55 protein-coding genes, 1 tRNA gene and 1 pseudogene (2 of these 57 running past the window's edge) are annotated in these 57,156 nt (G+C 54.5%); 38 read left to right on the top strand and 19 right to left on the bottom strand.

The features are described 5' to 3' along the window. From Q8O73_RS08095 to Q8O73_RS08080, 4 genes are all read left to right on the top strand, one after another. A protein-coding gene (locus tag Q8O73_RS08095; RefSeq protein WP_305557308.1) for an intermembrane transport protein PqiB crosses the window boundary here: on the top strand, window positions 1-788 show its 3' portion. It extends 901 nt beyond the left edge of the window; only the last 788 of its 1,689 coding nucleotides appear in the window; the start codon falls outside the window, past its left edge; its stop codon occupies window positions 786-788. Next, window positions 785-1,387 carry a membrane integrity-associated transporter subunit PqiC gene (locus Q8O73_RS08090; RefSeq protein WP_305557305.1) on the top strand — a complete coding sequence of 201 codons (603 nt, stop codon included), beginning with the start codon at window positions 785-787 and terminating at the stop codon, window positions 1,385-1,387. The genes Q8O73_RS08095 and Q8O73_RS08090 overlap by 4 nt, the downstream gene beginning before the upstream one ends. Window positions 1,388-1,593: 206 nt before the next feature. After that, a complete protein-coding gene (locus tag Q8O73_RS08085) occupies window positions 1,594-3,282 on the top strand; it encodes a hypothetical protein (protein WP_305557302.1) in 1,689 nt (562 codons plus the stop codon). Between the two features lie 100 nt (window positions 3,283-3,382). Further along, window positions 3,383-3,679, top strand: a complete 297-nt coding sequence (locus tag Q8O73_RS08080) for an HlyD family secretion protein (protein WP_305557299.1) — start codon at window positions 3,383-3,385, stop codon at window positions 3,677-3,679. A gap of 762 nt (window positions 3,680-4,441) precedes the next feature. Here the strand turns inward: Q8O73_RS08080 and Q8O73_RS08075 are convergent. Next, window positions 4,442-4,588, bottom strand: a pseudogene (locus Q8O73_RS08075) (IS5/IS1182 family transposase); the annotation flags it as partial. Between the two features lie 225 nt (window positions 4,589-4,813). Here Q8O73_RS08075 and Q8O73_RS08070 point away from each other — a divergent pair. Together Q8O73_RS08070 and Q8O73_RS08065 are read left to right on the top strand one after the other, a co-directional pair. After that, window positions 4,814-5,827, top strand: a complete 1,014-nt coding sequence (locus Q8O73_RS08070) for a GlxA family transcriptional regulator (protein ID WP_305557296.1) — start codon at window positions 4,814-4,816, stop codon at window positions 5,825-5,827. Between the two features lie 43 nt (window positions 5,828-5,870). Further along, a complete protein-coding gene (locus Q8O73_RS08065) occupies window positions 5,871-7,046 on the top strand; it encodes an MFS transporter (RefSeq protein ID WP_305557293.1) in 1,176 nt (391 codons plus the stop codon). Window positions 7,047-7,165: 119 nt separating this feature from the next. Here Q8O73_RS08065 and Q8O73_RS08060 read toward each other — a convergent pair whose 3' ends face one another. After that, window positions 7,166-7,387 carry a hypothetical protein gene (locus Q8O73_RS08060; protein ID WP_305557290.1) on the bottom strand — a complete coding sequence of 74 codons (222 nt, stop codon included), beginning with the start codon at window positions 7,385-7,387 and terminating at the stop codon, window positions 7,166-7,168. Window positions 7,388-7,666: 279 nt separating this feature from the next. Here Q8O73_RS08060 and Q8O73_RS08055 point away from each other — a divergent pair. Together Q8O73_RS08055 and Q8O73_RS08050 are read left to right on the top strand one after the other, a co-directional pair. Further along, window positions 7,667-7,759: transfer RNA gene (locus Q8O73_RS08055), tRNA-Ser, on the top strand. 129 nt (window positions 7,760-7,888) lie between these two features. Further along, the gene (locus tag Q8O73_RS08050) at window positions 7,889-8,317 is read left to right on the top strand and encodes a hypothetical protein (RefSeq protein ID WP_305557287.1); all 429 of its coding nucleotides are present in this window, start codon (window positions 7,889-7,891) and stop codon (window positions 8,315-8,317) included. A 37-nt stretch (window positions 8,318-8,354) separates the two neighbouring features. On the opposite strand, the gene Q8O73_RS08045 is transcribed toward Q8O73_RS08050, so the two are convergent. Then, window positions 8,355-8,597, bottom strand: a complete 243-nt coding sequence (locus Q8O73_RS08045; protein ID WP_305557284.1) for an Lrp/AsnC ligand binding domain-containing protein — start codon at window positions 8,595-8,597, stop codon at window positions 8,355-8,357. A gap of 96 nt (window positions 8,598-8,693) precedes the next feature. Then, window positions 8,694-9,575: a MurR/RpiR family transcriptional regulator gene (locus Q8O73_RS08040; protein WP_305557281.1), complete on the bottom strand. Its 882-nt coding sequence runs from the start codon at window positions 9,573-9,575 to the stop codon at window positions 8,694-8,696. A 427-nt stretch (window positions 9,576-10,002) separates the two neighbouring features. Between Q8O73_RS08040 and Q8O73_RS08035 the strand changes: the two genes are divergently transcribed. The 7 genes from Q8O73_RS08035 to Q8O73_RS08005 all read left to right on the top strand — a co-directional run bounded on the left by Q8O73_RS08035 (window position 10,003) and on the right by Q8O73_RS08005 (window position 18,161). Beyond that, complete coding sequence (locus tag Q8O73_RS08035) at window positions 10,003-10,512, top strand: TRAP transporter small permease subunit (protein ID WP_305557278.1); 510 nt, start codon at window positions 10,003-10,005, stop codon at window positions 10,510-10,512. Further along, the gene (locus Q8O73_RS08030; RefSeq protein ID WP_305557275.1) at window positions 10,509-11,834 is read left to right on the top strand and encodes a TRAP transporter large permease subunit; all 1,326 of its coding nucleotides are present in this window, start codon (window positions 10,509-10,511) and stop codon (window positions 11,832-11,834) included. Before Q8O73_RS08035 ends, Q8O73_RS08030 begins: the two co-directional genes overlap by 4 nt. Window positions 11,835-11,985: 151 nt before the next feature. Beyond that, complete coding sequence (locus Q8O73_RS08025; RefSeq protein ID WP_305557272.1) at window positions 11,986-13,035, top strand: TRAP transporter substrate-binding protein; 1,050 nt, start codon at window positions 11,986-11,988, stop codon at window positions 13,033-13,035. Between the two features lie 196 nt (window positions 13,036-13,231). Beyond that, window positions 13,232-14,599, top strand: coding sequence for a glutamine synthetase family protein (locus Q8O73_RS08020; RefSeq protein WP_305557269.1), 1,368 nt, complete (start codon window positions 13,232-13,234; stop codon window positions 14,597-14,599). 76 nt (window positions 14,600-14,675) lie between these two features. After that, entirely contained in the window at window positions 14,676-16,067 is a 1,392-nt protein-coding gene (locus Q8O73_RS08015; protein ID WP_305557266.1) for an aldehyde dehydrogenase family protein, read from the top strand. A gap of 31 nt (window positions 16,068-16,098) precedes the next feature. Continuing rightward, on the top strand, window positions 16,099-17,268 hold the full coding sequence (locus tag Q8O73_RS08010; protein WP_305557263.1) for an iron-containing alcohol dehydrogenase: 1,170 nt from the start codon (window positions 16,099-16,101) through the stop codon (window positions 17,266-17,268). A 29-nt stretch (window positions 17,269-17,297) separates the two neighbouring features. Then, window positions 17,298-18,161, top strand: a complete 864-nt coding sequence (locus Q8O73_RS08005) for a type 1 glutamine amidotransferase (protein WP_305557260.1) — start codon at window positions 17,298-17,300, stop codon at window positions 18,159-18,161. 9 nt (window positions 18,162-18,170) lie between these two features. Here Q8O73_RS08005 and Q8O73_RS08000 read toward each other — a convergent pair whose 3' ends face one another. After that, window positions 18,171-19,118 (bottom strand): carbohydrate kinase family protein, encoded by a 948-nt coding sequence (locus Q8O73_RS08000; protein ID WP_305557257.1) that lies wholly within the window; start codon window positions 19,116-19,118, stop codon window positions 18,171-18,173. Window positions 19,119-19,245: 127 nt separating this feature from the next. Next, on the bottom strand, window positions 19,246-20,841 hold the full coding sequence (locus Q8O73_RS07995) for a bifunctional UDP-sugar hydrolase/5'-nucleotidase (RefSeq protein ID WP_305557254.1): 1,596 nt from the start codon (window positions 20,839-20,841) through the stop codon (window positions 19,246-19,248). 548 nt (window positions 20,842-21,389) lie between these two features. Here Q8O73_RS07995 and Q8O73_RS07990 point away from each other — a divergent pair. The 9 genes from Q8O73_RS07990 to Q8O73_RS07950 all read left to right on the top strand — a co-directional run bounded on the left by Q8O73_RS07990 (window position 21,390) and on the right by Q8O73_RS07950 (window position 31,259). Beyond that, window positions 21,390-22,385 carry a BMP family protein gene (locus Q8O73_RS07990; RefSeq protein WP_305557251.1) on the top strand — a complete coding sequence of 332 codons (996 nt, stop codon included), beginning with the start codon at window positions 21,390-21,392 and terminating at the stop codon, window positions 22,383-22,385. Window positions 22,386-22,407: 22 nt separating this feature from the next. Next, window positions 22,408-24,000, top strand: coding sequence for an ABC transporter ATP-binding protein (locus tag Q8O73_RS07985; protein ID WP_305557248.1), 1,593 nt, complete (start codon window positions 22,408-22,410; stop codon window positions 23,998-24,000). After that, window positions 23,997-25,115, top strand: a complete 1,119-nt coding sequence (locus Q8O73_RS07980) for an ABC transporter permease (RefSeq protein ID WP_305557245.1) — start codon at window positions 23,997-23,999, stop codon at window positions 25,113-25,115. The genes Q8O73_RS07985 and Q8O73_RS07980 overlap by 4 nt, the downstream gene beginning before the upstream one ends. Next, a complete protein-coding gene (locus Q8O73_RS07975; protein WP_305557241.1) occupies window positions 25,115-26,086 on the top strand; it encodes an ABC transporter permease in 972 nt (323 codons plus the stop codon). Before Q8O73_RS07980 ends, Q8O73_RS07975 begins: the two co-directional genes overlap by 1 nt. Window positions 26,087-26,101: 15 nt before the next feature. Continuing rightward, entirely contained in the window at window positions 26,102-26,524 is a 423-nt protein-coding gene (locus tag Q8O73_RS07970) for a cytidine deaminase (protein WP_305557238.1), read from the top strand. Beyond that, window positions 26,521-27,324 carry a purine-nucleoside phosphorylase gene (locus Q8O73_RS07965; protein ID WP_305557235.1) on the top strand — a complete coding sequence of 268 codons (804 nt, stop codon included), beginning with the start codon at window positions 26,521-26,523 and terminating at the stop codon, window positions 27,322-27,324. Before Q8O73_RS07970 ends, Q8O73_RS07965 begins: the two co-directional genes overlap by 4 nt. Before the next feature lie 47 nt (window positions 27,325-27,371). After that, window positions 27,372-28,712 (top strand): thymidine phosphorylase, encoded by a 1,341-nt coding sequence (deoA, locus tag Q8O73_RS07960; RefSeq protein WP_305557232.1) that lies wholly within the window; start codon window positions 27,372-27,374, stop codon window positions 28,710-28,712. Window positions 28,713-28,811: 99 nt separating this feature from the next. Further along, window positions 28,812-30,359, top strand: coding sequence for a DASS family sodium-coupled anion symporter (locus Q8O73_RS07955; RefSeq protein ID WP_305557229.1), 1,548 nt, complete (start codon window positions 28,812-28,814; stop codon window positions 30,357-30,359). 123 nt (window positions 30,360-30,482) lie between these two features. Continuing rightward, a complete protein-coding gene (locus Q8O73_RS07950; RefSeq protein ID WP_305557226.1) occupies window positions 30,483-31,259 on the top strand; it encodes a DeoR/GlpR family DNA-binding transcription regulator in 777 nt (258 codons plus the stop codon). Here the strand turns inward: Q8O73_RS07950 and Q8O73_RS07945 are convergent. The 6 genes from Q8O73_RS07945 to Q8O73_RS07920 all read right to left on the bottom strand — a co-directional run bounded on the left by Q8O73_RS07945 (window position 31,244) and on the right by Q8O73_RS07920 (window position 38,930). After that, window positions 31,244-32,062: an ABC transporter ATP-binding protein gene (locus Q8O73_RS07945; RefSeq protein ID WP_305557223.1), complete on the bottom strand. Its 819-nt coding sequence runs from the start codon at window positions 32,060-32,062 to the stop codon at window positions 31,244-31,246. The genes Q8O73_RS07950 and Q8O73_RS07945 overlap by 16 nt on opposite strands. Before the next feature lie 122 nt (window positions 32,063-32,184). Further along, a complete protein-coding gene (locus Q8O73_RS07940; RefSeq protein ID WP_305557220.1) occupies window positions 32,185-32,979 on the bottom strand; it encodes an amino acid ABC transporter ATP-binding protein in 795 nt (264 codons plus the stop codon). Between the two features lie 17 nt (window positions 32,980-32,996). Continuing rightward, window positions 32,997-34,100, bottom strand: a complete 1,104-nt coding sequence (locus Q8O73_RS07935) for an amino acid ABC transporter permease (RefSeq protein ID WP_305557217.1) — start codon at window positions 34,098-34,100, stop codon at window positions 32,997-32,999. A 1-nt stretch (window position 34,101) separates the two neighbouring features. Beyond that, window positions 34,102-35,298, bottom strand: coding sequence for an amino acid ABC transporter permease (locus Q8O73_RS07930; RefSeq protein ID WP_305557214.1), 1,197 nt, complete (start codon window positions 35,296-35,298; stop codon window positions 34,102-34,104). A 113-nt stretch (window positions 35,299-35,411) separates the two neighbouring features. Continuing rightward, entirely contained in the window at window positions 35,412-36,431 is a 1,020-nt protein-coding gene (locus Q8O73_RS07925) for an amino acid ABC transporter substrate-binding protein (RefSeq protein ID WP_305557211.1), read from the bottom strand. A gap of 546 nt (window positions 36,432-36,977) precedes the next feature. After that, a complete protein-coding gene (locus tag Q8O73_RS07920; RefSeq protein ID WP_305557208.1) occupies window positions 36,978-38,930 on the bottom strand; it encodes an acetoacetate--CoA ligase in 1,953 nt (650 codons plus the stop codon). Window positions 38,931-39,138: 208 nt separating this feature from the next. Here Q8O73_RS07920 and moaB point away from each other — a divergent pair, with 208 nt between their 5' ends. The 7 genes from moaB to Q8O73_RS07885 all read left to right on the top strand — a co-directional run bounded on the left by moaB (window position 39,139) and on the right by Q8O73_RS07885 (window position 46,138). After that, a complete protein-coding gene (gene moaB, locus Q8O73_RS07915; RefSeq protein ID WP_305557205.1) occupies window positions 39,139-39,669 on the top strand; it encodes a molybdenum cofactor biosynthesis protein B in 531 nt (176 codons plus the stop codon). 59 nt (window positions 39,670-39,728) lie between these two features. Further along, the gene (locus Q8O73_RS07910) at window positions 39,729-40,508 is read left to right on the top strand and encodes a sulfite exporter TauE/SafE family protein (protein WP_371135059.1); all 780 of its coding nucleotides are present in this window, start codon (window positions 39,729-39,731) and stop codon (window positions 40,506-40,508) included. A 143-nt stretch (window positions 40,509-40,651) separates the two neighbouring features. After that, a complete protein-coding gene (locus tag Q8O73_RS07905; RefSeq protein ID WP_305557202.1) occupies window positions 40,652-41,671 on the top strand; it encodes a methyl-accepting chemotaxis protein in 1,020 nt (339 codons plus the stop codon). 412 nt (window positions 41,672-42,083) lie between these two features. Next, window positions 42,084-43,172 (top strand): methyl-accepting chemotaxis protein, encoded by a 1,089-nt coding sequence (locus Q8O73_RS07900; protein WP_305557200.1) that lies wholly within the window; start codon window positions 42,084-42,086, stop codon window positions 43,170-43,172. A 104-nt stretch (window positions 43,173-43,276) separates the two neighbouring features. Beyond that, entirely contained in the window at window positions 43,277-44,416 is a 1,140-nt protein-coding gene (locus Q8O73_RS07895) for a hypothetical protein (protein WP_305557198.1), read from the top strand. Between the two features lie 113 nt (window positions 44,417-44,529). Continuing rightward, window positions 44,530-45,336, top strand: a complete 807-nt coding sequence (locus tag Q8O73_RS07890; RefSeq protein WP_305557196.1) for a hypothetical protein — start codon at window positions 44,530-44,532, stop codon at window positions 45,334-45,336. Window positions 45,337-45,376: 40 nt separating this feature from the next. Next, on the top strand, window positions 45,377-46,138 hold the full coding sequence (locus Q8O73_RS07885) for an IclR family transcriptional regulator C-terminal domain-containing protein (RefSeq protein ID WP_305557194.1): 762 nt from the start codon (window positions 45,377-45,379) through the stop codon (window positions 46,136-46,138). 12 nt (window positions 46,139-46,150) lie between these two features. Here the strand turns inward: Q8O73_RS07885 and msrA are convergent, their stop codons facing one another. Continuing rightward, a complete protein-coding gene (gene msrA / locus Q8O73_RS07880) occupies window positions 46,151-46,798 on the bottom strand; it encodes a peptide-methionine (S)-S-oxide reductase MsrA (protein ID WP_305557192.1) in 648 nt (215 codons plus the stop codon). Window positions 46,799-46,957: 159 nt separating this feature from the next. Here msrA and Q8O73_RS07875 point away from each other — a divergent pair, with 159 nt between their 5' ends. After that, window positions 46,958-47,290: a hypothetical protein gene (locus tag Q8O73_RS07875; RefSeq protein WP_305557189.1), complete on the top strand. Its 333-nt coding sequence runs from the start codon at window positions 46,958-46,960 to the stop codon at window positions 47,288-47,290. Here Q8O73_RS07875 and Q8O73_RS07870 read toward each other — a convergent pair. The 4 genes from Q8O73_RS07870 to thrS all read right to left on the bottom strand — a co-directional run bounded on the left by Q8O73_RS07870 (window position 47,287) and on the right by thrS (window position 51,617). Further along, entirely contained in the window at window positions 47,287-48,426 is a 1,140-nt protein-coding gene (locus Q8O73_RS07870) for an SPOR domain-containing protein (RefSeq protein WP_305557186.1), read from the bottom strand. The genes Q8O73_RS07875 and Q8O73_RS07870 overlap by 4 nt on opposite strands. 98 nt (window positions 48,427-48,524) lie before the next feature. Then, complete coding sequence (locus tag Q8O73_RS07865) at window positions 48,525-48,920, bottom strand: hypothetical protein (RefSeq protein WP_305557183.1); 396 nt, start codon at window positions 48,918-48,920, stop codon at window positions 48,525-48,527. 111 nt (window positions 48,921-49,031) lie between these two features. Next, window positions 49,032-49,508 carry a tetratricopeptide repeat protein gene (locus Q8O73_RS07860; protein ID WP_305557180.1) on the bottom strand — a complete coding sequence of 159 codons (477 nt, stop codon included), beginning with the start codon at window positions 49,506-49,508 and terminating at the stop codon, window positions 49,032-49,034. Between the two features lie 177 nt (window positions 49,509-49,685). Next, window positions 49,686-51,617: a threonine--tRNA ligase gene (thrS, locus tag Q8O73_RS07855; protein ID WP_305557177.1), complete on the bottom strand. Its 1,932-nt coding sequence runs from the start codon at window positions 51,615-51,617 to the stop codon at window positions 49,686-49,688. A gap of 366 nt (window positions 51,618-51,983) precedes the next feature. Between thrS and Q8O73_RS07850 the strand changes: the two genes are divergently transcribed. After that, complete coding sequence (locus Q8O73_RS07850; RefSeq protein ID WP_305557174.1) at window positions 51,984-53,183, top strand: MFS transporter; 1,200 nt, start codon at window positions 51,984-51,986, stop codon at window positions 53,181-53,183. Window positions 53,184-53,186: 3 nt separating this feature from the next. Here the strand turns inward: Q8O73_RS07850 and Q8O73_RS07845 are convergent, their stop codons facing one another. Then, entirely contained in the window at window positions 53,187-53,864 is a 678-nt protein-coding gene (locus Q8O73_RS07845) for a DUF599 domain-containing protein (RefSeq protein WP_305557171.1), read from the bottom strand. Window positions 53,865-54,051: 187 nt separating this feature from the next. Here Q8O73_RS07845 and Q8O73_RS07840 point away from each other — a divergent pair, with 187 nt between their 5' ends. From Q8O73_RS07840 to Q8O73_RS07830, 3 genes are read left to right on the top strand one after another with little or no spacing between them, the layout of a single operon-like run. Further along, on the top strand, window positions 54,052-54,549 hold the full coding sequence (locus tag Q8O73_RS07840) for a hypothetical protein (RefSeq protein WP_305557168.1): 498 nt from the start codon (window positions 54,052-54,054) through the stop codon (window positions 54,547-54,549). Between the two features lie 49 nt (window positions 54,550-54,598). Then, window positions 54,599-55,393, top strand: a complete 795-nt coding sequence (locus Q8O73_RS07835; protein ID WP_305557165.1) for a peptidoglycan DD-metalloendopeptidase family protein — start codon at window positions 54,599-54,601, stop codon at window positions 55,391-55,393. Next, window positions 55,390-55,743 (top strand): DUF1491 family protein, encoded by a 354-nt coding sequence (locus Q8O73_RS07830; protein ID WP_305557162.1) that lies wholly within the window; start codon window positions 55,390-55,392, stop codon window positions 55,741-55,743. The genes Q8O73_RS07835 and Q8O73_RS07830 overlap by 4 nt, the downstream gene beginning before the upstream one ends. A gap of 56 nt (window positions 55,744-55,799) precedes the next feature. On the opposite strand, the gene Q8O73_RS07825 is transcribed toward Q8O73_RS07830, so the two are convergent. Further along, window positions 55,800-56,120, bottom strand: coding sequence for a peptidylprolyl isomerase (locus Q8O73_RS07825; RefSeq protein WP_305557160.1), 321 nt, complete (start codon window positions 56,118-56,120; stop codon window positions 55,800-55,802). Window positions 56,121-56,264: 144 nt separating this feature from the next. On the opposite strand from Q8O73_RS07825, the gene yaaA reads away from it, so the two are divergent. Next, a complete protein-coding gene (gene yaaA, locus Q8O73_RS07820; RefSeq protein ID WP_305557157.1) occupies window positions 56,265-57,038 on the top strand; it encodes a peroxide stress protein YaaA in 774 nt (257 codons plus the stop codon). A 24-nt stretch (window positions 57,039-57,062) separates the two neighbouring features. Beyond that, window positions 57,063-57,156, top strand: the start of a protein-coding gene (locus Q8O73_RS07815) for a glycosyl transferase family protein (protein ID WP_305557154.1). 965 nt of this gene lie beyond the right edge of the window; 94 of the gene's 1,059 nt are visible here — the first part of the coding sequence; its start codon is at window positions 57,063-57,065; its stop codon lies beyond the right edge, outside the window.

Genomic DNA, 57,156 nt, shown 5'->3' with positions numbered 1-57,156 from the left:
ATTTCGACAGTTCGGTGCGTGGCCTGTCTGTTGGTGCGCCGGTGGAATTTCGCGGTATTCGTGTGGGCGAAGTTGAAAGTGTCGATCTGGAATATGTGAGTGAAACCAACAGCTTCCGGGTGCCTGTTGTCATCAATATGCAGCCTGAACGGGTTGTCATGGTGGGGGCAGAAAATCTGGGGGCGGGTGATTATGCCGATATTGCGGCGCAACTGGTGCGTCAGGGGATGCGCGCACGCCTGAAAACCGGCAGTTTCATCACCGGGCAGCTTTATGTTGATCTGGATGTTTATGCGATGGCGCCTGCGCGTTATCTGGGCGATGGATCATCGGAACTGACCGAATTGCCGACTTTGCAACAGAAATCCGAGGAAATCAGCCAGTCGCTGTCTTCGTTACTGGAAAAAATCGAAACCTTCCCGATTGAGGAAATCGGCATTCGGTTGCTGGGCACCGTTGAGGGGATGGAAAATATCGTCACATCGCCCGCGATTGAACAGGGCATGAACAGCATCAGCGAGGCCGCCGCCGGGATTAATCAACTGGTGACGAATCTGGATACCAGTGTCGTGCCTGCGACCCGCGATGCGTTGAATGCCGCAGAAATGGCGCTGGGCGGGGTGCGCGATATGACCGCCCCCAATTCGCCGGTCCGTTATAATTTTGAAGAGGCGTTAAAGGAATTGTCGGCGGCGGCACGGTCGCTGCGTACACTGGCCGATTATCTTGAACAAAATCCCAATGCGCTGATCCTTGGCAAATCGGGCAATCAGGAGACCACCCCATGATGTCGCGTCCTTTTGCTCAAAAATCCCTGTTGGCCGGGGTGATGGCGACGATGCTGTTTCTGGCGGGCTGTGCGTCTTCGGACAATCCGACGCGCTATTTCATGCTGTCACCGGTTACTCCGTCCATGGCGGATGCAAACCGTTCCGGTGCCGTTCTGGGAGTGGGGCCGGTGACATTGCCCAGCCATCTGGACCGGTCGCAACTGGTGATTCGCAGCAGTGAAAACCGCCTTGTGTTTTTGGAAAATGACCGCTGGGCGGAACCACTGGCCGAAAATGTCCGCCGTGTTCTGGGCGAAAATCTGGATGCGCGGATCAAACCTGCCCGGATCGAGGTGTTTCCGTGGAACAGCCGCGACGATGTAATGTGGCAGATCGCGGTTGATATTGTGTCGTTTGAAAAACGCGGGGACGGGCAGGTCTATCTTGAGGCCCGCTGGAAAGTTGTTGATTTTGTCCGGGGCGATATTGTGCTGTCTGACCGGTTTGAGGCAAGCGATATGGCGTCCGATATCGGCAGTGAAGCAACTATTCGCGCCATGAGCAGTCTTTTGGGGGCGCTGGCCGACGAGATCGCAGCGGCATTCCGGCAGAGCTGACATCCCGGCGGGCTGGTTGAAGTGGCAACCGAAGATTGAAGGGAAATCAACCGAAATTGTTTCCGGTTTTGAATTTGGGGCTATTGTTTTCGGCCCGCAGATACCCTAATAAAGAAGAATAAGAATAAAACAAATTGGGACACGCGCCTGACTTCAAAAGCGGCATTGCGCCGCCAAACAGGTAGGTTGGGGAGCCAGAGCGCGTCATGTCGGTAACGACGTTTGAAGTACGTGTCCAGCGGGGTGATCGCTGGATTATCGATTCGTCATTTCGTGACGAAAAAGAAGCCGTTGTCGCCGCTGAATCCTTGCTGAAAGGCAAGGTTGCCGGGGTTCGGGTCGTGCGCGACTGGGAACGCGGCGACGGCAAGCATGTCGAAAAAGTCATTCTTGAAAAAACCGGGAAGGGCGAAGATTCCGGCGGTGACGTGCGCGTTACGCCGATTGATGACGCCCCGTTATGTGAGTCGTCAAGCGACCTGTTGCAAGGCCAGAGTCGCGCGACCATCAACCGGTTGTTGCGCAAATATTTTGAACAGGAAGTCCTGACCCCTTGCGAGGTGATGTATAATTATCAGAACCTGCGCAAGCTGATGTATCACGATACCCTGTTGCCCAGTGCGGTTGACCGGGTGGCCAGCATTCATGCCAAGGCGACCGAGGGCAACCATATCGAGGCCATGGAAAATCTTCATGCCGCGATTGACCAGCTGGCATCGCGCGCCCGCGAGGTCGAGGAAATCGACCTGCCGCAATTTGAAGACGCGACGATTTCCGAAGTCCGCCGCGAAATCAAGGGATTGGGGCTTGCCGAGGATACTGATTTCCTGACAATGGTGGCCCTGACACGGCAATTATCGGCATCGCGCAACTGGATTGCCAAACTTGATCTGGCGTTGAAGGTCAAGGGCGATGAACGCGATGAAGCGGCACGGGTGCTGCTCGATGGTGTGGTTGCCGATATTCTGGGGTCGCCGGTTGCGTTAAAGGAATTGCTGGGCCCGTCGCGCAGTTTTGGCGGGGCGATTTGCCTGCATATTGACCTTGCGCTGGGCCGGGCCAGTGGCAATCGCGGGGCGGCGGACGATGTTCTGGGTTTGCTGAATCCGCTTTTCGGGTCGGGCCTGTTGCCGCAATCGCAAGAAGCCCTGTTTGACTATATCGCCCGTGAAATCAAAAGCCCCAATGATCTGGCCCGCCATAGTGCGGATGGCGACCCGATGGGCGATATTCTGCATCGTCTGGTGACAGAAGAAGGGGTGATTTTCGGGGTGCCGATGGTCACCGCCCTTGCCGAACGCGGGGCACGGTTGCGCAATGTCGGCGGGCCACGGGCGATGATTGAAGGGGTGAGCGAAATCGTTGGCCGGTTACAGCCAAACTGGCGCAAGCTGTCCTTTATCGTCGCCGTCGGGGATAGCGGCATTGCCGCCGATTTCGCCGATGATCTGGCCGTGATGGCACAGGAAGCGGTCAAGGATATGCGGGCCTTGCGGGCCTTTTGCGATACATCGACCAAGCCGCGCGATAAAATGGCGCTGGTGACACGGATGAATGAAATTGTCGTCAAATCCATCCTGCCCGACGATATCAAAACCCATGTCAGCACCCATCTGGATAATGGTCTGGCAGATTATCTGGTGCGGGAAAAGGTGATTGAACGCATTGATAATCCGGCGCTGCATCTGCGCAAACGCGCCTATATGCTGGTGAAATTCTGTTCCAGCGGGGTTTTGATCGAAGGCAAATCGGCCGACATGGCGCGCAAGCGCGTCATTGGCTATTTGAAACAAAAGAATTTCACCGATCATCTTGTGGACGATATCGAAGATACCCCGTCCCGCGAAGGGGCGATTCGCGATTTTTATGCTCTGTTGCAACGCAGTGGATTCTAGGGGCCAGACTCATTCAAATCCAATAGCATATGAGAGCAGCAGGCATAATGCGGCCATAAAGTTTTCCGCCTTTTTGTCGTATCTGGTAGCAATGCTTGAGGTGACCAAACATCCGTTCGATGACAGCATGGTGGCAGAGGTCAAGCAGGCCGATCGGGATGCCGGGTTTGTTGATATCGGCCAGAAAGCCCGGATCAAGGTGGAGGCATTCGAGTTCACCAAGTTCGGGGCGATTGACGGCACGGTGATTGATGTGTCCCCCGATGCCATCCTTGATGAAAAACCGGGGCCGGTTTACCTCGCCAAGGTCGGACTGGCACAGCAATATAACGGTGCGCGGACTGCATACACCGTTGCAGCCGGGGATGACGGTTATAGCGGACATCCAGACCGGTGAGCGTCGTTTGCTGGAGTATATCCTCGGTCCGATGTTGCGGTATCGGGATGAGAGTTTGAGGGAGAGATAAAATGTACTTGCCAGAAGATTATTCGGAACCTTTGATGGGTGGGATGTCACGAGAAAAATTGTCGAAATTTGGTTCAGTTTTTTTTATTATTATTATTGTTTATTTGTTATTTCGTTACATTTTTAATGATTCATACGTTAATCGAGATGGTGTTGAGGGGGTGTATTTGTACTTTGTATCTTTCTTTTCTTTGTTTTTTGTTTTTATTGGGAGGGGAGGGTATTATGCGTTTAAGTGGTATTTTCAATTTAAATTTGGTTTTGGGTTCTTTGTTAATTTTATAGTGGGTGGTTTTTTTCTATTTCTAACTTTTATGGTGGAACCAAATTACAAATTTTCACTATTGGCATCTGTTGTAGCATCTTTGTCACACGCTATGATTTTATCTTTTTGTATAACAGAATTTTTGCGATGAAGATAAAACTAAGTTTTATGAAAAAGGGAAAGCACCCTATTTTTAATTTCAAATTTGAGTAATAATTAAATTAATTCATTTAATGTTTTTGTATTATTTTTACATTATATTTGGAATTTTTATTTCGTATATTATATTTGTTTTTGGTTTTTGTCATGAAAAATGCCAATTATTTCTTTTTGTCTTCTGGGGATTTTTCAATGATGTTAAAATTTTTCTTTTCATAAGTTTTTATCCCGTAATGGGTCTGGTGATTAGGGTCCAGACTCATTCAAATTTAATAGCGTATGAGAGCAGCAAGGCATAATGCGGCCATAAAATTTTCCGCCTTTTGGTCGTGTCGGGTAGCAATGCGCCGGAAGTCCTTGAGGCGACCAAACATCCGTTCGATCATGTTCCGCCCGCGATACCGTATTGCATCAAAAGCATAAAGCATAAAGCATAAGGTTGTTTGCGATTGGTCCTGTTTGGAATAACAGGCTGTATCCGTCGATGCTTTAGCCAGTATTTAGTCCCGGCACGCCGTCGGGAAAACCTGTCTGGATCAAACACCCCGCAGATTTTGTTTTTGGCAAGATCGGTGGGGTGTTTGTCATTGCGGCCATGACCGCAACAACGCATTCTGGGGCGGTCATAACGGAGATTTGCCATGTCCCGGTCGCGTCGCCAGATTGTTTGCCTGTGTTTTCCCAATGTCATGAGTCTGGATGTTACCGGGCCGCTTCAGGTGTTTGCCTCGGCCAATGACGAATTGAAACGTCAGGGGCGGGCAGGCGGATATGATGTGAAGATTGCCGCACAACAGGCCGGGCCGGTAACAACATCGGCGGGGTTTGCCTTGCTGGCCGATATGGCATGGGGCGATCTTGATCTGGCGATGATCGATACAATGCTGGTGCCTGGCGGCGATGGTGTGGAGGCCTTGCGCCATGATGCCGTCTTGCAGGGCTGGTTGCGTGATGCGGCCCATGCGGTGCCGCGTTTGGGGTCGGTGTGTTCCGGGGCGCTGATTTTGGCGTCGGCCGGGTTGCTGGATGGCCGGATGGCAACCACCCACTGGTCGCGCTGTGCGGAAATGGCGCGGTGTTTTCCCGATGTGTTGTTGGCGGAAAACCGCCTGCATACCTATGACCCGGACGGGGTGGATGGCGATGCGCATATTTTCACCTCGGCCGGGGTGACGGCGGGGATTGATCTGGCGCTGGCCTTGGTCGAGGCGGATCATGGCCGGGCGGTTGCCCTTGCGGTCGCGCGCCGGTTGGTGATGTTCCTCAAACGGCCGGGCGGGCAGGCGCAATTCAGCAGTTTTCTGACACCGGCAATGGGCAGTGCATCGCAATTGGCCGAATTGCTGGAATGGATTCCGGGGAATCTGGCGGGGGATTTGTCGCTGGAAAATCTGGCCGGTCGTGCCGGGATGTCCCCCCGGACATTTTCCCGGGTCTTTACCCGCGATATCGGCATGACCCCGGCACGCTATATTGAACGCATCCGGGTTGAGGCGGCCCGCCATCTGTTGCAGGACGGGGATATGCCCCTGTCGCGCATTGCCGGTTTATGCGGGTTCGGGCACCCGGAAACCCTGCGGCGGGCCTTTCATCGTCACCTGTCGATTGCCCCGCAAGACTACGCCGAACGGTTCGGCCTGCGACAGCCTGCCTGAAACAGGTTTTTTCATTCCCTTTTGATTTATCGGAGTTGGCAACATGATGTTACTGACCAATGGATCGGTGCGCCTGCTGTTTATCGGCCAGGCATTGTATTGGTCCTGTTCCCTGATCGGTATTACCCTGACATCGCTGGTTGGCATGCAACTGGCCCCGGTGGCGGCGCTGGCGACCTTGCCTCTGGCCCTGCTGGTGCTGGGTAATCTGGTGGCGGTTCATCCGTTATCGATGTTCATGCAGCGTTATGGACGGCGGCGCGGCCTTGTTGCCGGGGCGATGCTGGGCGTTGTTGGCGGGCTGGTGTCGGCGGGGGGCGTTTATGCCGACAGCTTTACCCTTTTTTGCCTTGGGGCGCTGCCCATCGGGGCCTATCAGGCATCGGCGATGTATTATCGCTATGCCGCCCTTGAAACCGTGCCGGATGCGCAAAAGGGCCGGGCGGCGGCCTTTGTGGTTGGCGGCGGGGTCATTGCGGCCCTGATTGCGCCGGGGCTGGCCGTCTGGTCCCGCGATGCCATCGTCATTCCGTTTCTGGGATCTTATCTGGTGGTGGCGGGGTTGGCCCTGCTGGCCTGTGCCGTGATGTGTGCCCTGCCGCAGGGGGGTATTCCCGCCCGGGTTGCCGGGGGATGGGGGGTGATGGCGAAATTGCTGCAACGGCCGCAAATCCGGGCGGCGATTGCGGTCAGTGCCGCCGGGCATGGCATCATGATTCTGGTGATGAATGCGACACCGCTGGCGATGACATTTTGCGGCTTTGATGTCGGTATTTCGGCACAGGTTATTCAGTGGCACATTATCGGCATGTTTTTGCCCGCCTTTGCCGCCGGGCCGATGATGGATCGATATGGTCCGCGCAAAATGGCGCTGGCGGGGGTTGTTGTGCTGGTTCTCAGTGCCTCGGCGGCCCTGTCGGGGCAAAATCAAATTGCCTTTTTGATCAGTTCGTTTTTGCTGGGTCTGGGCTGGAACCTGATGCTTCTGGCCGGTACAACCCTGTTGGGCGAGGGGCACGATGCCGCAGAACGCGGACATGCCCAAGGCGCGATGGAACTGGGCAACGGGCTGGTCGGGACGTTTGCGTCTTTTGCATCGGGGGCGCTGATTGTCGGGGCCGGGTGGGATGCCATCAATATCGGCATGATTCCGGTTCTGGTGATTGCGGTTTTGCTGATGTGGGCCGGGCGCGGTGCCCGGATGCCGAAAAACGCCTGAAGCCCGATAAAAAGACCGCCAGTCAATCGGGACTGGCGGTCAAGTTCAGGGGCGAACGGGGAGTCACGCCCCCCGGCGCGATCTGACTGTGATGCTTCGGGCATAAAAAAAGTCGGCCATCAGGCCGACTGGTGTGCGGGTGCCGGGCGGTGTGCCGCGACAAAATCCTTGATTTTTTGCAAAACAAAATCGCGAGAAGCACTTTCGCGGGTGCGGAACAAAACTTCGCGTTCCCGGATGACGATCCCCTGATAAAGCGGGGTTTCAATGTCTTCGCGCTGGAATTTCAGGGTGCGAAGGGTGTGGCCGGTTTCATCGGTGCTTTGATAAACGGTACGCATGGTGCTCCATCCCGTTATATTGACAAACATCGTGGCGGTCGTTCCGGTTAAACCTTATGCCAGAATCATCTTTCCATGCGGTGACAGCTTTGTGATGGTTTCAAGACAGTTTGCCAATGTCGTGTCGTATGGCGCAAATTGACGCCCGTCCGGCGGCAGACAGGGCCTGATTGGCAGAGTAAAAAATAAAACGCGCCCCTGTCGGGTTTTCTGGCATTGACAGGGGCCGGGGGGATGTTTAAGAAAGGCGGCGTTCCGCATGAAACGGCGGAAAAATACGGGCAAGTGGCCGAGTGGCTGAAGGCGCTCCCCTGCTAAGGGAGTATGGGGTCAAAAGCCCCATCGAGGGTTCGAATCCCTCCTTGCCCGCCAGTGAAGAAGGCTCCCTCATCGGGAGCCTTTTTGCGTGTTCTGTGGCATATTATTTCAGCATCACTCATTTTGGCCTTTATTGCGGGGTCTTATAAAATATAACACTTTTTTTTGCGAAAAGGACACGCAATGTCAAAATCCCGTGCGCTTTTTTTAAAGCCGGTTCTGGTGGCGTTTACCGCGATAGTGATGACGATATCTGCGACCGGTGCATGGGCGCAAACCGGAAATGTGTTTTTCAGTCAGGAAGAACGCCAGATCATCGCCGACGTTCTGGAGGTCATCACCGGTCAGGAAACCCGGCAAGACAAAAAGGGTGACAAGGGGAACAAAGGCAAGAACAACCACGGCTTGCCGCCCGGAATCGCCATGAAACTGGAACGCGGTGGCACCTTGCCGCCGGGCATAGCCAAACGCGATTTACCTGCCGATCTTGCTGCGCGCCTGCCGCGCCCTCATCCGGGAACGGAACGACTGATTGCGGGCAACGATGTTGTTCTGATTGAACAGGGTACGGGTATCATTCTCGATATTATCCGCGCCGTTGTGCGCAACTGATTATCTGCGGTCTTTATGGTCTGAATTCCGATGGTTTTCAGGTAAACGCATTGAATGTGATGATCGTCTGCGTGTCCTTGATATGGGGCAGGGCGTGGATATACTGGTTTACATAGCGGCCAATATCCTGACCATCCTCGATATAAACCTTCACCAGCAATTCAAACGGGCCGGAAATCGAATAGACTTCGGACACACCCTCGACCTCTTCGACAAGGGATGCGGCAACGTCATAGGCCTTGCCCAGGTCGCATTTCACGAAAATGAAAAAGGGATGCATGGGGTGGTCTCCGGTGTGTGGGGGATAACTGCTGCCAAGCTATCGTGCCGGGCGCGGTGTTTCAATCTTTTGTATGAAGGTTATCACCCGATGGCGTCAGTTTAACGGGCGCCGCCGCAACCGTTCGAGATGTTCGATCCGGTCGCGGACATGATCCGGGTCGCGGCGACCCACCCCTTCGAGCAGGGTTTCAAGCAAAACCGTGCTGGCCGCGGCACTGTCCCATGTGGTGCCAGTTTCGATGCGCACCGGGAAAACATGGCGGGCAAACCGGGCAATCGGGCTGAGCCACTGATCGGTGAACAGGATGATTTTTGCCCCCTGTTCCGACGCGGTTTCGGCAAAATTGATCACGTCTTTCTGATAGCGGCGCACATCAAAGACCAGCAGGACATCGCGTTTGCCGATATCGAGCAAATCTTCGGTCCATTTGGAACTTTGCCCGGCGACGCGATGGACATCGGCACGCATCGAGCGCAGATGTTCATAGCCATAGACCGCCAGCGCGGATGAAAACCGCCCCCCCAGCACATAAACCGACCGGCGGCGATCCGCCAGAAGGTCAATCGCCCCTTCAAGTTCGGTTGGCGCGATATTGGCCAGCGACGAGCGGATGTTTGATATGGTTGCCTCGGCCATATGATGCAGCAAGACCCCCATCGGATGGCCGGTTGCCGCCCGGTTGCGCGGCAGGGCGGACCGGGTGAGGGGCGATTGCAGGCGGGCTTCGAGTTCTTCGCGCAGGCGGGCCTGCATTTCGGGATAGCTTTCAAAGCCCAGTTTGCTGGCAAAGCGCAACACGGTCGGGGCCGAGACACCGCACCGTTCGGCAAAGGTTGCAACCGTTTCCAGACCAGCCATCGGATAATTGCCCAGCAAGGCCTGTGCGAGTTTGCGTTCGGACGCCGTCAGGTTTTCAGCCTTGTGCGTGATCATTTCCGCAACGGTCGGGGGCGTGGTGTTTTGCGAAGAATCCAAAAAATATCCTGTCAGATCATGGTTTTGCATCGTCAGGCCGGGATTTTCTGCCTGCTGTGTCCTGTCAATATCATATTCCATTTGTAACGAATTTTACAATAAATAACAATGTTGTCAGAAAAGGCCGTCTCATGTAACGTTCATTACAGAGGCATCAGGTTGCCTTGCCAGATCAAGATCAAAAAGGTCCAAAGGACCATCTGCCACAAGGCCCAAAGGGCCGACCGCCGGGGAGGCGGCATTGTTACAACGTCCGTCGTAACGACAATGCAGGGAGGACGCCATTACATGCGTGAAAGCCATCATCGCCATATGAGTTCCGCAAGGCAGGATGCAGGTCCTGTTGGCGGAAATCTGTGTTCGACGGGTGGGGGCGGCACGGCACCGGATGGACAAAACCGGGAGCCATTCCGAATGGGAAAGAATGATGCCAGAGGCGATTAAGTTTTATGTGCGCTGGGTCGAGAAGGTGAACCGGATCATTGGCCGGTTTGCCATGTATCTGATCTTTGCGATTCTGGGTGTGCTTTTATATTCATCCATTACCAAGACGTTTTTCTTTCCGTCCCTGTGGACGCTGGAAATGGCGCAGTTTTTGATGGTCGCCTATTTTCTGCTGGGCGGTGCCTATTCCATGCAGATTGACTCGCATGTTCGCATGGATCTGATTTATGGCGCATGGAAACCAAAAACCAAGGCGATTGTCGATGCAATCACCGTTCTGTTTTTGGTGTTTTATCTGGCGTTCCTGCTGTATGGCGGCATTTCGTCAACGCAATATGCCCTGGAATATAACGAAACCAGTTATTCCGCATGGTCCCCGCCGATGGCCCCGATCAAGATCGTCATGACATTCGGGGTTTTTATGATGCTGTTACAGGTGATTGCCATTTTCTTCAAGGATGTGGCAACCGCCTGCGGGGAGAGCCTTGAATGAGTTACGAGCTTATTGCGCTTTTGATGTTTGCCTCGATGATGATGCTTCTTCTGACGGGCAAGCGGGTTTTCGGGGCAATCGGGTTTGTTGCCGTGGTGTTTTCGCTGGCCCTGTGGGGGGATGGCGGATCGGAAATGGCGTTCAGTGCCGCGATGAAGCTGATGAAATGGTATCCGCTTCTGACCCTGCCGCTGTTTGTCTATATGGGGTATATGCTGTCGGAATCCGGGATTGCCGATGATCTGTACCGGATGTTCCATGTGTGGTTCGGGCCGGTGCGGGGCGGGCTTGCGATTGGCACCATTGTTCTGATGGTGGCGATTTCGGCGATGAACGGGCTGAGTGTTGCCGGGATGGCCATCGGGGCCAGTATTGCCCTGCCGGAATTGTTGCGGCGCGGCTATGACAAGATCATGGTGACCGGGGTGATACAGGCGGGCAGTTCGCTGGGCATTCTGGTGCCGCCCAGTGTCGTTCTGGTGCTGTATGGCATGATCGCACGCCAGCCGGTCGGGCAATTGTGGCTGGCCGGGGCGATTCCGGGCCTGATGATGGCGGGGATGTTTATTCTTTATATCGTCGTGCGGTGCTGGTTGCAGCCCGATATGGGCCCGGCCCTGTCAAAGGAAGAACGGGCGCGGGTGACATGGGGTGAAAAAATCCGGTTGTTGCGGGCGGGTTTGATTCCGCTGTTTATCTTTTTTTCGATGACCGGTCTGTTTTTGCTGGGCGTGACGTCGCTTGTTGAAAGTTCGGCGGTCGGGGCGGCAGCGGCAACATTGGCGGCCTTGTTCAAACGCCGTTTGAACGGGCGGGTGATGGAAGAAACCCTGCGCAAGACCCTGTCGATTTCCTGCATGTTCATGTGGATCATTCTGGCCGCCCTGTGTTTTGGCGCGGTGTTTGACGGGCTGGGCGCGGTCAAGGCGATTGAACGGTTTTTTCTGGATCAGCTGGGACTGACGCCGTGGCAAATCCTGATCATGATGCAGGTTTCCTTCATCCTGATGGGCATGTTTCTGGATGATACCGCCATGCTGGTGATTGTCGCGCCGCTTTATGTGCCGCTGGTCGGGGCATTGGGTTTTGATCTGGTGTGGTACGGGGTGCTTTATACCATCACCTGCCAGATTGCCTATATGACGCCGCCCTTTGGTTACAATCTGTTTTTGATGCGGGCGATGGCACCACCCGAAGTCTCGCTTAAAGATATCTATCAGTCGGTGACGCCCTTTGTCCTTGTCATGGTTCTGGCCCTGATTCTGGTGATGGCGTTTCCGCAAATTGCCCTGTGGCTGCCGGAATGGCATTACGGGCGATAATGAGAAGAAACTGAAAAATCAGGCGTATTGGTCAAATAATATCAGGGAGGCTCAAATCGCGACCAGAAAACATGCGACCCCTGGGCACAGAGGTCAGGGCTGACTACCGGAATTGTGTTCCATCCAAATTACCGATCAGGGAGACGATAAAATGAATTCAAGACGCGACTTTCTTAAAAAGGCCACGCTGGCAACCGCGGCTGCGGGCACCACGGCCTTTGCCGCCCCTTATGTCAAGGCACAGAACGCCAAAATCACCTGGCGTTTGCAAACCTATGCCGGTCCGGCATTGGGCGAACATGTGATCAAACCGGCGATTGATGCCTTTAACAAGGCCGCCAATGGCGAAATGGAAATCGAACTTTATTACGCCGATCAGCTGGTGCCGACCGGCGAATTGTTCCGCGCCATGCAGCGCGGCACGATTGATGCGGTGCAGTCGGATGACGATTCCATCGCCGCACCGGTCGATATTTCGGTGTTTGGCGGGTATTTTCCGTTCGCCACCCGTTACAGCCTGGATGTGCCGGTATTGTTTGAACAATACGGGTTGAATGAAATCTGGGAAGAAGCTTATGGCGAGGTTGAAGGGGTGAAATGGCTGAGTGCCGGGGCGTGGGACCCCTGCCATTTCGCCACGGTCGAGCCGATCAACAGCCTTGCTGATCTGAAAGGCAAACGGGTCTTTACCTTTCCGACGGCGGGCAAGTTCCTGTCACGCTTTGGCGTGATTCCGGTCACCCTGCCGTGGGAAGATATCGAAGTCGCCGTTCAGACCGGCGAACTGGACGGGATCGCGTGGTCCGGCATTACCGAGGATTACACGGTGGGTTGGGCCGATGTGACCAACTATTTCCTGACCAACAATATTTCCGGTGCATGGTGCGGGTCGTTCTTTGCCAACGAAGAACGCTGGAACGAATTGCCGGAACATCTCAAGGTTCTGTTCAAGCTGTGCATGGACAGTTCGCACTATTATCGCCAGCACTGGTATTGGGGCGGCGAAGCCGAACTGCGCACACAGGGCACCAAGATGCAACTGACCTCCATCCCCGATGAAGAATGGAAAACGGTGGAGCAGGAAGCCCAGAAATTCTGGGATGAAATCGCCCAGACCAGCCCGCGTTGCGCCAAGGTTGTCGATATCTTCAAACAATATGCCGCAGTGATGGAAAAGGCCGGAAAGCCTTATCGTTACTAGGGTCTGCACGCCCGGCCCCTTGCAGATGGCAGGGGCCGGGCATTTTGCCAAAAATGTAATGAATTATACAATGAATATCAGATTGCAGTTATTTCGTTAAATATGTAATGTATTTTACATGTCGCCAGTGACGATCAGGCAGCCCGGATTCTGCCGGTATTCTTAAAATAACAGCCGTAAAATCAGGAGGTCGCCGATGGAGGCGAAACAGGTCAAAACTGCTGCGGATGCCCGCAAGCTGATCGAGGAACGCGACATCAAACATGTCAAGGTCGGGGTTTTTGACGTTGATGGCATTTTGCGCGGCAAATACATTCATCGCGACAAGTTTCTGTCTGCGCTGGAGGGCGGATTTGGCTTTTGCGATGTGGTTTTGGGCTGGGATTCCAATGACCAGTTATATGACAGCGCAAAATTCACCGGCTGGCACACGGCTTATCCCGATGCGATGGCGCGGATTTTGCCGGAAACCTGCCGCGAATTGCCGATGGAAGAAAACACCATCCTGTTTCTGGGCGAATTTGAAGGCACGGCCGAGGCGGTTTGCCCGCGGGCCAATTTGCGCAGGGTCCTGAAAAAAGCCGACGATATGGGGTATGGCGTGTCGGCGGCCTGTGAATTTGAATTTTTCCTGTTTGAAGAAACGCCGCACAGTGTGCGCGAGAAAAATTATCGCAACCTGAAAAACATCACGCCGGGTTTTTACGGCTATTCGATGTTGCGCAATTCGGTGCATTCAGAATTTTATCAGGATTTGCTGGAACTGGGCGATGCGATGGATTTTCCCATCGAAGGCCTGCATACCGAAACCGGCCCTGGTGTTCTTGAGGCCGCCCTTGTGCATGACAGTGCGCTTAGGGCAGCGGACAAGGCGGCATTGTTTAAAACCTTTACCAAGGTGTTGGCGCAGCGTGCCGGATGGATGGCGACCTTTATGGCGAAATGGTCAAAAGACTGGCCGGGGCAGTCGGGCCATATGCATGTGTCCTTGCAGGGCAAGGATGGCCGGTCGGTGTTTTTTGATGACACCAAGCCCCATAAAATGTCCGATGAAATGCGCTGGTTTGTTGGCGGGCAGCAAAAACTGATGCCGGAATTTCTGTCGATGGTGTCTTGCACGGTCAACAGTTATTCCCGGTTGATCCCCGGTTTCTGGGCGCCGACAACGGCGACATGGGCGGTGGAAAACCGCACCACGGCCTTGCGCGTTATTCCCGGCAGTCCGAAATCACAACGGGTCGAATACCGGATTGCCGCGGCCGATATCAATCCCTATATCGCGCTTGCGGCCTGCATCGGATCGGGGCTGTGGGGCATTGAAAACCGGATCGAACCAACCGCACCGGTGGTTGGCAATGCCTATGACCAGACATTCCCTGATGCGTTGTCATTGCCGCGCACCCTGTTTGAAGCCGCCGGGCGTTTGCGCCAGTCTGAGGCCGCCAACAACCTGTTTGGTGAGGATTTTGTCGAACATTACGCCCAGTCCCGCGAATGGGAAGAACGCGAATTCCGCAAGGCCATCACCGACTGGGAAATGCAGCGTTATTTTGAAATTATCTGATACACCGGCAACAGATCGTCGCGGTTATTGCGGACGACCCGTTGCAACGACCACCCCAATCATCCTGTGAGGAAGAATGTCCGAAGTTTTGAGAACCATCTCGCCTGTTGATGGATCTGTGTATGTCGAACGGCCCTTGGCCGGGGCAGGGGATATTGACCGCGCCCTTGACCGTGCTCGTGCGGCGCAAAAATCATGGCGCAATACGCCGATTGCCACCCGTCAGGATATCCTGCGCAAGGCCGTTGCGGCCTTTGTCGCCAAAAAGGATGAAATTGCCGCGGAAATCAGTTGGCAGATGGGGCGTCCGATTTCGCAGGCAGGGGGTGAAGTTGGCGGTTTTAACGAACGCGCCACCTATATGATCGACATCGCGCCCGAGGCGCTGGGGGATTACAATCCCGGCGACAAGGCCGGTTTCAACCGCTTTATCCGCCGCGAGGCACTGGGCGTTGTTGCCATTATAGCGCCGTGGAATTTCCCGTATCTGACGGCGGTCAATGGCGTTATTCCGGCCCTGATGGCGGGCAATGCCGTGGTGTTGAAACATTCGCATCAGACGCCGTTATGCGCCGAACGTTTTGCCGAGGCGTTTGAGGCAGCAGGCCTGCCCGAAGGCGTGTTTCAGTATCTGCATCTGAGCCATGCCGATGCCGAAAAACTGATGGGCGATGCCCGTGTTGATTTTGTCAATTTCACCGGATCGGTTCCGGGCGGGCACGCGGTCCAGCGGGCGGTGGCGGGCAAATTCATTGCCACCGGGCTGGAACTGGGCGGCAAGGACCCGGCCTATATCCGGGCTGATGTCAATCTTGATCATGCGGTGGAAAACGTCATTGATGGTGCGTTTTTCAATACCGGGCAGTCCTGTTGTGGCATTGAACGCATTTATGTTCATGAAAGCCGGTTTGACGCCTTTGTTGAAAAATCAGCAGCCCTTGTGGCGCAATACCGTCTTGGCAGCCCGATTGATCCCAATACCAATCTGGGGCCGATGGTCCGCACATCGTCGGCTGATTTTGTGCGCGGGCAGGTCAATGAGGCGATCCGGGCCGGGGCCAAGGCCCTGATCGATCCGGCGAAATTTGCCGCCAATGCCGAAGGCACGCCGTATCTGGCACCGCAAATCCTGATCAATGTTGATCATTCGATGCGGGTAATGAGCGAGGAAAGCTTTGGCCCGGTGGTTGGCATTATGAAGGTGAAAACCGACGAAGAAGCCATTGCCCTGATGAATGACAGCGAATTTGGCCTGACCGCCTCGATCTGGACGGCGGATGAAGACGCAGCACTGTCGATCGGGGATCGTCTGGAAACCGGCACAGTGTTTATGAACCGGGCGGATTACCTTGACCCGGCGCTGGCATGGGTCGGGGTTAAAAATTCCGGTCGCGGCTGTACCTTGTCGAAAATGGCGTATGAAGTCCTGACCCGGCCCAAAAGTTTTCACCTGCGGACCAAAATTTGATAACGCGCGATGTGCGCAAAGGATGATGAAGATGACCAAGAAGATTTCCGGAAACTGGAACTATCCGACCGCCGTGCGTTTTGGTCCGGGGCGCATTTCCGAACTGGCCGATGCCTGCAAGGCGCTGGGCATGACAAAACCGCTTTTGATTACCGATGAAGGCCTGAAAGACCTTGCGATGGTCACAAACGCCATTGCCGCCAACGCGGCCGCAGGCCTGCCGACCGGTTTGTTTGCCGGGGTCAAGGGCAATCCGGTTGGCAAGAATGTTGATGACGGTCTGGCGGCGTATCGCACGGGTGGTCATGACGGTGTGATTGCCTTTGGCGGCGGATCGGGCCTTGATGCGGCCAAGGCCGTTGCCCTGATGGCCGGGCAAACCCGCCCGATGTGGGATTTTGAAGATGTCGGCGATAACTGGACCCGCGTCGATCCCAAGGGGGTTGCCCCGATTGTTGCCGTGCCGACCACGTCGGGCACGGGGTCCGAAGTTGGCCGTGCGAGCGTGATCACCAACGAGGAAACCCACGAAAAGAAAATCATTTTCCATCCGAAAATGTTGCCCGGCATTGTGATTTCCGACCCGGAACTGACCGTTGGCCTGCCTGCCCACATCACGGCGGCAACCGGGGTTGATGCCTTTGTGCATTGTTTCGAGGCTTTCTGTGCACCCGGTTATCATCCGATGGCCGACGGGGTGGCACTGGAAGGCATGCGCCTGATCGCTGATGCCTTGCCGCGGGCCTATGACAATGGATCGGATATCGAGGCCCGTGCCGATATGTTGGCGGCGGCCTCGATGGGGGCGACGGCGTTTCAGAAAGGTCTTGGCGGGGTGCATGCGCTGGCGCATCCGATCGGGGCGCTGTTTGATACCCATCATGGCCTGACCAATGCGGTGTTGTTGCCCTATGTGATGCGCGCCAATCGCAAGGCGATTGAAGACCGCATGGAAATTCTGGGTCGTGTTCTGAATATTGCGGCCCCCGGATTTGAAAGTGTGTTTGACTGGGTTCTGGGATTCCGGACCCGTCTGGGCATTGTCAATACGCTGGCCGATATCGGGGTTGACCTTGGCCGGGCGGCGGAAGTTGCCAAAAAGGCCAAGGCCGATCCGTCGGATGGCGGTAATCCGGTTGATCTTTCGATTGCCGATTACGAGGCGATTTTCCGCCGTGCTTATGCGGGCGAACTGGGCTGACAGGATTCACCGGGATCAAGGTTATGACTATGAGTGCATCATTGAACATCCTGATCGTTGATGGCAATCGCCGCGAAGTGAATGAATTGAACCGCTCATTGGGCGGGACGGCTTCGGGCGAGGGGTATCTTGCCACCTTGCATCATCTTGATCCCGGGATTGTCGCCACCATTATCCGGCCCGCCGATGACGGGCCGGATTGCCTGCCTGCGGGCATGCAATTCACCGATTTTGACGGCATTGCCTGGACCGGATCGGCCCTGAATGCTTATGCCGATGAACCGGCCGTACAGGCGCAAATTCCATTGGCCCGTGCCACGGTTGAATCCGGTGTGCCGGTTTTTGGCAGTTGCTGGGGCATGCAGATTGTCGCCAAGGCCTTTGGCGGCGAGGTGCGCATGTGTCCGAAAGGCCGGGAAATCGGGATCGGGCGGCATATCCGCCTGAACCGGGCCGGGGTATCGCATCCGTTATTTGCCGGAAAACCGGCGAATTATTCGGCCCTGACGGTCCATATGGACGAAGTATCGATTGCGCCGCCCGGTGCGGTTATTCTGGCCGGAAACGATCACAGTCACATTCAGGCCTTTGTGATGGAAAACGACCATTACCGGTTCTGGGGGGTGCAATATCATCCGGAATATACGCTGGCGGAACTGGCGGCGATTTTCCGGCGCTATGGCGACCGGCTGGTTTCAGCCGGGCTGTTTGCCGACACGGCGGCCCTTGAAACCATGGCCGCCGATTGGGCCGAATTGCACCGCAATCCGGCGCGCAAGGATCTGGCATGGCGGTATGGCATTGATGACGATGTTTTGATCCCGGCACGCCGCCTGACCGAACTGAAAAACTGGCTGGAACGGTCGGTGCGGCCATATGTTTCACAACGTTAAAACAGACGATTATATTGTTGTTTTAACGGCATTTGATGCGCGGTTTTGAACCTGTTTGACATCCAGATTCCACACCGTTGTGCCTTCGGTTTCTGCGGTCAGGCTGGCAAGGGCAAGGCCCTGTGCCACGGCGGCGTCAAAGCCGTTTTGCGGGTTGGTAAAGGCCGCCATGAAACCAGCAAAAAACGCATCCCCGGCACCATTGACATCGCGCACCTTGGTTGGCAGGGGCGGCCAAAAGAAAATGCCGTCGCCATCCCCGGCCACAATGCCCTGCGCACCCAATGTGACAATGACCTTACCTGTTCCGTTGGTGCGCAGTTTTTCAATGGCCTGTCTGGCGTCAGAAGGGGTGTTGACAGCCTGACCGGTCAGGATTTCGGTTTCGATCCGGTTGGCGATCAAAAGATCGATCTGGCCGATCAGGGGTTTCCAGCGCACGGCCTTGGACGGCGAGACGGTGGCCGCACATAGCGGAATATCGCCCTTTTCCTGTGCCAGCCACGCCAGCGATTCCGGTGGCAGGTTGGCATCGGTCAGCCACCAGCCCCAATTGCGCATCCCGGCCCGTTTCCCGGCCAGAAATTCCGGCGTCAGGGTTTCGTAAATTTCGGCATCCATCAGGCCAAGGGCGAGTTCACCATCCTGATCGAGAATGGCGCTATACCCCGCCGTGTGGCCCTGGGAGATCTTGCTGATCTGGCGGGTGTCGATACCGATTTCCGTCAGGGATTGCAAAATCTGGTCGCCATCCCCGTCATCGCCAACCGCACTGATCATGCCGACATGGCACCCCAAAAGCCGCAAATGCACCGCGATATTGCGCGAAACCCCACCGGGTTTGCGATGCAGGGTCCGGACCGGGTTGGAGGCGGCGGGTACAAATCGTTCCGTGCATTGCAAGGTGCGGTCAAAATGGGCGGCGCCAAGGCACAGAATGCGGGTCGAAAGGGTCATGGATATGCTTTCGCGTGAATCAACATGCTGCCAGTCATAAGCCCGACCCGTCAAATCAGGCAAGCAAAACAGAACAGGGCGGCATCACCAGATGCCGCCCTGTCCGATTGTCAGGCAATGAAACCGGTTATTTCATCGCAATGCGGCCATCGGTGGCCGGGGTGATCGGGGAATTCAGACCGATATATTCCGCCACGGCCTGTTCAAGATTGGGGCCGAAATCATAGACATCGGTTGCCTTGTCGCGGAACAGGGCATAGCCATCGCCACCCTTGCGCATGAAATCGTTCGACACAACGCCATACATTTTGGCCGGATCGATGGGGGCATAATTGCCACCTTCCATCACCATGACATTGGAAATGCGCGATCCGACGGGGGCGGCAAGGTCAAGATCAAACTTGATCCCGGCAACCTGCGGAAACTGTCCCTTGCCTTCATGAACCAGCGACACGCCATGTTCCAGCGACGCAATCACATCGGCACCGGAAAGTTTGAAGGTTGCCACGGCATTCTGGAAGGGCAATACGGTCAGGACTTCGCCCATTGTTACCGCGCCTTCATCAATGCTGGCGCGGATGCCGCCGCCATTCTGGATGGCGATCTGATATCCTTCACCGGCTTTCCACAGCATGGCATCGGCAATCAGCGAGCCCATCGAACATTCCATCGCCCGGCAGCTTTCACTCGCACCATCGGCAACGCTGGTAAAGCTGCCGACTTCAACCGTGCGGATTGAATCGACCATGCCACTGGCTTCGGCAATCTTTGCCAGAACGTCTTCGGCCGGTTTGATGCTGGCATCAAGGGCGATGGGTTCACCGTCCCATGCCTTGGCAACACCGGCATCGTCAAAGGTGACTTTCAATTCGCCCAGATACCGGCTGTAGGCATAGGCCTGAACGACCAGAACCGGGTTACCATCCGGGGCAATGCGGACTTCCGGATAGGGGTATGTCGCGTTTTCGATGGTATTGGAAAACAACTGGTTGTCATGGCCGCCGACAATAACGTCGATGCCACTAACCGCTTCGGCCAGTTCAAAATCCCGATACGATCCTGAATGGCTCATGACGATGATTTTGTTCACCCCGGCAAGACGCAGACTTGCAACCGAATATCGCAATGCCATTTCGGAATCACCGATATGGACATGTTCACCGGGACTGGAAATGTCGGGGGTTTCTTCGGTTGTGATACCGATCAGGCCGATTTTTTCGCCACCGACTTCAAAAACAGCATGGGGTTTGATCAAATCTTTAAGGCCGGATGCGGCCTCGGCATCGATATTGGCCGACAGGATGGGAATTTTGCTGTTTTTGATAAAACTTGCCAGAACTTCGGGGCCATCATCGAATTCATGGTTGCCGATGGTCATTGCATCATAACCGGCCATATCCATCAATTCGGCGGTCAGCGCCCCCTTATAGGTCGAATAATAAAGCGATCCCTGAAACTGATCGCCGCCATCCAGAACAAGAACATTGCCGCCCTCGGCGCGGGCATCGCGAATGGCAGTTGCAAGACGGGCATAACCGCCAAAGCATTTGCCCTCTGCTTCGCCCGCAGCATCACAACTGTTATTGTATTTGGTGACCGATTCAACACGGTCATGAACGTCGTTGGTATGTAAAATACGCAAATCGTAATCGGCAAGGGCTGTGCCCGCGCCAAGTGCCATGACGGTACAGGCCGTTGCAAGCCCGATGGAAATCCGTTTCATCTGTCTGCTCCAAATTGTCGGTCAATTCCCGGAAACGAAAAAATCCTAGCACCAAAATTTGCATTTCGGTATCGGTCTGTGATTGCCGTCGCGTGAAAAGTGCGTTTTTAGCGGTTTTGCTACGCAAGATACAGGGAATCGGATTCTGCATTGCGGCAGGATTGTCGGTTTCATGAGGGTTAGAGCATGCCAAAGCAGAAAGCGGACATATTTTGTGACAGGTTTGTGTCGGCTGGTTCCTGAAACGGGATGTGTTGTAATCTCAGGGAAATCACGGATTATACCATTGCAGCACAGTCTGGCGGAAAGGCGATACTGACCATATGGACAGGTTTTGTCTGCGGTTCCTGTGCTGGCCTATTTACAGACCCCTGTATTTTGTAGTTACCATAGCCGGTTCCCGACAGAAGCGCGCGGCAGGCGGACCGCCACCAGAATGAAAACCGCAGCGCGGAACGAAGAGAGCAGAAGATAAACAAAGGGAGTTCCGAAGGTCACAGGGGGCCATCGGAATATAAAAGAGACTCAAGCAACAGAAGGGCTTCGGAATGAAAAAGATTCTGACCACGATGGTCGCGGCAGCTGCCTGTTATGCAGGCGTTGCATCGGCTGCGGAAATTCAGCCAGCCGTCGTTTATGACCTTGGCGGCAAATTTGACCGTTCGTTCAATCAGGCGGCCTATACCGGTGCCGAAAAATACAAGACCGATACCGGCACGGAATATCGCGACTTTGAAATCCAGAATGATTCCCAGCGCGAACAGGCCCTGCGGAATTTTGCCCGCCGCGGCATGAACCCGATTGTTGCCATCGGTTTTTCACAGGCATCCGCACTTGAAAAAGTCGCAACCGAATTCCCCGACATCCGTTTTACCATTGTTGACATGGTTGTGGATCTGCCCAACGTGCAGTCGGTTGTCTTCAAGGAACATGAAGGATCGTTTCTGGTCGGTGTTCTGGCGGCAATGGCATCGAAAACCGACAAGGTTGGTTTTGTTGGCGGCATGGACATTCCGTTGATCCGCAAATTTGCCTGCGGTTATGTACAGGGCGTAAAATATGCCAGTGCCGATGCCGAAGTTTTCCAGAACATGACCGGCACCACCGGTTCGGCATGGAATGACCCGGTAAAGGGCGGCGAACTGGCCAAGTCGCAATTCGATCGTGGGGCCGATGTGATTTATCATGCGGCAGGTGGCACCGGCATTGGTGTCTTGCAGGCTGCCGCCGATGCCGGGAAACTGGGCATTGGGGTGGATTCCAACCAGAATGGCCTGCATCCGGGATCAATCCTGACATCGATGCTGAAACGGGTGGATGTTGCTGTCTATGACGCCTTTGATGCCGCCACCAAGGAAGAATGGAAATCGGGCCTGACGATCCTTGGTCTGGCCGAAGGCGGTGTTGACTGGGCGCTTGATGAATACAACGCGCCGCTGATCACCGACGACATGAAAGCCGTCGTCAAGAAGGCCACCGACGAAATCGTTGCCGGTACGCTTTCGGTCCATGATTACATGAGCGATAGCTCCTGCCCGATGTAAGGCAGAAGATCGGGGATTTGTAGTGTCGGAATCGATACATACAGCGCACGGTACCGGGAAAACCGGTACCGTGCCGCCCGCTATTGAACTGCGGGGAATTGACAAGCGGTTCGGTGCGGTTCACGCCAATAAATCAATTGATCTGAGGATTGAAAAGGGAACCATCCACGGCATTGTCGGGGAAAATGGCGCCGGTAAATCGACTTTGATGAGTATCCTGTACGGCTTTTACCAGGCCGATGCCGGAACCATCCATGTCGATGGCAAATTATGCAACATTCGCGGATCGGAAGACGCCATTGCGGTTGGTATTGGCATGGTGCATCAGCATTTCATGCTGGTGGAGCCGTTCAGCGTTCTGGAAAATGTCATTCTGGGTGTCGAGGGCGGGGCCGTGTTGCGCGACGGGGTGGATCGGGCGCGCCACGAACTTAAACGCCTAGAACAGGAATATTCCCTGAATATTGACCCCGATGCAATTGTTGGCGACCTGTCGGTTGGCCTGCAACAGCGTGTGGAGATCCTCAAGGCCCTGTATCGTGGGGCGGAAATCCTGATTCTGGATGAACCGACCGGGGTTTTGACCCCGCAGGAAGCGGATCATCTGTTCCGTATTCTGCGCACCCTGAAAGAACAGGGCAAGACGGTGGTGCTGATCACCCACAAATTGCGTGAAATCATGGCGGCGACCGACACTGTATCGGTGATGCGTCAGGGCGCGATGGTGGCGGATCGTAAAACCGTCGAAACCAGCCCCGAAGAATTGTCGGAATTGATGGTCGGGCGCAAGGTTTTGCTGCATATCGAAAAGGGACCAGCCAAACCGGCGGATGTTGTTTTGGCGGTTGAGAATTTGTGCGTTGATAATGCGCAAGGGGTGCGCAGGGTCAAAAATGCCAGTTTTCTGGTCCATGCCGGTGAGATCGTTGGCATTGCCGGGGTGTCGGGCAACGGGCAAAGTGAATTGCTGGAAGCCCTTGCCGGTATTCGCGTGGTTAGCGAAGGACAGGTTTTTCTCAATGGTCAGGATGTGACGCCCGGCCACGGTGTTGATGCCGCCCAATTGCGCAAGCGCGGCGTTGCCCATGTACCCGAAGACCGTCATCGCATGGGAATGGTAACGGCATTCACAGCCAAGGAAGCCGCCATTCTGGGGTATGACGATGATCCGGCCTATCAACGCAATCTGTTACTGGACTGGGAGGCAATCCGCACCACGACGCAACATCTGATGGATGAATTTGATGTGCGTCCGGCCGACCCGGATTTGAAAGCCGCGAATTTTTCGGGCGGGAACCAGCAAAAACTGGTTCTGGCGCGTGAAATCATGCGCGATCCTGCTTTGTTGCTGGTCGGGCAACCGACACGCGGTGTGGATATCGGCGCGATTGAATTCATTCACAAACGGCTGGTTGCGATGCGTGATGCAGGCAAGGCCGTGTTGCTGGTATCGGTGGAACTTGATGAAATCATGTCGCTTTCGGATCGTATTCTTGTGATGTGCGACGGCGTTATTGTCGGTGAAGTTGCCGGGGGTATGGCCAATGAGCGGGCTTTGGGCCTGATGATGGCCGGGGTTGCCCCCGAACAGGCCCATGCGGAGGCAGGACAATGACGACCAGTCTTCAATTGCCGCGCTGGATTGATGCAGGGGTTCTGCCCATTCTTAATCTGGCGATGGCGTTTCTGATTTCCGGGCTGGTGGTGCTGGCGATTGGCGAAAGCCCGCTTGAGGTGGTCGAAATCCTGATTTATGGGGCTTTTGGCTATGACGAAGCGATTGGCTATACCCTGTATTACACTACCAATTTTATCTTTACCGGCCTTGCCTTTGCCGTCGCCTTTCATTGCGGCCTGTTTAATATCGGGGCCGAAGGGCAGGCGTATTTCGGCGGGCTTGGAGTTATTCTGGCGGCCCTTTATCTGGATTTTCTGCCATTCCCGATCATGCTGATTGTCGCAATCATGGCATCGGCGGCGTTCGGGGCGGCGTGGGCCTATATTCCGGCCTATTTGCAGGCGCGGCGCGGATCGCACATTGTGATCACGACGATCATGTTCAATTTCATTGCCTCGTCGCTGATTGTTTATGTGCTGGTCAATATTTTGCGGCCCACCGGTTCGATGACGCCGGAAAGCGAAACCATTGCCGAACATCTGCGGTTGCCGTTTATCCATGATATTGCGGCATCGTTCGGGATTGATATGGCCAGCAGCCCTTTGAACCTGTCCTTTGTCTATGCGATCATTTGCTGTGTTCTGGTCTGGCTGTTTATCTGGCACACCCGTTGGGGCTATGCCATTCGCACCGTCGGGGCCAATGCCCATGCTGCGACCTATGCCGGGATTGATCCGGGCCGTTATGTGATTATGGCGATGCTGATTTCCGGCGCATTGGCTGCTTTCATGGCGCTGAACGAGGTCATGGGCGTTCAGCACCGCTTGTTGATCGACTTTACCGCGGGGTATGGTTTTGTCGGCATTGCGGTTGGTCTGATGGGGCGCAACCATCCGGTCGGCATTTTTCTGGCGGCCTTGCTGTTTGGCATGCTGTATCAGGGCGGTGCGGAATTGTCGTTTGAAATACCGACGATTTCCAATGATATGGTGGTGGTTATTCAGGGGTTGGTGATTTTGTTTACCGGCGCGATGGAACATATGTTCCGTCCGCGTGTGACGCAGATTTACATCGCATGGCGATCCCGCAAAATGGCGCAGGAGGCCGCGTGATGGAAACATTCAATCTGGTCATCCTGATCCTTGATGCGACCTTGCGCACATCGACCCCGCTGGTTCTGGCCGCATTGGCCGGGATGTTTTCCGAACGGTCCGGCACCATCAATCTGGCCCTTGAAGGCATGATGCTGGGCGGGGCGTTTGCGGCGGCGTCGGTGGCCTATTATCTGGGGAATCCGTGGTTTGGATTGCTGGCGGCGATTGCCGCGACCATTTTGCTGTCGTTGCTGCACGGGTTTGCCTGCATCACCCATAAGGGCAATCAGGTGGTATCGGGCATGGCAATCAATATTCTGATGTCGGGCCTGACGGCACTGGTCGGGATTGCGCTGTTTGCGCAGGGCGGGAAAACCCCGGCCCTTGATCGCGGTTCCCGGTTTCAGCCGATCACCTTTCCGGGGGCGGAGGCGATGGCCGATGTGCCCGTCATCGGGCCGATTTATTCCGAATTGCTGAGCGGCCATAACATTCTGGTTTATATTGCTTTTGTCGCCGTACCGTTTAGTTGGTGGGTGATGTATCGCACCCGGTTCGGATTGCGCCTGCGGGCCGTTGGAGAAAATCCGGGTGCGGTGGATACCGCCGGGATCAGTGTGGTTCTGATGCGTTATCGTGCGGTGATTTGTAGTGGCATTCTGGTCGGGATGTCCGGGGCGTATTTGTCGATCGCGCAAGGGGCGTCTTTCTTGCAGGATATGACGGCGGGCAAGGGTTATATTGCGCTGGCGGCCATGGTGTTTGGCAAATGGCGACCTTTCCCGACAATGTTTGCCTGTCTGTTATTCGGATTTCTTGATGCCGTCGCCACCCGTTTGCAGGGGGTAAACCTGCCGGGGATTGGCGAGGTGCCGGTACAGGCGATTCAGGCCTTGCCCTATATCCTGACGGTCATTCTTCTGGCTGGCTTTATTGGCAAGGCGGTTGCGCCGAAATCGCTGGGGCGTCCCTATGTCAAGGAACGTTGATTTGGAAAGATCACAATGACAGATATTGAGAAGAAATCAGGGGCACCTGCCGATCTGGTTGCCGCCGCCCAGGCGGCGCAAAAGAACGCCTATGCGCCTTATTCCAATTTTCATGTCGGAACGGCCCTTCGTACGGAAAAGGGCGCGATCATTCCCGGTTGCAATGTTGAAAATGCCGCCTATCCCGAAGGGGTTTGTGCCGAAGCCGGGGCGATTTCAGCCATGGTTTTATCGGGCGAGAGAAAATTCAGCGAAATTGTTGTGGTTGGCATGGGCGATATGGCCTGTACGCCCTGTGGCGGTTGCCGCCAGAAAATTCGTGAATTTACCGGGCCGGATGCTTTGATCCATATTGTGACCGAAGACGGGCGGCATCTTTTTACGCTGACACGTGAAGAATTATTGCCCCATTCCTTTGGCCCGGAGAATTTGAAATGAGCAATGTCAGCAAGGCGCTGGAGGTGATCGACGATCGTGCGCCGGGTTTCACCGCCGAAACAGCGCTTGTTCTGGGCAGCGGTCTGGGCGGTGTGACCGAGGCGGTCAGCGATGCGATTTTCATCGATTTTGCCGATCTGCCGGGTTTTCCCAAACCGACTGTTTCCGGGCATGGCGGGCGGCTGGTTCTGGGCCGGATCGGGGCGGTGCCGGTTGTCGTGATGCAGGGACGGGCACATTATTACGAACATGGCCGGTCCAATATCATGGCCGAACCACTGGAAGTTTTGCGCCGGTTGGGGGCGGATGATCTGATCCTGACCAATGCCGCCGGGTCGCTTTTGGCCGAGGCGACACCGGGCAATCTGATGCTGATTGCCGATCATATCAGCCTGTTTGGCCCGAATCCTTTGATTGGCTATCATGGTGATGACCGTTTTGTGGATATGAATGTGCCTTATGATCCGGAAATCGGGTCGGACCTGAAACATGTGGCGGCCGAACTGGGCATTCGTTTGTTTGAGGGCACCTATGCTTGGTGTACCGGACCCAGTTTTGAAACCCCGGCTGAAATCCGGGCGTTGCGGGTGATGGGGGCCGATGCGGTTGGCATGTCAACCGTGCCGGAAAATATTATCGCACGGCGTCTGGGATTTCGGGTAGCGGCGATATCAAACATCACCAATCTGGCCGCCGGTATGAGTGCAACGCCGCTGTCCCATGCCCAGACCATCGAAATGTCCAAAGAAGGATCAGCCAATCTGATCCGGATTTTGTTACGGTATTTCCAACAGAAATAACCGGTTTTGGGACGATATTTTTAATCTTCCAGCGCAGGGAGTCATGGATGCTGCCGCAGGAAATCATTCGCCGCAAACGCGAAGGCGATGTTTTAAGTGATGCCGAAATTGCCTTTTTCGTGCAGGGGATTACGGATGATTCCATCAGCGAGGGGCAAATTGCCGCCCTAGCGATGGCGATATTTTTTCAGGGTATGACAATGGATGAACGTGCCGCCCTGACGCGCAATATGCGCGATTCAGGCACCGTTCTGGACTGGAAAAAACTGGGCCTTGAGGGGCCGGTGGTGGACAAACATTCGACCGGCGGGGTCGGGGACAAGGTCAGCCTGATGCTGGGGCCGATTGTCGGTGCGTGCGGGGCCTTTGTGCCGATGATTTCCGGGCGGGGGCTGGGGCATACCGGCGGCACCCTTGATAAATTTGATTCGATCCCCGGTTATCGCACAACACCCGATCTGGCCGAATTTGCGCGTGTCACGCGCGAGGTTGGCTGTGCCATCATCGGGCAAACGGCCGATCTTGCCCCCGCCGACAAACGGTTTTATGGCATTCGTGATGTGACGGCGACGGTGGAATCCATTCCGCTGATTACCGCATCGATCCTGTCGAAAAAACTGGCAGCAGGGCTTGATGCGCTGGTGATGGATGTCAAATTTGGATCCGGTGCCTTCATGGAAAATTATGACCGTGCCCGGCAACTGGCGACCAGTATCACCGAGGTTGCCGTGCGTAATGGCGTGCCGACAACCGCCCTTTTGACCGATATGGATCAGGTTCTGGGCGATACGGTCGGTAATGCCCTGGAGGTGAAGGAAGCCGTTGCGTTTTTGAAAGGCAGCCATCAGGAAAAACGGGTTTATGACGTCACCCTGGCATTGGCGGCGGAGATGTTGGCACTGACCCGGGTGGCCAATGACGTGGCGCATGGGTTGCAAATGGCGCGTGATGCCTTGGATTCCGGGGCGGCGGCCGAAGTGTTTGGCAAGATGGTTGCCGAACTGGGCGGGCCGGTCGATTTTATGAATAACCCCGACCGTCATCTGGAACAGGCCCCGATGAGCGCCGAAATCACGGCGGCAAAAACCGGCCATGTGGTGTCGATGGATGCGCGCAAGGTTGGTCTGGCACTGGTTGCGCTGAAAGGTGGGCGGACCCGTGCCGATCAGAAAATCGATTTCGCGGTGGGTTTCACCGATTTCATCAAGGTCGGGCAGGCGGTATCGGCGGCAACCCCGTTGTGTGTTGCCCATGTGCGCGATGAAAACCAGTTGGCACAGGCGACCCAATTATTGCGCGAAGCCATTGTGATTGGCGAACCGGATGTGGCAGTAGATACCGGGCAGGGACCGGCGGTTCGGGAACGGATTGTGGCGACAATCAAATAGGGGGCATTGACGGCTTGTCTGTTCGCCCGGAAGATATATGATCACCTTGTAATTTATGGCCCTGCACACTGGTGCGGGGCCTTTCTGCAGGGGATGTCCATGTTTCGTTTTCCTTTGATTGACCGGTTGCCCTTTTCCTCGACCGGAGCCAATCCGGCATCCCCGCGCAGGCCGGGTGTGCCGCGACGGTTGATCGGCCTGTGTGGCGGGATTCTGGCATTCGGGGGGATGTTGATGATGTCGCCACCCGACGGGATGGGGCTTGCCGCATGGCATGCGGCGGCGCTGGCGGCGTTGATGGCGATCTGGTGGTTGTCCGAAGCGATTCCGATTGCGGCAACGGCCTTGCTGCCGGTTGCACTGGCCCCGTTATTGTCGATCAATACGGTTGAAACCATTACACCGCATTATGCCAATCCGCTGTTATTCATGTTTTTGGGCGGTTTTGTGATTGCGCTGGCGATGGAGCGCTGGAACCTGCATCAACGGATTGCCCTGTTGATTCTTGCACGGGTCGGGTTTCGCCCGGCGTCACTGGTTGGCGGGTTTATCGGGGCGACGGCGTTTTTGTCGATGTGGGTCAGCAATACTGCGACGGCGACCATGATGTTGCCGATTGCCCTGTCGCTGATCCATCTGTTGCGTGATCATGACGGCATGTCGCTTGCCGGGGATGATGACAATCCGGCGGGCAAACTGTCACCGCCCACCCGCAATCTGGCCTTGTCACTGTTACTGGGTATCGCGTTTGGGGCCAGTATTGGCGGGGTTGGTACGCTGATCGGAACGCCGCCCAATGCCCTGTTGGCCGGGTATTTTGCCGCCACGCATGGTATTCAGATCGGCTTTGGGCAATGGATGCTGATTGGTGTGCCGTTTGCGACATTGCTGTTGCTGGCCTGCTGGTTTTTGCTGACCCGTGTGGTGTATCCGCTGGACGATGCCTTGCCGGACGCCGCCTGTAAGGCCTTGCAGGATCAGATTGACGGTCTTGGCCCGATGTCGCGCGGTGAACGGACGGTGGCGATTGTGTTTGCGGTTACAGCGTCGCTGTGGCTGCTGCGCCCGGCCTTGCAGGCCGTTATGCCGGGTATTCCGCTGGGCGATGCCTCGATTGCCATGCTGGCGGCGGTTGCGCTGTTTGCCATCCCGGTCAAAGCACGGGAAAATCTTTATATTCTGGACTGGAAGGCGACGATCCGCCTGCCGTGGGGGGTGTTGTTGCTGGTTGGTGGCGGGTTGGCACTGGGCGGGATGATCAATGATACCGGGCTGGCGGCGTGGTTGGCGGGAAATGCCGGAAATTTGCCGGACCTTCCTTTGATCGTTCAGATCGGCATGATTGGTTTGATGGTTATTCTGATCAGCCATCTGACATCGAACACCGCAACGGCGGCGACGTTCCTGCCGCTGGTGTCGGCCTATGCCCTTGCCGAAGGGATCGATCCGATGTTGCTGGCTATTCCAACCGCACTGGCGGCCAGTTGTGCCTTTATGTTGCCGGTGGCAACCCCGCCCAATGCCATTGTGTTTGGCAGCGGCTATCTGAGTGTGGCGGAAATGGTGCGGGCCGGGTTTCTGATCAATCTGTGTGCCCTGGTTCTGCTGGTGATTGTCACATTGCTGATTGTGCCTGTGCTGTTTTAGGGATTTTGTGCGTCTGCGGCCAAGTCTTTGAAATATCGTGTTGCGGGGCTTGCATCTTGGGCCAATTGGTCGCATTTTGTTCGGGAACGAAAAAATCAAAAATACGATATCGGAGAGAGAAACATGGGCAAGCTGGACCGGCGGCGGCGGGAAATTCTGGAACTGGTTGCGGTCAGCGGCTTTATGACCATTGATGGTCTGGCGACCCATTTTGACGTTACCCCGCAAACCATCCGGCGCGACATCAATGAAATGGCCGAAGAAGGCCTGATTGCCCGCTATCACGGCGGGGCGGCCAGTGTTTCCACCACCGAAAATGCCGCCTATACCGACCGGCAGGTGCTGAACCTTGATGCCAAGCGCAAGATTGCGCATCTGGTTGCCCGGCATATTCCCGAAGGCGCATCGCTGTTTATCAATATCGGCACGACCACCGAAGAAGTGGCGCGGGCATTGTCCGAACACAAGAACCTGAAAATCATCACCAATAATTTGCATGTCGCCCAGATTTGCGCCGCCAATCCGGGGTTTGAAGTGATCATTGCGGGCGGCGTGGTCCGTCAACGCGATTTTGGCATTATTGGCGAGGCAACGATTGATTTCATCAGCCAGTTCAAGGTTGATTTCGCCATTATTGGCATTTCCGGCGTGGATGAAGACGGCAGCCTGATGGATTTTGATTATCGCGAAGTCCGGGTGGCGCGGGCGATTATTTCGAATTCCCGCCAGACATTCCTGTGTACGGATGTCTCGAAATTTGGCCGCCGGGCGATGGTACGGCTTGGCCATTTATCGGAAATCGATGCCCTGTTCATCGATAGTCATCCCGGAAAATCATGGAACGAGGTTCTTGAGAACGCCGATATCTCGGTTTATACAAGCAATCAGGCGAACAACTGATCCTGTCGTTTGCCCGTCCGCATGGTGATCGGGCCCTGTGAAGATCCGCTCAGCATTTGCGTCAGATATGCATTTCCGGCATTTTCAATTTCGGTGGTCGGGCCGGTCCATTGCAGGGTGCCGTCATGCAGCATCGCAAGGTTCTGGTATCGGTGCCGTGCGATTTTCATGTCGTTGGTGATGGTGATAACAGTGGTGCCCCGTTTTTGGGCAATGGCCGCAATCATGTTTTCAATATGATTGGACAGGACCGGGTCCAGCCCGGCTGTCGGATTATCCAGCAACAGGATTTCAGGATCAGTGGCAATGGCGCGCGCAATGCCGACACGCTTTTGCATGCCGCCCGATAAATCCGAAGGCCGCAAACCGGCACTGTCCGGGTCAAGCCCGACCAGCCCCAAAAGATCAACCGCATGATCACGGGCGACCTTACGGGATAATTTCCGGCTTTCGATCAGGGAAAAACAGATATTTTCCCAAACCTGTAAACTGTCGAACAGGGCATTATGCTGAAACAGCATGCCGGTTTTTTCGGCCCATTTTTTACGGGTTTCATTGCCGGTGGTGCTGACATCCTCGCCGTCCAGACAAATGCGTCCGGTGTCGGGGGCATAAAGCCCGACCAGACATTTCATCAAAACGCTTTTGCCCGCGGCCGACGGGCCGATAATCGCCATGGTTTCACCGCGTGGCACGGAAAAACTGATACCGCGCAGGGCATGCACGGCCCCAAAGGATTTGCCAAGGTCATGAACAGCAATAAAGTCATCCTTGCGGGGCAGATTATTTTCGGCGGGTATCATATAAAAACCAGTCCGGGTTATGAAAATTTGGGCGATTTTGATCTGCCGGGGCGGGCAGGGCAAGCCTTAAAAAGAAAACGACCCCCGAAGGAGCCGTTTTCATCAGAATATCGGCCGATGGCCTAGTGCGACAGGATTTGGCTGAGGAACAGCTTGGTCCGTTCGTTTTTCGGATTGGCGAAAAATTCCTGGGGCTCGGCCATCTCGACGATCTGGCCGGCATCCATGAAAATAACCCGGTCGGCGACTTCCTTGGCGAAACCCATTTCATGGGTCACGCACAACATGGTCATGCCTTCCTTGGCCAGTTCGACCATAACATCCAGCACTTCCTTGACCATTTCCGGGTCAAGGGCCGATGTCGGTTCGTCAAACAGCATGATTTTCGGCTGCATGCACAGGGACCGTGCAATGGCGACGCGCTGTTGCTGCCCGCCCGAAAGCTGACCCGGGAATTTAAGGGCCTGTTCGGAAATGCGGACACGTTCCAGATAATGCATCGCCAGTTCATTGGCCTGTTTCTTGGGCATCTTGCGAACCCAGATCGGGGCCAATGTCAGGTTTTCCAGAACCGTCATATGCGGAAACAGATTGAAATGCTGGAACACCATGCAGACCTCGCGGCGCACGGCTTCGATGTTTTTCACATCATCGCCCAGCAGAATACCATCCACGGTGATTTCACCGCTTTGATAGGTTTCCAGACGGTTGAGGCAGCGGATCAGCGTTGATTTCCCCGAACCTGAAGGCCCGCAGATGACGATGCGTTCCCCGCGATTGACCGTCAGGTCAATATCCTTGAGAACATGGAAATTGCCATACCATTTATTGGCTTTGCTAACGGTGATCACTTCCTCGTTCGAGGGTGGAGGAGTGACGACACCGGTGGCAGTCGTTTCAGTAGCTGTAGCTGTCATTTTTTTGTCCTCTCTCCTTACCGTTGCTCGCCCTTGCGAAGTTCTTTTTCAAGGTAGGCCGCATAGCGGGCCATCGAGTAACAGAACAGGAAGAAAATGGCGGCCGCAAAGGCATAACCTTCGACGTAATAGCGTGTCCAGGCCGGGTCGCTACGCAGTGCCAGTTTTACCGTGTTCAAAAGATCAAACAGGCCAATAATCACGACCAGGGTGGTATCCTTGAACATGGAGATAAAGCTGCCAACCGTTGGCGGAATGACCAGACGCATGGCCTGTGGCAGAATGATCAGGCGCATGGATTGCCAATAGGACAGGCCAAGCGAATTACCGGCTTCAAACTGTCCGTTTGGCACGGCCTGAAGACCGCCCCGGAAGACTTCGGCAAGATAGGCCGCCGTAAACAGGATGATCCCGATCTGGGCCCGCAGCAATTTGTCAATCGTGACGCCTTCGGGCAGGAACAGCGGGAACATGACGGATGCCATGAACAGCACCGTGATCAAGGGCACGCCGCGGATGATCTCGATATAGACCACCGAAAGCGTTTTGATCGCCGGCATGGAGGATTGACGGCCAAGGGCCAGCAATAACCCCAAAGGAAACGCAAAGATAATGCCAATGGATGACAGAATCAGTGTCAGCGGTAGGCCGCCCCAATAGCTGTTTTGCACATAGGTCAGCCCCAGAACACCGCCCCACATCAGGATGGCAATCACCGGAATCCCGACAAGCCACATCGGAATGATCCATTTGCGCATACCTGCATAGGGAACAGCCCCCAGACTGCCGATGATAATGCCAACCAGAACGACCATGGCGAGAAGGGGACGCCATTGTTCATCATACGGATAGGTCCCAAACAGGATCAGCCGCAAATTGGCATTCACAAAGCCCCAGCAGGCGCCGGTTACTTCGCGACAGGCTTCGATGCTTGGAGTCAGTGTGGCATTGGTAATTCCCCATTCAATCATGGGGGGGATGATCCAGAACAGGGCGGCAATTGATCCAAGAGTCAGGATCGAATTGAACCAGCTGTTAAACAGGTTCTTTCTCGCCCAGATCACGGCGCGCTGGCTGGATGATCCAAGGGGACCGGGAGGTAATTTGGCGATATCTGTCATGTTACCTCTCCACCAATGCCATTTTTTTGTTGAACCAGTTCATGAACAGCGAGGTAATCAGGCTGAGGCCAAGATAGATCGACATGAAAATTGAAATGGCTTCAATAGCCTGACCTGTCTGGTTCATGGTTGTGTTGGAAATCGACACAAGGTCGGGATATCCCACAGCAACCGCGAGCGAACTGTTCTTGGTCAGGTTGAGATACTGGTTGGTCAGGGGTGGGATCGCAACGCGCATGGATTGCGGAAGGATAATCTTGCGCAGGGCGACCGAACGTTTCAGTCCCAGACTGTCGGCGGCTTCCCACTGACCATGCGGGACGGCCTGAATGCCCGACCGGACCACTTCTGCGACATAGGCAGATGTATAAACGCTCAGACCAATCAGAACCGCCAGAAATTCCGGCGATACATTGTTGCCCCCCTGAATGTTAAAGCCGCGAAGCTCGGGAACATCCAGGACGGTTGGGGCGCCGCCAGCCAGATAGGCAATAAAGACAGAACCAAAGAATACAGCCGTGCCGACCAAAGCCACCGGAAAGGGTTGCCCTGTGGCGTCCTGACGTTTTTTGGCCCATCTTTTCAGGAAGATGATGCCAATAATTGCAAGGATCGCGACAATGCCCATGATTTCAAAGGCATGGTGAGCCACCGGGACGGGGGTGTAAAGCCCGCGATTGGTCAGCAAAACCCCCGGCAACAATTCAATCGCATCACGCGGATGCGGGAATGCATTGGGGATGAGCGCATACCAGAAGAAAAGTTGTAGCAGAACCGGGATGTTACGGAAAAATTCGATGTAAACAGTCGCAAGTTTCCGGACAATCCAGTTCGACGACAGCCGTGCAATGCCAAAGATGGTGCCAAGGATTGTGCACAGGATAATACCCATCAACGAGACCTTGACGGTATTGAGCAAGCCAACAATCAGCGCCTGAGAATAGGAACTTTGGGCGCTGTATTCGATCATGCTTTCGCTGATTTCAAATGAGGCTTCCCGATCCAGAAAGCCATAACCGGTTGAGATGTTTTGTCGTTCAAGGTTCTCCAAGGTATTGGAGATCAGATACCATCCCGCCAGTATGACAAGTCCGATCACAATGATTTGGTAGATTATTGCGCGAACGTTCTCGTCATTCAGGTAACTGGCGAGGCTTTTTGAACGGACACCCCCCGGGGAATTTTGAGATCTGCTCATCTGTTCCTCAGGTGTAGAATGTATCCAAAATACGGGTGCTCTAACGAAAAGCTCCGCCCGGGCATTTGGCCGAGGGCGGAGCTTCGCTCGAATGTATCAGCCGCCGCTAGAGATTAGCGAACCGGCATTGCATACTGAAGACCACCTTCGGTCCACAGGGCATTGAGACCACGCTCAAGGCCCAGTTTCGCGGTAACGTTTTTCTCATAGCTTTCGCCATAGTTACCGACTTCCTTGATGATCCGGTAAGCCCATTCTTCGTCAAGACCAAGGGCTTCGCCCATACCCGGGGAAACGCCCAGCAAACGCTGGATGCCCGGATTGTCGGAACCCTTCATTTCGTCAACATTCGCACTGGTCACGCCGTATTCTTCGGCTTCCAGCATGGCGATCTGTGCCCAACGGGCAATATCGGCCCACTGTTCATCGCCCTGTGCAACGGCCGGTCCAAGCGGTTCCTTGGAAATGATTTCCGGAAGGATCGCATAGTCATCCGGGTTCGGTGCCATCGTGGAACGAATAGATGCCAGACCCGAGGCATCCGTGGTGTAAACGTCGCAACGACCGGAAAAGAAAGCCGCCGTTGCTTCGTTGATGTTTTCGATCACAACCGGCTGGAAGCTCATGCCCTTGGCGCGGAAATAGTCGGCCAGGTTGAGTTCAGTGGTCGTGCCCGGCTCGACGCAGACGGTTGCGCCGTCCAGTTCTTCTGCGCTGGAAACGCCCAGTGCGGTCGGAACCAGAAAGCCCTGACCGTCATAATAGTTCACACCGGTAAAGGTCAGGCCGAGGCTGGTGTCACGGGTTAATGTCCAGGTGGTGTTACGCGACAGAATATCGATTTCACCCGACTGCAACGCCGTAAAACGTTGTGCTGCGGTCAGCGGTGTGTATTGAACCTTGTTGGAATCACCCAGAAGTGCTGCCGCAATCGCACGGCAAATATCAACGTCGATGCCTTCCCATTTGCCTTCGGCGTTGGCAGCGGAGAAACCCGGAAGACCGGTATTCACGCCACACTGAACGAAACCTTTGGCCTTGATACCGTCAAGCGCAGCACCCGCATGGGCGTTGTTGGCGGCGATGGCAGCAACAGACATTGCGCCAGCGGCCAGGATCGTTTTCATTTTCATTTATAAAGCTCCCTCATTAGCAAAGCATTCTTTATGGCTTTGGTAATTTCATGCCACCCTGAATATGCCCTAACAGCATATCCTTCTGTCCTTTTAAACTGGACTGCCAAATTAAGGGATTTTACGGCGCCATGTGTCAAGTCTGAAAAATATTCTACTGTGTCCATGGCGGGAAATTTTACAGCCTGTTTCGGGGAGTTTTGCGAAATCTTCTTAGCATCGTAAAATTATAATATCTAATACATGCTGTATTTTTTTATGTATATCAATGGGTTGGTTTCCTGTCCCTTTGGTCAGGACTTTTTGCCACATTTCATTCATTTTTTTTTCAGCATATTTGGAAATGTGCGTTTTTTGATCATTTTTAGAGGATGCACAAAAATAAAGCTACGTTGCGATGCGGAATCGATGATTCGATCCGGTGATGAAACATCTGATGCCCAGGCATCAGGAATAGGGGTGTTTTTTCAATTCTCTCAAAAAGAACCTCCTGCCAAAATGAAAGGGCAGGAGGCGTGAAACGGCAAAAATTTTGCAGTGCAATGATCAGGCTTGCAAATCGGGCAGGTCGGCATAAAGACTCAGTGCCTCGGGATTGGCGAGGGCTTCGTGATTCTTTACGGGTCTGCCATGTACGATATCACGCACCGCCAGTTCGGTAATCTTGCCCGATTTGGTGCGTGGGATGTCGTCAACCTGAATGACCTTGGCTGGAACATGGCGCGGTGTGCAGTTATCCCGAATCTGCGTGCGGATTTTTGTGATCAGGGCATCATCCAGGACCAACCCGTCTTTCAGGACGACAAACAGCACAACCCGCACATCATTGTCCCAATCCTGCCCGATGACGATGGATTCCTTTATTTCCGGCAGTTTTTCAACCTGCCGGTAAATTTCCGCCGTACCGATGCGAACCCCGCCGGGGTTAAGTGTTGCGTCCGACCGTCCGTAAATAATCATGCCGCCATTATCGTCCAGTTCGACATAATCGCCGTGGCACCAGACATTTTCAAACCGGTTGAAATAGGCATCGCGATAGCGTTCCTGATCCGGATCATCCCAGAAACCGACGGGCATGGACGGAAAGGGGGCGGTGCAGACCAGTTCGCCTTTTTGATTGCGGACCGGATTGCCATCATCGTCAAAGACATCAACGGCAAGACCAAGGGCGCGGGTCTGGATAATGCCGCGATAAACCGGCAAGACCGGGCAGGCCAGAACAAAGCAACCCAGAATATCCGTCCCGCCGGAAATCGACGCCAGATGAATATCGGCCTTGATGTCGTTATAGACATAGTCAAAGCTTTCGGGGGCCAGTGGCGATCCGGTTGATGTCATGGCGCGCACTGTTGACAGATTGTGGGTATGGATCGGGCGCAGTCCGGCCTTGGCAAGGGCATCAATATATTTTGCCGATGTGCCAAACAAAGTCATACCTTCGGCATCTGCATAATCAAACAGGATGTTGCCATTGGGATAAAACGGCGACCCGTCATAGAGCAACAGGGTCGCCTGTGCGGCCAGACCGGCCATCAGCCAGTTCCACATCATCCAGCCGCAAGTGGTGAAATAAAATACCCGGTCCCCGGCATTCACATCACAATGCAGCAGATGTTCGGACACCTGTTTTAAAAGCGTCCCGCCCGTGCCATGCACGATACATTTGGGTTTGCCTGTCGTGCCCGAAGAAAACATCACATAGAGCGGATGATTGAATGCCACCTGTTCAAAAACGATTTTATCGGCGGGCCAGGGGGCGATATAGCTGTCATAGGCGATGGCATTGCGAATGCCGGTACTGTTGATGCCGTCAAAGGCATATTGGACCAGAATAACGGTTTCGATCGACGGGATGCGATCCACAACATCGCGAACCTTTTCGCGAATGTCGTGACTTTTGCCATTATAATAATAGCCATCCACCGTGATCATGACTTTTGGTTCTATCTGGCCAAAACGATCTTCGACGCCCTGGACGCCAAAATCGGGCGAGGCGGAAGACCATGTGGCACCAATGGCGGCTGTTGCCAGCATGGCAATCACGGTTTCGGGCATATTGGGCATATAGCCGCAAACCCGGTCGCCTTTTACAACGCCTTGCGCACGCAGTGCCTGTGACAGTTTTGAAACGGCAATATTCAGATCGCACCATGATACACGCCGTTTGACCTGATCCTCGCCCCAGAAAACAAGGGCATCCATATCATCGTCGCGTTGTAGCAGATTTTCGGCAAAATTCAGCCGTGCATCGGGGAAAAACGCCGCGCCGGGCATTTTATCGCCATTGGCAAGGACGACATCGCCCCATGTTTCGGCCTTAAGCCCGGCAAATGCGATCAGGGCAGGCCAGAATTCTTCCTTGCAGGCGACAGACCAATCATAAAGCGATTGGAAATCGCCCAGTTCAAGGCCTTTTTCCGCGTTCAGCCATGTCCGGAAACGGGTGACTTTTGCATTTTCAATCCGCTTCGCGTTGGGCTGCCACAAGGGGGTGTTCATGGTTGCTACCTCTGTTTTCGCATATGTTTTGTTATCTGTCCGATTGGGGTGAGCAAATCGGTATCTCCCTACCGGTTTTTTACGTCGATTTATGCTGCACGGCAAGAAGGGTGACGTCTTTTCCCTGATTTATTGCCGAACCATCGACCGGAATGCTATGCCGTAAACTGTCATGAAATGTCCTGTATACGGAATGTTGGAGTTCCCCATGAGCGGAATTGACGAATCCCTGCCTTTCAAACAGATCAATATTGCCATTCTGACGGTCAGCGATACCCGCTCCCTTGCCAATGATACATCCGGCGATGTTCTTGTCGAACGGGTGACAGGCAAGGGGCATAAGGTCGCGGCACGAACCCTGGTGCGGGATGACATCGATGCCATCGTCGCCCGGTTGCGGGCGTGGTGCGATGATCCGGAAATTGATGTGGTGATCAGCACCGGCGGCACCGGGGTAACCGGGCGCGATGTCACCACCGAGGCGCATCTTCGGGTTTATGAAAAGGAAATCCCCGGATTTGGCGAACTGTTTCGCTGGTTGTCCTATGCCAAAATCGGCACATCCACCGTACAGTCGCGCGCCGTGGCCGGGGTGGCCAAAGGAACCTATCTGTTTGCCTTGCCGGGTTCAAATGGCGCTTGCAAGGATGCATGGGATGGTATTCTGGCCGATCAGCTTGATATCCGTCACCGGCCTTGCAATTTTGTCGAACTGATGCCGCGTTTGATGGAACAGTAACCGGTGCGCCTTGCCTTTCTGGTCTGACCAGTCAGACTGTTTTAACATTCCGGACCTGCATGATGAATATTATCACCGATCCGTTTTTCTATCTTGTCGCCATCCCGGCTGTGCTGATTGCCGGCGTGTCCAAAAGCGGCTTTGGCGGCGGATTGGGGGTGGTTTCGGTGCCTTTGATGGCGCTGGCGATTTCACCGCAGGCCGCGGCGGCGGTGATGTTGCCGATCCTGTGCCTGATGGATCTTGCCAATGTCTGGGCCTATCGCAAAAATTGGGACCGGCGGTGCATGCAAATTCTGATCCCGGCGGCGTTGCTGGGGATACTGATTGGCTATCTGTCGTTCAGTTATCTGAGCGAGGCGGCAGTCAAGCTGGTGATTGCCGCAATCGCGGTCGGGTTTACCCTTGATCATTGGTTTCGCGGCAAAAATCGCGGCACGGAAGGCATTCCGCCGCGCCGGATCAAGGGAGCCATCTGGGGGACGGTTTCGGGTTTTACCAGTTTCGTTGCCCATGCCGGTGGGCCGCCCTTGTCGGTTTTTCTGTTGCCACAACGCATGGACAAAACTGTTTTTGTCGGCACCACGGTGATGTTTTTCATTGTGGTGAATTACGTCAAACTGGTGCCGTATTGGTGGCTGGGGCAATTTGGTGGGGCCAATCTGGCAACGGCTTTTGTGTTGTTTCCGGTGGCCATTTTCGGAACGTGGTTGGGTCTGTGGGCGCATGACAAGGTTAACGAGAAACTGTTCTATCGCGTTTGTTACATCCTTTTGTTTGTGACGGGGCTGAAACTTCTGTCCGATGTTGTGGTTCATTACAAAGGCGTGATTTTTTAGATTTACGGCTGCGGTTTCAAGATTTCTCTTAACACTTCACTGATAGTTTGCGTATAAAATGTGCATCAATAAAATCTGGGCAATAATCAAACAATGATGCCAGGTTTCGGGTGTTCGGGTGCTGTGAATGTGGAGTGTGGGGAATGCCTGAAAGGATATTGCAGGTCGCGACAGATATGTCGGGCCATGCCAATGATAAAATTACCGAAATAAAAGGGGTGACGCGCGCAACCCGAACTCTGGCGCTCAATGCGCTGATCGAGGCGGCACGGGCCGGGGATGCCGGGCGGGGTTTTGGGGTCGTTGCCAACGAGGTCAAGGAAATCTCGCAGCAGGTCACCCAGATTGCTGAAGAATTGCAGGCAATGTTTGACAAGCTGGCCGAGGATCTGGCGCGCACAGCCCAGACGGCACGGGGCGACCGTTTTGCCGATTTGTCGCGATATGTGGTCGAATTGATGGACCGCAATCTGTATGAACGGTCTTGCGATGTGCGCTGGTGGGCCACCGATGCGGCTGTGGTTGATGCCTGTGAAAAACGTGATGATGCCGACGTTGCCGGGTGGGCGTCCAGCCGCTTGGGTGTGATCCTTGATTCCTATACTGTTTATCTTGATTTGTGGGTGGCCGATACCGATGGCAAGGTGATCGCCAATGGCCGACCGGGGAAATACAATGTCGTCGGCCGTGATGTCAGCAGCGAAGCCTGGTTCCAGCAGGCCAGACGCGGGCGGGACGGATCGGATTATGCGGTTGCCGATGTGGATCGAAACCCCTTGCTTGATAATGGTGCGACGGCGACCTATGCCACCGCCGTTCGGCGGGGCGGGCAGGTCAATGGCGAGGTGATCGGCGTGATTGGCGTTTTCTTTGACTGGGAAAATCAGGCACCGATGGTGGTCAATGCCATCAGTTTCAGCGACGAGGAAAAAGCCCGTACACGGGTCATGTTGCTGGATTCTGCCGACAAGGTGATTGCGTCTTCGGACGGGCAGGGTGTTTTGCAGGAAAAATTCCCGCTGAAGATAGAAGATCCGCGCCGGGGATTTTATCTGAATGGTGATGGCAGCATCGTCGGTTATGCCCTGACCCCCGGTTATGAAACCTATCAGGGGCTTGGCTGGCGCGGGGTGATTGTACAGCAATCGCGTAAACACAATTAAGAATCTGCATCGTTAAGGTGCAGTTTTTTATGTGGTCCAGCGGGCTATTTACAAAATATGTGGTGCCGGTTTTGACCTGAAACGGATTTCGACTCTGTTTGGCGGGGTTGGATGATCTGTGGTTTTGTCAGATCATGGAATGCACGTATATATTGTGTTATATTCAATGGTATAGATATACTGTGCGAATGGGGCATGGGTAAACATGAAACTGTATTACGTGTTTTGCCATGCTCATCTGTGATGGGACTTCACAAGTGTTTATCCAAAATAAGAACATCACCGTAACTGTTTGTAACAAAATAGAAATACTTTAGGCGACGTAAGGGTGCACTGCAAAATTTTGCGTGTGTCGGCGGCAATATCAACCCACGATTTTGATGTCAGAGGCTTCAAAAATGGGGGATATAAAATGCCGGAAAGAATTCTGAACGCCGCAACGAAAATGTCCGAACTGACGACGGCCAAGGTCAATGCAATCCAGAATGTGACCAAGGCTGCGAAAATTCTGGCGCTGAATGCCCTGATCGAGGCATCGCGCGCTGGTGAGGCCGGTCGCGGTTTTGCCGTGGTCGCCAACGAAGTCAATAATATCTCGCAGGAAGTGACGGCCATCGCCAATGAATTGCAGGCGTTGTTTGTCAACGAAGCCCGCGATTTGCGGGCGACGGCGCATATGGTGCGTGGGTCGCGGCTGTCTGATCTCGCGCTGTATGTGATCGAACTGATTGACCGTAATTTGTATGAACGGTCTTGCGATGTCCGCTGGTGGGCAACGGACAGTGCCGTGGTTGATGCCTGTGCCAACCCCGATGATCCCAAGGCGCTGGCATGGGCGTCAAAACGCCTGGGCGTGATCCTTGATTCCTATACTGTTTATTTGGACCTTTGGGTGGCGGATCGACATGGCAAGGTGATCGCCAATGGTCGCCCGGACCGTTACAAGGTCCGCAATATTGATGTCAGTGGCGAAGCATGGTTCCGGCAGGCAATGGCAACCCGTGATGGCACCGATTACGCCGTGGCCGATATTGAACGCAATAAATATCTGGGCAGTAAATCCACCGCAACATATGCCACCGCAATCAGGGCCGGTGGCGAGGCCGATGGCGAGATTATTGGGGCGATGGGGATTTTCTTTGACTGGGAAAGCCAGGCTGATTCGGTGGTGCATTCGGTATCTTTCCCCGAAGAAGAAAAGGAACGTACCCGGGTTTTGATCGTTGATCGCAATTTCAAGGTGATTGCGGCGTCTGATGGCATGCATGGGCCCGATGAAAACCTGAAACTGAAAATCGGCAACCCGGAAATGGATTCCTATCTTTTGGGGGATGGCAGCCTTGTCGCCTATGCCCTGACGCCGGGCTATGAAACCTATCAGGGGCTTGGCTGGCGGGGGGTGATTGTTCAGGAACCGCGCAAGGCAGATGTTGGCCCCAAACTGGCGACAGTACGTTCTGTCGCGCCCGAAATGGTCCGAACCGAAAGACTGGCAAGCTGATACCTCCTGTCACGACTTGTCAGCAGTCTGGCAGGAGGGGGCTGGTGACAGGGCGTGAATGATCTTACAACCGGGCCAGATATTTTTCTGGCCCGGAGACCCTGATGCCCGAACCTCTTAAAAATCTGTTCAATGACGGTGTGATCAGGGGCATGGCGCAACATTTTGCCCGTCACGATCCGTCTTTTGACGCCGACGGCTTTGTCGCGTTTGCCCTTCTGGATTTGGAATCGCTGGAACTCAAACAGCGTAGCGACCGGATCATGGAGGCAATGGAACGGTTTTTACCCGATGATTTTGCCTGTTCCGGCACTATCCTGATTGCCAGTCTGCGCCCTGATGACGATGGCGATATTGCCGGGATTGGCATTGATGAAACCGGCATTGCCGGATGGGCCATCATGCCGATGGCCGATTATGTTGCCTGGCGTGGGCAGGAACATTTTGATCTGGCGATGCGCTGTTTTTATGAAATGACCCGCCGGTTCAGCGCCGAATTTGGCATTCGCCCGTTCCTGATCCGCCAACCCGCCAAAACACTGGCGGTTTTACAAGGCTGGCTGATCGATCCCAGCCGCCATGTCCGGCGCCTGATTTCCGAAGGAACGCGCCCGCGATTGCCGTGGGGAATGCAAATTCCCGGTTTTGTGGCGGATCCGGCACCTGTCCTGCCTTTGCTGGAAGCCCTGCGGGACGACCCCGAGGAATATGTGCGTCGTTCGGTCGCCAATAATCTGAATGACATCGCCAAAGATCACCCCGATCTGGTCGCCGGAATCGCGCAGGACTGGTTGCAGGATGCCGGTGCGGACCGTCATCGCCTTGTCCGCCATGCCTGCCGCACCCTGATCAAACAGGGACATGCGGGGGTGATGCAGGCCTTTGGCTTTGGGGTGGTCAATGTGACACTTGAACAGTTCGAGGTGATGTCGCCAATCATCCGGATGGGGGAAAGTGTTGATTTTTGTGTTGAATTTGTCCTGAACGAACCGGATGCCCGTAATGTGGTGCTTGATTATGTCATTCATCACCGCAAGGCCAATGGAACGACCAGCCCCAAAGTCTTCAAATGGAAAACCATCACACTTGAACCAGGACAAAAGATGGTTTTATCCCGCCGCCATGTGATCCGCGCCATTACCACGCGGCGTTATTACCCCGGAATTCATACGATTGAATTGCTGGTTAATGGCCACAAATATGGATCGGCCTGTTTTGATCTGGTGCCGGGGCAGGCGGCCTGACGGCACGTCGGCCTTGTTCCTGCTTGCGAAGATGTGCAAAAGCGGCTACCCCAAGATAACAATATCATGATAATTTGATAACGAATTATCAGAATAAAACAGGGGAGGAGCGTTTGACGCTTCTGTTTGCCAAGCTGGCCGTTTCGATTGGCGTTGTGTTGGGGTTATCGTGGCTGGCCGAACGGGCCGGGCCACGGGTCGCCGGGGTTTTATCCGGCTATCCGCTGGGAACGGCGATGTTGCTGTATTTCATTGGTATCGAGCAGGGGGTGGCCTTTGCCAGTGAAAGTGCGATTTATTCCATGCCTGGCCTGATTGCCACGCTGGCTTTCATGTATGCCTATTTTCAGATGTCGCGCCGCATTTGCGACAAGCCGGTTGTCCTGCAAATTATCCTGAGTTCCGGGGCGGCCTTTGCGGCCTTTGTGGCGGTATCATGGATATGCCAGCATTTTGATTTTACGCTGATAACGGCGGCGCTGACCCTGTTTGTTGCCATGATGGTGGCGATTGTGCTGTTTCGCGGCATTGAAAATGCCGTCATTTTACGGCGGGTGCGCCTGACAAAGCGGGTGGTGGTGTTCCGTGCCGCCACGGCGGCCTTTATTGTTCTGGCAATCAGCGGGGCGGCGGCCCTGATTGGGCCGCGCTGGGCCGGGTTGTTTTCAGGGTTTCCGGTTACCCTTTATCCGATGATCCTGATCATTCATTTTTCATATGGCGCTGAACCGGTTCATACCCTGATTCGTAATTTTCCAAGGGGGATGGGGGCGCTTCTGGTTTACATTGTTGCGGTGACATTATCCTATCCGGTGATCGGGATCGGGGCGGGGACCTTGCTTGCCTTTGGGGTCGCGACTTTTTATCTTGTGCTCTATACCACTTTCGTCTGGTGGCGTTACAGGGGATCACAGGCGTAGTTTGTGATCAGTTTTTGACGGCAAACAGGAAAATTCAGCGATGCAACAGGTACAATCACTGGTTCGGGCGCTGAGCATTCTCAATACGCTGGCTGACAGCTATGACGGTATGACCCTGACGGATATCGCCCGGCAGGTCAAACTGCCGCCTTCGACCGCTCACCGGCTTCTGACGACCTTGCAGCATGAGCGCTATGTCACCTTTGACAGTGAACGCACCCTGTGGTCGATTGGTGTGCAGGCCTTTAGCGTTGGCAACGCCTTTACCAAAAACCGCAACCTGAACCATATCGTGCGGCCCTATATGCGGGCCCTGATGGAAGAAAGCGGTGAAACCGTCAATCTTGCGGTCGCCGATGATGGCGAGGTGATTTTCCTGTCGCAGGTCGAATGTCGCAAAATGATGCGGGCTTTGGTAACGCCGGGGCGGCGTGCCCTGATGCATTGTTCCGGGGTTGGCAAGGCCTTGATGGCCTTTCTGCCCGAAGAAGACATTGATGCGATCATCGCACGGCATGGCTTGCCAAAAATGACCGAACGCACCCTGATTTCACCGCAAGCCCTGAAATCCGATCTGAATGTGGCGCGCCGGGCAGGATATGCGATTGATGACGAAGAACACGCCGTTGGCCTGCGATGTGTCGCGGGTGTTGTCCGCGATGAAACCGGCATTCCCATTGCCGCCCTGTCACTATCCGGGCCCGCCGCCCGCATCCCCGATGACAGAATTGCCAGCTTTGGCACGCTGATCCGGCGTGTTTGTCATGATCTTAGCCGTGAATATGGCGGGATTCCGGCCTGATCGCGAATGTGATCAGGAACCGGGGCAACTGATGCCGGTTCCGGCAAGCCCGCAATACCCATCCGGGTTTTTGTGCAGATATTGCTGATGAAATTCTTCGGCATAGAAAAAAACCGGCAAAGGCAGGATATCGGTGGTAATCGCATTGCCGCGACCGCCTGCCTTCAGGGCGGCAAGATAGGTTGCCTTTGATGCCTCGGCGGTTTCTTGCTGTTGCGGGCTGTTGGTATAGATGACCGACCGGTATTGCGTGCCGATATCATTGCCCTGACGCATGCCTTGTGTCGGGTCATGATTTTCCCAGAACAGGGTCAGCAATTTGCCATAGGAAATCACCGCCGGATCAAAGACGATTTGCACGACTTCAGCATGGCCGGTCTGACCAGAACAGACTTCGCGATAGGTCGGGTTTTCGGTGAAGCCCCCGGCATATCCCGCCGCCGTGCTATAGACACCATCCTGTTTCCAGAACAGGCGTTCCGCCCCCCAAAAACAGCCCATGCCGAAAACCGCAATTTCCAGCCCGTCGGGAAACGGTTCTTCCATCGGATTGCCATTGACCATATGCGCCGTCGGCACCGGCAATTTTTCAGGGCGACCGGACAGGGCGGTGTCCACAGTTGGCAGGGTGATTTTTTCGGGGGCTACGCTTGAAAACATGACCGGACTTTCAAATCAAAAACATCTGGCCTTCAATCTAGCGCAGTTTGACAAAGGCGCAATCGGTGTCCTGCATAAAATGTCTTCAAATCTTCGTTTGGCTGTTTTTTGCCCGTGCCATATTGATGCGTCATATGAGGTGGAAAGAGTTTGGACACGATGAAGCAATTGCGTGCCATCGGGTTGGTGATGGCCGGGATCCTGTCACTTGTGATCGGGTTGGCATTTTTGCCGTTGCCGCCGCCCTTTTTTGGCATGGTTTTTATTGCCATGGCCTTGGTGCTGTTGACCGCAGGGTCAAAACGGGCGCGGCGTTTGATCCAGTTTCTGCGCTGGCGATTTTCCATTCATAGCAAAAGGATGGAGCAGCTTTTGGCGCGGGTGCCCCGACGCTTGTCCCGGCATATCCGGCTCACCCGGCCAGATGCCCTGCATCGCCGGGGCCGCAAGGAAAAACAGAAAATTTCGCCAGACCAGATTGATCCAGCCTAGCTTTTAGCCTCGACCTTGCGGACCATGCAATCAATGCCATCGCGTTTCAGGCCGTCACAGGCATGGGCGGCATCACCACTTGTTCCGAACCGGCCTGTCAGCAGGCGAAAGAACAATCCCTGACCGGGTATTGTCAGGCTTTGGACCTCGTGATCGATACCATCCAGCGCACCGCGGGCTGATTTTTGCAGGGTAATCCAACTGTTTTCGGCTCTTTCCCGGGACCGGTAGGCGGCAAGCTGAATGGCGTAATAACTGCCGCTTGTCATTTGGGCCGTTTCCGGGGCAGCAGCGGGCATTTCGGCCGTTCTGGTGACCGGCGGCATGGCCACAGGTTCCAGCGTGCCGTCTTCGACCGGGCGGCTGGTTGAGATGATCGGCGCGGTTTTCGCCGGTGCGGGGGCAGATGTTTCCGGTATATCTGTCGATGATGTTGCCCCGGTGCCATCGTGGCGCGGGGGGATCGAGGTCAACATGGCGGTATTCGCACTGATGCCGGTCATCGCGCCGGAACGGGCGGCGCTGTTTTCCTGAACCGGCTTAAAGGGGCCGCTGCTTTGATAAAAGTCGCGATTGCGTTCGATAACCGGGGGTGTCGGAGTTGTCGGGCTTTGTTCGACAACAGCCTGTTGCACCCGTTGTTGTATTTCAGACGATTCGGCCAGTTCAGGATGGGCCTGATCCAGCAGGGTCAGTCTTTGCTGGGCAAGGCGGGCAACCGCGCCACTTAGCATCAGGCCATTTCCGCAATCAATTGTGATGATCTGGTCCGGCGAGGCAGCCGTCAGCCATAGATAAAGCTGACGCGATTTTTCATTCTGTCTGGTCAAATCCAGGGAAATGGCGCGTTCCAGATTTTGCTGTGCCGTCCGGCTGAGCTTTACATCGCCCAATTCATCGGACATGTCCGTACCGGAATAGGATATGGCGGGTTCGGTTCCCAGAAACAGTCCGCAGGACTCGGTCTTCATCACCGATGTCATTGCCGGGGCGGTTGTCTGTTCTGTTTCAACGTCGGCACGGGTCTGCAATGAACCATCCGATCCACAGGCCGAGAGTGCAGACACAGCAACAATGGCCAGCCAGATATTGTTGATGGGGCGTTTCTTGTTCGGAAAAATGTCGATGGTCTGCAAAAGCTTCCCCGCCTGCAAATGGTGTGTTTATACCAACATCATGCAGGCGTCGGGGGGCTGTCAAGCTGCGCTTTTGCCAATGGGATAACAGAATCCGGTTATCGGGTAATCATGGGCAGCATAATGCCGATAATCAGAATCAGGATCGTCACGGCAATCACGATATAAACGATGCCTTTGGTGGCACGTTGGGCCACTTCGGGTTTCAGTCCGGTGCCGTATCGCGGTGCCTGGTGCCCCGGTGACGGGGTGGAGGATTGAGGGCTGATATTGCTTTTGTTGAATATCTTGATGACCTGCTTGCGGTCCCGACGGGTGGCGTCGTCATAATTGTTTTCTACAATCCGGACTTCAAGATTGTTGGGGCTTTCAAGCGCCGTTTTGGCCGTGCTGACCGCCTGGGCGTATTCGGCCACTGTTTCAAGTTCAAGCTGGCTGCCAGCATCGCGGATAACAACAACGCTATAGCTTTTTTTAAGCAGATTTTTTGACATAAGGGGTAACAATCCTGACTGCGGGGTTGCCGTTACATGGCACCTGTATTCAGATTTGTGTACCTATTCTTGCGTCTAGGGTCATTACCCCTGTCAGAGAATCGCCGCAGATTAATGATTGGCAATGGCGTTGGCAAGTTCCTGATATTCCTCGCAAGAAGAACTACAAATCAGTTCCAGTCGGGCAAGGTTTTCCTGCGCCAGATTCTCTCGTCCTGTTTGCAGGAAAAGTTCACCCTGATATTCCAGCGCCCCTTTATGTTCCGGATTGACGGCAAGGGCGCGGGCATAATTGGTTTCGGCATTGGCAAGATCGCCCGATTTGCGCTGGCTGTAGGCAAGATAATTCAACGCATCGGCATTTTGCGGATCTTTTTCCAGCATCTTTTGCAAACCGGCAATGGCGTCATCATATTTTTCCTGGTCAATCATCCCGGTAATGGCGACAAAATCTGTATCACCACTGCTTTCCCAGCTATCGACATTGCCCATTGCCTGTGCCGTTCCGGCAGACAAGGCCAGAAAAGTCGCCAGCGATAAAATAAAGACGCGGCCAGCAGAACGGGAAGGGGATGCGGTATGTGTCATGTTTCCTGCCTTTTGAGGATGATTGGTTCTGAAATCCTTCAAATCCATTATCACAAGACCTTACAAGCGACCTGTAACAAATTGGTGAAGGCCAAAACAGGCGAAATTATGATGTAAGTGATGCAAAAAAGCCCGCCGGGATTTTCAGCGGGCTTTTTGTGGTATGGGCTGGATTGATCAGAAATCCGGTTCGATAAGCCGGTTACGGATTTCGGCAGTCATGTTTTCCGCCAGACCATCAATGCCAAAGGTTTTCGGATGGGCAAAGCCAAGACGGCGGACAGATGCCGTGCGTTCTTCGGATTCCCGTTTGCCAAGGGCGAGGATCAGCGGAATTTTTGCATGGCTGTGTTCCCGCACCTTGTAGCTGATTTTCTCGTTGCGCAGGTCAAGTTCAACCCGCAGGCCCTTTGATGCCAGCAAGGCGTGAACTTCGCGGGCATAATCATCGGCTTCGTTGGTGATCGAACAAATCACCGCATGTACCGGCGACAGCCACAAAGGCAGGCGACCGGCATAGTTTTCAATCAGAATGCCGATGAAACGTTCCAGCGACCCCAGAAGCGCCCGGTGCAGCATGACGGGACGGTGTTTTTCACCATCTTCGCCCATATAGCTGGCATCCAGACGTTCGGGCAAAACAAAGTCGGCCTGAAGCGTGCCGCATTGCCAGTCACGACCAATGGCATCGCGCAGCACGAATTCCAGTTTGGGGCCGTAAAACGCGCCTTCGCCCGGATTGATTTCCAGTTTCAGGCCCGCTTCTTCGGCTGCGACCCGCAAGGCATTTTCCGCCTTGTCCCAGATTTCATCCGATCCGGCACGAATTTCCGGACGGTCGGAGAATTTCACAACGACGTCGGTAAAGCCGAAATCCTTGTAAACGGATTTCAGAAGATCACAGAAAATCTTGGTTTCCGAGATAATCTGGTCTTCGGTACAGAAAATATGCGCATCGTCCTGAATGAACTGACGCACCCGCATGATGCCATGCAAGCCGCCGGATGGTTCATTGCGATGGCAACAGCCAAATTCCGCCATTCGCAACGGCAAATCGCGGTAGGATTTGCTGCCCATGCGGAAAATCTGGACATGGCACGGGCAGTTCATGGGTTTAAGCGCCAGAACTTTTTCGTCACTGTCAGGTGCCGTGGTGAACATGTTTTCGCGGAATTTTTCCCAATGACCGGATTTTTCCCACAGAACACGATCCACCAGTTGCGGCGTGCGCACTTCCTGATAACCGGCGGCGTCCAGGCGTTCTCGGATATAATTTTCAATGGCGCGATACAGCGTCAGACCACGCGCATGCCAGAAAACCGACCCTTGTGCTTCTTCCTGCATATGGAACAGGTCCATTTCGCGGCCCAGACGACGATGGTCGCGTTTTTCGGCTTCTTCCAGCATATGCAGATAGGCGTTAAGCTGTTCGTCATCTTCCCAGCAGGTGCCGTAAATCCGTTGCAGCATCTCGTTATCGGAATTGCCGCGCCAATAGGCCCCGGCAACCTTCATCAGTTTGAAGGCCTTGCCAAGTTTGGCGGTTGAAGGCATGTGTGGCCCGCGGCACAGATCGATGAAATTACCCTGACGATAGCAGGTAATGGTTTCGGTTTCCGGCAAATCACGGATGATTTCGGCCTTGTAGGATTCGCCCTTGTCGAGGAAAAATTTGATTGCCTCGTTGCGGTCCCAGACTTCGCGTTCAATCGTTTCGTTACGATCAACAATTTCCTTCATCCGCTTTTCAATCCGGACCAGATCGTCAGGCGTGAAGGGCGTTTTGCGGGCAAAATCGTAATAGAAACCGTTTTCAATCGACGGTCCGATGGTGACCTGCGTATCGGGATACAGTTCCTGAACCGCCTCGGCCATCACATGGGCGCAATCATGACGCATCAGCGGCAGGGCTTCGGGATGGCCCTTGGTGACGATTTCAAGGGTGCCGTCGGCTTCGATCAGGCGGGCAAGGTCGCGGACCTCACCATTATATTTGACGGCAAGGGCCTTTTTGGCCAGCGAACTGCCAATGCTTTTGGCAACGTCAAGACCGGAAACAGGACCATCGAATTGACGAACAGCGCCGTCCGGAAGCGTCAGGGCAATCATGTTGTGTTCAACTCTGCTTAATCTGCGGGCAAATGAAGGCGCATCTTGTTCCCGCAAGTGACGGCGGGAGGCATGCACAGGAAAACGATATTTCGGATGGGGTCAAGTTCGCTCTTTTAAAAAAGCGATGACGGGCATGGCACAGCCGGTTGTGCCGCCAGATTGGCGCACATTGATCATGCTGTTCATCCATCTTTTGTCGGCCTTGCCGTACATTGATGCTTTCCCGTTTGTTACAAGGCCAATATAACAATTCATCGGGCAAGAGCAACCCGGAAGTACCTGATTTGCCCGATATCTGTTCCATCCTTCGCAAGATTGTGAAATTCCCGCCACCCGCCCGCCCGTCACGGAGCCCCAAATCCGATGTCCAGCCCCGAAGTTCGCCGCAATATTCTGGTTTTGTGCCTGTGTGTTGCCCTGTCTGCCAGTTCGATGTCGTTGCTTTTTACCGTTGCTGCGGTGATTGGCTATACTCTGGCCCCGGATAAATCGATATCGACCCTGCCGGTAGCCTTCACCATGATCGCCATGATGCTGTCCACCGCGCCATCGGCCCTTTTGATGAAACGATATGGTCGACGTGCCGGATTCAGCGCCGGGGCCGGGATCGGTGCCATCGGGGCGATTGCCGGAATGGCCGGGGTTTATGAGGGTAATTTCTGGATGATTTGTGCGGCGACGGCCTGTCTGGGGGCGGCGAATGCCATTGCGATGCAATACCGTTTTGCTGCTGCCGAGGCCGCCCCGCCGGAATTCCGGTCCCGCGCGATTTCCCTGACCATGCTGGGCGGGGTGGCGGCGGCTTTTGTTGGCCCCAATCTTGCCAGTTATGGCCGTGGATGGTTTGAAACATTGCCGTTTCTGGGAACTTTCCTTGCTCTATTGGGGTTGCAGGTTTTGCTGTTTGCCGCCATCGGGATGCTGCGATTGACCGATACACGCGGGGTTGTCCATCACGAAGCCGCCCGCCCGACATCCATGATTTTAAAACAGCCTGCCGTGATTGTCGCAATGATCGCGGGTGCATTGGGGTATGCGGTGATGACTTTTATCATGACGGCAACCCCGCTTGCGATTCTCGATTGCAATTATGCCTTTGGCGATGCGGCTTTTATCATTCAGTGGCATGTGGTGGGCATGTATGCGCCGGGATTTTTTACCGGCCATCTGATCCGGCGTTTTGGTGCCATGACGATCATTCAGATCGGGGCGGTTTTCAATCTGGTCTGTCTGGCCTTTGGTCTGGCCGGGATTGATCTTTTGACCAACTTCTGGCCGTCACTGGTACTGTTGGGGATTGGCTGGAATTTTATGTTTGTCGGTGCCACATCGTTTCTGACGGAAAATTATCGCCCCGCCGAGCAGGGCAAGGTACAGGCAATCAACGAATTTGTGGTGTTTGGCACCGTCGCTGTGGCGTCGCTATCAGCCGGGACGATCTATGCGACAGGCGGCTGGGCAACCTTGTTGCTGTCGGCTTTGTTGCCGATTGGTCTGGTGATGATGGTGGTGGCAGGCTATGCCATCAAACTGCGCCGGGACAAAATCCGCCCGGTACAATAAGCGTTAATGTCGTCCGGCAAGGATATCGAGCGCATGTGACCGGAATTCGCGGTTATAAAGGATAATTACGACCCATGTTGCACAGACGATAAAGGCAACCGGGTGGTAAAACCACGCCACAGCGGCAAGGGCAAAGAAATAGGCGCGAATGCCGCGATTGAAATGATGGGCGGACATCATGCTCATGCGTGATGCCTTGGCGGCGGCACGCGCCGCATCGGGATGATCGGCATCGGGGGCGGCACCAATCAGGATCGAACAATAATTTGACAGCCTGAATGCCCAGGTAAATTTGAAAAAGGCATAAATGAAAATCAGCACCAGCAAGATCACCTTGCATTCCCAGACCGCCGCCGTGGTTGGCGAGGCATAGGGCAGGGCGGAAATGGTTTGCAGTGCCTTGTCGGTATATCCCATCAGGGCGGCCAGACCGACCAGCACCAGAATGGTTGTCGATGAAAAGAAACTGATGCCGGTGATCAGGTTTCCGGCGATCGAGGTATCGACCATCCGGATATTGCGCAACAGCATCTGTTCCATCCAGCGATGGCGATTGCGCGCCATATGGGCGGAAATGCTGTTGCGGCGACGCGGCCCGACATCGGCAAAAATTGTATAACCGATCCACCATAAAAAGGCCCAACCCAGAGCGGCAAGATCAAGCAATGTAAATTGGGGCATCGTTCATTCCGTTCAAAAGGGCCAGTTAATGCCTTGAAGTCGTGATGGTCTTCGCAAGGCGAACAAAAGCGATTATAACGAAAACTGTCGCGATAAAAGGCTGTTTTCGTACCTTATGTTGGCGACGGGTTGTTTTTGTGACCGATAAAGGGTATCAGCGGCGCAAATTTTCACTGGAGTGTGCCCGATGAGCGACCACGACAACGATATCGATGATGAACTCGACGAAGACCTTGAACTGGCTGATTTTGAAGCCAATACCGATCAACTGATCGCCGAAGGGCGCAGCAGGGACGATCTGTTCGAGTTTGTCGGCTATTTGAACATCAATGAAATCGGCACCCATATGATTGCCGCTGAAATGGTGCTGGATGAAGACGCCATCAAACAGATGAGCAAAACCCTGCGCCAACTGGATGTTGATTTGGCACCGCTGGGTGAATTGACCGGCGGCCTTAAGGGCGGCGAAGATGTCAAACGTGCACTGGCCGCCCTGTTTCTGGAACTGGTCGAGCTGTGCGAACTTGATGACGATGACGAAGATGCCGGTGAACTGAGCGAAGAAGCCCTGTTACTGTTGAACTTTGTCAAACGCTTTAACCCGCAGATGCGCCGCCTGACCGTGGCGCTGACCGATACCGACGATGACGATATCGCCTGCGAATACGAAGTCACCAACTGGTGATCACGGGCAGGGGTAACACCCTGCCTTTTTCTTTGCCGGAGCCGCCAACGTGACCGTTATCGCCCCCTTGCCAGCCGATCAGCGTTTTGCCCGCTATGTCGAACGTCATGCACGCGGCGAAGAAGCGTTGCCCGATGCGCAAAATCTGCGCCAGTGGATCATGGATCATCAGGGCGATTTTGCCTCGGTCCTGACCCATGATCTGACCCGATGCCGTAAAATTGTCTATGATTTCAGCCGCAATGGCGATGTGGTGATTGGTGGCGACAGCGACCCGGCCCGCCAGACGGAAATCATGTTCGATCAGATGGCGCAGGCCGGGGCGCCGGTGGGTGTCGGGCGGTATCGCGAGGATCGTGTCTGTTATCAATCCCCGCAATTCACCAAAGGCGGCGAGGCACGCAGCCAGCATCTGGGCATTGATCTGTTTCTGGCGGCGGGCACCCCGGTTTTCATGCCGCTGGAAGGCGTGGTTCACAGTTTTGCCGACAATAACCTGCCGCTGGATTACGGCCCGACCATCATTATGGAACATAATCCTGAGCCGGGGGTGCGGTTCTGGACATTGTATGGTCATCTCAGCCGGGAATCCCTGATCGGGTTGAAGCCGGGCAGGGTGTTTGGCAAGGGTGAAAAGCTATGTGAATTTGGCGATTTCCCGATCAATGGCGACTGGATTCCGCATTTGCATTTCCAGATTATTTTTGACCTTCTGGATCGTGCAGGTGATTATTTCGGTGCCGCCCGGCCTTCGGAATGGGATATCTGGGAAAGCATTTGCCCCAATGCCAATCTGATCTTGTGCATGCCTGAAAATGTTACCGCCGGGCGGGATGGCCTATGACGCAACCAAGGCTGAAGGCCGGGATATGGGTGCGCGGGCAGATTGCCATTTGTCAGGCCCGGCTGATCACGGCAATGGTGGCGCACAAAGGCAACGAGGATGCCGGGGCGGTGTTGCTGAAACTCAACCGGTTTGACCGTGGCTGTTATGTGTATTCGCGCGTGACCACGCTTGATGGTGATCTGGGCTGGATGCAGGTGGCGGGCGGGCCGGAAGGCGGGCGAGAAACCGAGGCGGCCTGTGACGATTATTGCGCCCGACAGATTTCCTTTGATCGCGATATCTGGGTGCTGGAGGTCGAGGATCACAAGGGCGGCTATGAACTTGATGCGCCGATTGTTGATTTCTGAAAATAGAAAAGGTCTGCAACGCATTGCAGACCTTTGATTTTGTGCGTCTGATAAAATCAGGCGGTACGGTGCAGCAAATGATAGCCGAAATCGGTTTCCACCACGTCAGAGGTGGTGCCGACTTCCATCGTAAAGGCGGCGGCATCAAATTCCGGCACCATCATACCGCGACCAAAAAAGCCAAGATCGCCACCCTGCTGGCCGGACGGGCAATCGGAATTGACCTTGGCGAGTTCGGCAAAATCGGCACCGTCATTGATCTTTTGTTTCAGCGCATTGATTTCTGTCAGGGCGTCATCCTTGCTGCGGGTGGCGCTGGACCGTGCCGAACCGGCATACATCAGCAGGATGTGCGAAGCGCGAACCTGTTCACTCATGATTTTTCCTTTCTGTCCGGCCGGGATTGCCGGGCCGGAAATGGGCAAAATAGGGAAAATATGGGGAAGACACTGGACTTTCCCATAAGGCTTGTGGCTTGTTACGACAAAATGATCCGAGATGAAAGAGAAGAGGCAGATTGAATGCTTGCTGTTGTGTCCCCGGCCAAGAAGCTGGATTTTGAAAATGCAGCGCCGGAAATGGCGGTTTCCCAACCGGTTTTTCTGGAAGATGCGGGGGAATTGATCAAGGTCGCGCGTCAGAAAACCCGTCGTGATCTGATGAATTTGATGGGAATCAGCGAAAATCTGGCCGATCTGAATCATCAGCGATTTCAGGCATTTTCGATCCCCTTTGACCGGCATAATGCCAAACCGGCGGTTTATGCCTTTCGCGGTGATACCTATATCGGGCTTGATGCCGATACAATGAAACCCGATGATCTGGATTGGGCGGAAAACCATTTTCGGATGTTGTCGGGCCTGTATGGCCTGTTGCGCCCGCGAGATTTGATGCAGCCTTATCGTCTGGAAATGGGTACCCGCCTTGCCAATCCGCGTGGCAAGGATCTGTATGCCTTTTGGGGCGAAAAAATTGCCGGTGAAATCAACAGAACCACCGGGAACCACAAAGACCGCACCCTTGTTAATCTGGCATCGGGTGAATATTTCAAGTCGGTCAAAACCGGCATGCTTGCCGGGCCGGTTTTGACGCCGGTCTTTCAGGAAGTCAAAGGCAATACGGCCAAAGTCATCGGGTTTTCGGCCAAGCGAGCCCGTGGTATGATGGCGCGGTTCATGATCGACAACCGGATCGAAAACCCGCAGGATCTGAAAGATTTCAATCGTGACGGCTACACCTATCGCGATGATCTGAGCCGCGATAATGAATGGGTTTTCACCCGCAAGCATGACTGATCTGTAATCAAAGCGAGCGATTTGATGAGCGAAGACCATCTCGACCTGTCGGACGAGGATAATGTCCTGCCCGAAGCCCACCCGTTTTCCGTGTATTTACGGCATTTCTTTCGGGGGC

The sequence above is a fragment of the Thalassospira sp. genome, from assembly GCF_030690045.1.
In the GTDB taxonomy this organism is placed as follows: Bacteria; Pseudomonadota; Alphaproteobacteria; order Rhodospirillales; family Thalassospiraceae; genus Thalassospira.
Note: the sequence above shows the minus strand (reverse complement) of the source record. Positions and strands in the feature narration are given on the sequence as shown.

Bases quoted from the DNA above. Each gene is read 5' to 3' on its own strand.
- Q8O73_RS08090 (WP_305557305.1), top strand. From the start codon at position 785: ATGATGTCGCGTCCTTTTGCTCAAAAATCCCTGTTGGCCGGGGTGATG.
- Q8O73_RS08085 (WP_305557302.1), top strand. From the start codon at position 1,594: ATGTCGGTAACGACGTTTGAAGTACGTGTCCAGCGGGGTGATCGCTGG.
- Q8O73_RS08070 (WP_305557296.1), top strand. From the start codon at position 4,814: ATGTCCCGGTCGCGTCGCCAGATTGTTTGCCTGTGTTTTCCCAATGTC.
- Q8O73_RS08065 (WP_305557293.1), top strand. From the start codon at position 5,871: ATGATGTTACTGACCAATGGATCGGTGCGCCTGCTGTTTATCGGCCAG.
- Q8O73_RS08060 (WP_305557290.1), bottom strand. From the start codon at position 7,387: ATGCGTACCGTTTATCAAAGCACCGATGAAACCGGCCACACCCTTCGC.
- Q8O73_RS08050 (WP_305557287.1), top strand. From the start codon at position 7,889: ATGTCAAAATCCCGTGCGCTTTTTTTAAAGCCGGTTCTGGTGGCGTTT.
- Q8O73_RS08045 (WP_305557284.1), bottom strand. From the start codon at position 8,597: ATGCATCCCTTTTTCATTTTCGTGAAATGCGACCTGGGCAAGGCCTAT.
- Q8O73_RS08035 (WP_305557278.1), top strand. From the start codon at position 10,003: ATGCCAGAGGCGATTAAGTTTTATGTGCGCTGGGTCGAGAAGGTGAAC.
- Q8O73_RS08030 (WP_305557275.1), top strand. From the start codon at position 10,509: ATGAGTTACGAGCTTATTGCGCTTTTGATGTTTGCCTCGATGATGATG.
- Q8O73_RS08025 (WP_305557272.1), top strand. From the start codon at position 11,986: ATGAATTCAAGACGCGACTTTCTTAAAAAGGCCACGCTGGCAACCGCG.
- Q8O73_RS08020 (WP_305557269.1), top strand. From the start codon at position 13,232: ATGGAGGCGAAACAGGTCAAAACTGCTGCGGATGCCCGCAAGCTGATC.
- Q8O73_RS08015 (WP_305557266.1), top strand. From the start codon at position 14,676: ATGTCCGAAGTTTTGAGAACCATCTCGCCTGTTGATGGATCTGTGTAT.
- Q8O73_RS08010 (WP_305557263.1), top strand. From the start codon at position 16,099: ATGACCAAGAAGATTTCCGGAAACTGGAACTATCCGACCGCCGTGCGT.
- Q8O73_RS08005 (WP_305557260.1), top strand. From the start codon at position 17,298: ATGAGTGCATCATTGAACATCCTGATCGTTGATGGCAATCGCCGCGAA.
- Q8O73_RS08000 (WP_305557257.1), bottom strand. From the start codon at position 19,118: ATGACCCTTTCGACCCGCATTCTGTGCCTTGGCGCCGCCCATTTTGAC.
- Q8O73_RS07995 (WP_305557254.1), bottom strand. From the start codon at position 20,841: ATGAAACGGATTTCCATCGGGCTTGCAACGGCCTGTACCGTCATGGCA.
- Q8O73_RS07990 (WP_305557251.1), top strand. From the start codon at position 21,390: ATGAAAAAGATTCTGACCACGATGGTCGCGGCAGCTGCCTGTTATGCA.
- Q8O73_RS07980 (WP_305557245.1), top strand. From the start codon at position 23,997: ATGACGACCAGTCTTCAATTGCCGCGCTGGATTGATGCAGGGGTTCTG.
- Q8O73_RS07975 (WP_305557241.1), top strand. From the start codon at position 25,115: ATGGAAACATTCAATCTGGTCATCCTGATCCTTGATGCGACCTTGCGC.
- Q8O73_RS07970 (WP_305557238.1), top strand. From the start codon at position 26,102: ATGACAGATATTGAGAAGAAATCAGGGGCACCTGCCGATCTGGTTGCC.
- Q8O73_RS07965 (WP_305557235.1), top strand. From the start codon at position 26,521: ATGAGCAATGTCAGCAAGGCGCTGGAGGTGATCGACGATCGTGCGCCG.
- deoA (WP_305557232.1), top strand. From the start codon at position 27,372: ATGCTGCCGCAGGAAATCATTCGCCGCAAACGCGAAGGCGATGTTTTA.
- Q8O73_RS07955 (WP_305557229.1), top strand. From the start codon at position 28,812: ATGTTTCGTTTTCCTTTGATTGACCGGTTGCCCTTTTCCTCGACCGGA.
- Q8O73_RS07950 (WP_305557226.1), top strand. From the start codon at position 30,483: ATGGGCAAGCTGGACCGGCGGCGGCGGGAAATTCTGGAACTGGTTGCG.
- Q8O73_RS07945 (WP_305557223.1), bottom strand. From the start codon at position 32,062: ATGATACCCGCCGAAAATAATCTGCCCCGCAAGGATGACTTTATTGCT.
- Q8O73_RS07940 (WP_305557220.1), bottom strand. From the start codon at position 32,979: ATGACAGCTACAGCTACTGAAACGACTGCCACCGGTGTCGTCACTCCT.
- Q8O73_RS07935 (WP_305557217.1), bottom strand. From the start codon at position 34,100: ATGACAGATATCGCCAAATTACCTCCCGGTCCCCTTGGATCATCCAGC.
- Q8O73_RS07930 (WP_305557214.1), bottom strand. From the start codon at position 35,298: ATGAGCAGATCTCAAAATTCCCCGGGGGGTGTCCGTTCAAAAAGCCTC.
- Q8O73_RS07925 (WP_305557211.1), bottom strand. From the start codon at position 36,431: ATGAAAATGAAAACGATCCTGGCCGCTGGCGCAATGTCTGTTGCTGCC.
- Q8O73_RS07920 (WP_305557208.1), bottom strand. From the start codon at position 38,930: ATGAACACCCCCTTGTGGCAGCCCAACGCGAAGCGGATTGAAAATGCA.
- moaB (WP_305557205.1), top strand. From the start codon at position 39,139: ATGAGCGGAATTGACGAATCCCTGCCTTTCAAACAGATCAATATTGCC.
- Q8O73_RS07910 (WP_371135059.1), top strand. From the start codon at position 39,729: ATGATGAATATTATCACCGATCCGTTTTTCTATCTTGTCGCCATCCCG.
- Q8O73_RS07905 (WP_305557202.1), top strand. From the start codon at position 40,652: ATGCCTGAAAGGATATTGCAGGTCGCGACAGATATGTCGGGCCATGCC.
- Q8O73_RS07900 (WP_305557200.1), top strand. From the start codon at position 42,084: ATGCCGGAAAGAATTCTGAACGCCGCAACGAAAATGTCCGAACTGACG.
- Q8O73_RS07895 (WP_305557198.1), top strand. From the start codon at position 43,277: ATGCCCGAACCTCTTAAAAATCTGTTCAATGACGGTGTGATCAGGGGC.
- Q8O73_RS07885 (WP_305557194.1), top strand. From the start codon at position 45,377: ATGCAACAGGTACAATCACTGGTTCGGGCGCTGAGCATTCTCAATACG.
- msrA (WP_305557192.1), bottom strand. From the start codon at position 46,798: ATGTTTTCAAGCGTAGCCCCCGAAAAAATCACCCTGCCAACTGTGGAC.
- Q8O73_RS07875 (WP_305557189.1), top strand. From the start codon at position 46,958: ATGAAGCAATTGCGTGCCATCGGGTTGGTGATGGCCGGGATCCTGTCA.
- Q8O73_RS07865 (WP_305557183.1), bottom strand. From the start codon at position 48,920: ATGTCAAAAAATCTGCTTAAAAAAAGCTATAGCGTTGTTGTTATCCGC.
- Q8O73_RS07860 (WP_305557180.1), bottom strand. From the start codon at position 49,508: ATGACACATACCGCATCCCCTTCCCGTTCTGCTGGCCGCGTCTTTATT.
- thrS (WP_305557177.1), bottom strand. From the start codon at position 51,617: ATGATTGCCCTGACGCTTCCGGACGGCGCTGTTCGTCAATTCGATGGT.
- Q8O73_RS07850 (WP_305557174.1), top strand. From the start codon at position 51,984: ATGTCCAGCCCCGAAGTTCGCCGCAATATTCTGGTTTTGTGCCTGTGT.
- Q8O73_RS07845 (WP_305557171.1), bottom strand. From the start codon at position 53,864: ATGCCCCAATTTACATTGCTTGATCTTGCCGCTCTGGGTTGGGCCTTT.
- Q8O73_RS07840 (WP_305557168.1), top strand. From the start codon at position 54,052: ATGAGCGACCACGACAACGATATCGATGATGAACTCGACGAAGACCTT.
- Q8O73_RS07830 (WP_305557162.1), top strand. From the start codon at position 55,390: ATGACGCAACCAAGGCTGAAGGCCGGGATATGGGTGCGCGGGCAGATT.
- Q8O73_RS07825 (WP_305557160.1), bottom strand. From the start codon at position 56,120: ATGAGTGAACAGGTTCGCGCTTCGCACATCCTGCTGATGTATGCCGGT.
- yaaA (WP_305557157.1), top strand. From the start codon at position 56,265: ATGCTTGCTGTTGTGTCCCCGGCCAAGAAGCTGGATTTTGAAAATGCA.